This is a genomic window from Mesorhizobium sp. B2-3-13 (assembly GCF_006442195.1).
Lineage (GTDB): Bacteria > Pseudomonadota > Alphaproteobacteria > Rhizobiales > Rhizobiaceae > Mesorhizobium > Mesorhizobium salmacidum.
On the sequence record NZ_VFVQ01000009.1, the window covers coordinates 55,020 to 110,834 of the forward strand.

At 62.7% G+C, this 55,815-nt stretch carries 53 protein-coding genes, 1 tRNA gene and 1 pseudogene (1 of these 55 cut by a window edge); 27 read left to right on the plus strand and 28 right to left on the minus strand.

The features are described 5' to 3' along the window. Positions 1-80 carry the final stretch of an NYN domain-containing protein gene (locus tag FJ941_RS12800; RefSeq protein ID WP_140506005.1) on the plus strand. It extends 502 nt beyond the left edge of the window, so only the last 80 of its 582 coding nucleotides appear in the window; the start codon falls outside the window, past its left edge; it ends in the stop codon at positions 78-80. 11 nt (positions 81-91) lie between these two features. Next, on the plus strand, positions 92-748 hold the full coding sequence (locus FJ941_RS12805; protein ID WP_140506007.1) for a uracil-DNA glycosylase: 657 nt from the start codon (positions 92-94) through the stop codon (positions 746-748). 31 nt (positions 749-779) lie between these two features. Here the strand turns inward: FJ941_RS12805 and FJ941_RS12810 are convergent, their stop codons facing one another. Then, positions 780-1,253: an Lrp/AsnC ligand binding domain-containing protein gene (locus FJ941_RS12810; protein ID WP_015318584.1), complete on the minus strand. Its 474-nt coding sequence runs from the start codon at positions 1,251-1,253 to the stop codon at positions 780-782. Positions 1,254-1,390: 137 nt separating this feature from the next. Here FJ941_RS12810 and FJ941_RS12815 point away from each other — a divergent pair, with 137 nt between their 5' ends. Further along, positions 1,391-2,314 carry a DMT family transporter gene (locus FJ941_RS12815; RefSeq protein ID WP_140506009.1) on the plus strand — a complete coding sequence of 308 codons (924 nt, stop codon included), beginning with the start codon at positions 1,391-1,393 and terminating at the stop codon, positions 2,312-2,314. A gap of 57 nt (positions 2,315-2,371) precedes the next feature. Here the strand turns inward: FJ941_RS12815 and FJ941_RS12820 are convergent, their stop codons facing one another. The 3 genes from FJ941_RS12820 to dapA all read right to left on the minus strand — a co-directional run bounded on the left by FJ941_RS12820 (position 2,372) and on the right by dapA (position 4,756). Next, a complete protein-coding gene (locus FJ941_RS12820) occupies positions 2,372-3,073 on the minus strand; it encodes a GH25 family lysozyme (protein WP_140506011.1) in 702 nt (233 codons plus the stop codon). A gap of 74 nt (positions 3,074-3,147) precedes the next feature. Continuing rightward, positions 3,148-3,627 (minus strand): SsrA-binding protein SmpB, encoded by a 480-nt coding sequence (gene smpB / locus FJ941_RS12825; protein ID WP_027144197.1) that lies wholly within the window; start codon positions 3,625-3,627, stop codon positions 3,148-3,150. Between the two features lie 247 nt (positions 3,628-3,874). Further along, positions 3,875-4,756: a 4-hydroxy-tetrahydrodipicolinate synthase gene (gene dapA / locus FJ941_RS12830; RefSeq protein ID WP_140506241.1), complete on the minus strand. Its 882-nt coding sequence runs from the start codon at positions 4,754-4,756 to the stop codon at positions 3,875-3,877. Positions 4,757-5,165: 409 nt separating this feature from the next. Between dapA and FJ941_RS12835 the strand changes: the two genes are divergently transcribed. Together FJ941_RS12835 and FJ941_RS12840 are read left to right on the plus strand one after the other, a co-directional pair. Next, positions 5,166-7,196, plus strand: a complete 2,031-nt coding sequence (locus FJ941_RS12835) for a lytic transglycosylase domain-containing protein (RefSeq protein ID WP_140506013.1) — start codon at positions 5,166-5,168, stop codon at positions 7,194-7,196. Positions 7,197-7,304: 108 nt separating this feature from the next. Continuing rightward, a complete protein-coding gene (locus FJ941_RS12840) occupies positions 7,305-8,195 on the plus strand; it encodes an alpha/beta hydrolase (protein WP_140506015.1) in 891 nt (296 codons plus the stop codon). A 269-nt stretch (positions 8,196-8,464) separates the two neighbouring features. Here FJ941_RS12840 and FJ941_RS12845 read toward each other — a convergent pair whose 3' ends face one another. Beyond that, positions 8,465-8,770, minus strand: a complete 306-nt coding sequence (locus FJ941_RS12845; protein ID WP_281405564.1) for a phospholipid-binding protein — start codon at positions 8,768-8,770, stop codon at positions 8,465-8,467. A gap of 328 nt (positions 8,771-9,098) precedes the next feature. Between FJ941_RS12845 and FJ941_RS12850 the strand changes: the two genes are divergently transcribed. From FJ941_RS12850 to FJ941_RS12865, 3 genes and pseudogenes are all read left to right on the plus strand, one after another. Then, positions 9,099-9,189: transfer RNA gene (locus FJ941_RS12850), tRNA-Ser, on the plus strand. 136 nt (positions 9,190-9,325) lie between these two features. Further along, positions 9,326-9,526, plus strand: a pseudogene (locus tag FJ941_RS12855) (porin); the annotation flags it as partial. 350 nt (positions 9,527-9,876) lie between these two features. Next, positions 9,877-10,989 (plus strand): pyridoxal phosphate-dependent aminotransferase, encoded by a 1,113-nt coding sequence (locus tag FJ941_RS12865; RefSeq protein ID WP_140506017.1) that lies wholly within the window; start codon positions 9,877-9,879, stop codon positions 10,987-10,989. Here FJ941_RS12865 and FJ941_RS12870 read toward each other — a convergent pair. Further along, entirely contained in the window at positions 10,986-11,513 is a 528-nt protein-coding gene (locus tag FJ941_RS12870; protein ID WP_140506019.1) for a MarR family winged helix-turn-helix transcriptional regulator, read from the minus strand. The genes FJ941_RS12865 and FJ941_RS12870 overlap by 4 nt on opposite strands. Positions 11,514-11,695: 182 nt before the next feature. Here FJ941_RS12870 and FJ941_RS12875 point away from each other — a divergent pair, with 182 nt between their 5' ends. The 7 genes from FJ941_RS12875 (at position 11,696) to FJ941_RS12905 (ending at position 18,601) form a co-directional block, all read left to right on the plus strand. Beyond that, positions 11,696-11,980 carry an acylphosphatase gene (locus tag FJ941_RS12875; protein WP_140506021.1) on the plus strand — a complete coding sequence of 95 codons (285 nt, stop codon included), beginning with the start codon at positions 11,696-11,698 and terminating at the stop codon, positions 11,978-11,980. A gap of 65 nt (positions 11,981-12,045) precedes the next feature. Further along, positions 12,046-12,693, plus strand: a complete 648-nt coding sequence (locus FJ941_RS12880) for a TetR/AcrR family transcriptional regulator (RefSeq protein ID WP_140506023.1) — start codon at positions 12,046-12,048, stop codon at positions 12,691-12,693. Between the two features lie 75 nt (positions 12,694-12,768). After that, positions 12,769-13,932 carry an isovaleryl-CoA dehydrogenase gene (locus FJ941_RS12885; RefSeq protein ID WP_140506025.1) on the plus strand — a complete coding sequence of 388 codons (1,164 nt, stop codon included), beginning with the start codon at positions 12,769-12,771 and terminating at the stop codon, positions 13,930-13,932. A gap of 1 nt (position 13,933) precedes the next feature. After that, positions 13,934-15,541, plus strand: a complete 1,608-nt coding sequence (locus tag FJ941_RS12890; protein ID WP_140506027.1) for a carboxyl transferase domain-containing protein — start codon at positions 13,934-13,936, stop codon at positions 15,539-15,541. 2 nt (positions 15,542-15,543) lie between these two features. Next, on the plus strand, positions 15,544-16,074 hold the full coding sequence (locus tag FJ941_RS12895; protein ID WP_140506029.1) for an O-acetyl-ADP-ribose deacetylase: 531 nt from the start codon (positions 15,544-15,546) through the stop codon (positions 16,072-16,074). Between the two features lie 120 nt (positions 16,075-16,194). Next, positions 16,195-16,569 (plus strand): hypothetical protein, encoded by a 375-nt coding sequence (locus tag FJ941_RS12900; RefSeq protein ID WP_181169780.1) that lies wholly within the window; start codon positions 16,195-16,197, stop codon positions 16,567-16,569. Between the two features lie 49 nt (positions 16,570-16,618). Then, positions 16,619-18,601 (plus strand): acetyl/propionyl/methylcrotonyl-CoA carboxylase subunit alpha, encoded by a 1,983-nt coding sequence (locus tag FJ941_RS12905; protein ID WP_140506031.1) that lies wholly within the window; start codon positions 16,619-16,621, stop codon positions 18,599-18,601. A gap of 75 nt (positions 18,602-18,676) precedes the next feature. Here the strand turns inward: FJ941_RS12905 and FJ941_RS12910 are convergent, their stop codons facing one another. Continuing rightward, entirely contained in the window at positions 18,677-19,798 is a 1,122-nt protein-coding gene (locus tag FJ941_RS12910; RefSeq protein WP_027143910.1) for a branched-chain amino acid ABC transporter substrate-binding protein, read from the minus strand. 433 nt (positions 19,799-20,231) lie between these two features. Beyond that, positions 20,232-20,498, minus strand: coding sequence for a sel1 repeat family protein (locus FJ941_RS12915; RefSeq protein WP_140506033.1), 267 nt, complete (start codon positions 20,496-20,498; stop codon positions 20,232-20,234). A gap of 438 nt (positions 20,499-20,936) precedes the next feature. Between FJ941_RS12915 and FJ941_RS12920 the strand changes: the two genes are divergently transcribed. The 5 genes from FJ941_RS12920 (at position 20,937) to FJ941_RS12935 (ending at position 24,620) form a co-directional block, all read left to right on the plus strand. After that, a complete protein-coding gene (locus FJ941_RS12920) occupies positions 20,937-21,278 on the plus strand; it encodes a DUF2147 domain-containing protein (protein WP_027143911.1) in 342 nt (113 codons plus the stop codon). A 214-nt stretch (positions 21,279-21,492) separates the two neighbouring features. After that, the gene (locus tag FJ941_RS28960; RefSeq protein ID WP_181169782.1) at positions 21,493-21,648 is read left to right on the plus strand and encodes a hypothetical protein; all 156 of its coding nucleotides are present in this window, start codon (positions 21,493-21,495) and stop codon (positions 21,646-21,648) included. A 40-nt stretch (positions 21,649-21,688) separates the two neighbouring features. Then, the gene (locus FJ941_RS12925; RefSeq protein ID WP_140506034.1) at positions 21,689-21,883 is read left to right on the plus strand and encodes a hypothetical protein; all 195 of its coding nucleotides are present in this window, start codon (positions 21,689-21,691) and stop codon (positions 21,881-21,883) included. A gap of 118 nt (positions 21,884-22,001) precedes the next feature. Then, on the plus strand, positions 22,002-23,462 hold the full coding sequence (locus FJ941_RS12930; RefSeq protein ID WP_246672913.1) for an AMP nucleosidase: 1,461 nt from the start codon (positions 22,002-22,004) through the stop codon (positions 23,460-23,462). Between the two features lie 147 nt (positions 23,463-23,609). After that, entirely contained in the window at positions 23,610-24,620 is a 1,011-nt protein-coding gene (locus tag FJ941_RS12935; protein WP_181165904.1) for an endonuclease/exonuclease/phosphatase family protein, read from the plus strand. A 182-nt stretch (positions 24,621-24,802) separates the two neighbouring features. On the opposite strand, the gene FJ941_RS12940 is transcribed toward FJ941_RS12935, so the two are convergent. Further along, on the minus strand, positions 24,803-25,399 hold the full coding sequence (locus FJ941_RS12940; protein WP_140506040.1) for a DUF922 domain-containing protein: 597 nt from the start codon (positions 25,397-25,399) through the stop codon (positions 24,803-24,805). A 104-nt stretch (positions 25,400-25,503) separates the two neighbouring features. Beyond that, a complete protein-coding gene (locus FJ941_RS12945; RefSeq protein WP_140506041.1) occupies positions 25,504-27,183 on the minus strand; it encodes an electron transfer flavoprotein-ubiquinone oxidoreductase in 1,680 nt (559 codons plus the stop codon). 220 nt (positions 27,184-27,403) lie between these two features. On the opposite strand from FJ941_RS12945, the gene FJ941_RS12950 reads away from it, so the two are divergent. The 3 genes from FJ941_RS12950 (at position 27,404) to FJ941_RS12960 (ending at position 29,876) form a co-directional block, all read left to right on the plus strand. Continuing rightward, complete coding sequence (locus tag FJ941_RS12950) at positions 27,404-28,048, plus strand: hypothetical protein (protein ID WP_140506043.1); 645 nt, start codon at positions 27,404-27,406, stop codon at positions 28,046-28,048. Between the two features lie 88 nt (positions 28,049-28,136). Further along, positions 28,137-29,009 (plus strand): uracil-DNA glycosylase, encoded by an 873-nt coding sequence (locus tag FJ941_RS12955; protein ID WP_140506045.1) that lies wholly within the window; start codon positions 28,137-28,139, stop codon positions 29,007-29,009. A gap of 54 nt (positions 29,010-29,063) precedes the next feature. Beyond that, a complete protein-coding gene (locus FJ941_RS12960; protein WP_140506047.1) occupies positions 29,064-29,876 on the plus strand; it encodes a helix-turn-helix transcriptional regulator in 813 nt (270 codons plus the stop codon). Here the strand turns inward: FJ941_RS12960 and FJ941_RS12965 are convergent, their stop codons facing one another. After that, complete coding sequence (locus FJ941_RS12965; RefSeq protein WP_140506048.1) at positions 29,877-30,842, minus strand: DMT family transporter; 966 nt, start codon at positions 30,840-30,842, stop codon at positions 29,877-29,879. Positions 30,843-31,114: 272 nt separating this feature from the next. Here FJ941_RS12965 and pepN point away from each other — a divergent pair, with 272 nt between their 5' ends. Further along, on the plus strand, positions 31,115-33,760 hold the full coding sequence (pepN, locus tag FJ941_RS12970; protein ID WP_140506050.1) for an aminopeptidase N: 2,646 nt from the start codon (positions 31,115-31,117) through the stop codon (positions 33,758-33,760). Positions 33,761-33,966: 206 nt separating this feature from the next. Further along, positions 33,967-36,288: a PAS domain-containing sensor histidine kinase gene (locus FJ941_RS12975; RefSeq protein WP_140506052.1), complete on the plus strand. Its 2,322-nt coding sequence runs from the start codon at positions 33,967-33,969 to the stop codon at positions 36,286-36,288. Positions 36,289-36,332: 44 nt separating this feature from the next. On the opposite strand, the gene FJ941_RS12980 is transcribed toward FJ941_RS12975, so the two are convergent. From FJ941_RS12980 to FJ941_RS12995, 4 genes are read right to left on the minus strand one after another with little or no spacing between them, the layout of a single operon-like run. Then, complete coding sequence (locus FJ941_RS12980) at positions 36,333-36,806, minus strand: hypothetical protein (RefSeq protein WP_140506054.1); 474 nt, start codon at positions 36,804-36,806, stop codon at positions 36,333-36,335. 48 nt (positions 36,807-36,854) lie between these two features. Then, positions 36,855-39,815 carry a bifunctional [glutamine synthetase] adenylyltransferase/[glutamine synthetase]-adenylyl-L-tyrosine phosphorylase gene (locus FJ941_RS12985; RefSeq protein WP_140506055.1) on the minus strand — a complete coding sequence of 987 codons (2,961 nt, stop codon included), beginning with the start codon at positions 39,813-39,815 and terminating at the stop codon, positions 36,855-36,857. Beyond that, the gene (locus FJ941_RS12990; RefSeq protein WP_140506057.1) at positions 39,815-41,296 is read right to left on the minus strand and encodes an ATP-binding protein; all 1,482 of its coding nucleotides are present in this window, start codon (positions 41,294-41,296) and stop codon (positions 39,815-39,817) included. The genes FJ941_RS12985 and FJ941_RS12990 overlap by 1 nt, the downstream gene beginning before the upstream one ends. Positions 41,297-41,304: 8 nt before the next feature. Next, the gene (locus FJ941_RS12995) at positions 41,305-41,979 is read right to left on the minus strand and encodes a response regulator transcription factor (protein ID WP_023771592.1); all 675 of its coding nucleotides are present in this window, start codon (positions 41,977-41,979) and stop codon (positions 41,305-41,307) included. A gap of 154 nt (positions 41,980-42,133) precedes the next feature. On the opposite strand from FJ941_RS12995, the gene FJ941_RS29670 reads away from it, so the two are divergent. After that, positions 42,134-42,262 (plus strand): hypothetical protein, encoded by a 129-nt coding sequence (locus FJ941_RS29670; RefSeq protein WP_281405565.1) that lies wholly within the window; start codon positions 42,134-42,136, stop codon positions 42,260-42,262. Positions 42,263-42,332: 70 nt separating this feature from the next. Here FJ941_RS29670 and FJ941_RS13000 read toward each other — a convergent pair whose 3' ends face one another. From FJ941_RS13000 to FJ941_RS13045, 10 genes are all read right to left on the minus strand, one after another. Next, positions 42,333-43,889 (minus strand): Do family serine endopeptidase, encoded by a 1,557-nt coding sequence (locus FJ941_RS13000; protein WP_140506059.1) that lies wholly within the window; start codon positions 43,887-43,889, stop codon positions 42,333-42,335. Positions 43,890-44,020: 131 nt separating this feature from the next. Beyond that, positions 44,021-44,488, minus strand: a complete 468-nt coding sequence (locus FJ941_RS13005) for a cytochrome c-type biogenesis protein (RefSeq protein ID WP_140506060.1) — start codon at positions 44,486-44,488, stop codon at positions 44,021-44,023. Further along, positions 44,485-46,470: a heme lyase CcmF/NrfE family subunit gene (locus FJ941_RS13010; protein ID WP_140506062.1), complete on the minus strand. Its 1,986-nt coding sequence runs from the start codon at positions 46,468-46,470 to the stop codon at positions 44,485-44,487. The genes FJ941_RS13005 and FJ941_RS13010 overlap by 4 nt, the downstream gene beginning before the upstream one ends. A gap of 32 nt (positions 46,471-46,502) precedes the next feature. Then, positions 46,503-46,946, minus strand: a complete 444-nt coding sequence (ccmE, locus tag FJ941_RS13015; RefSeq protein ID WP_140506064.1) for a cytochrome c maturation protein CcmE — start codon at positions 46,944-46,946, stop codon at positions 46,503-46,505. 8 nt (positions 46,947-46,954) lie between these two features. Further along, positions 46,955-48,094 carry a c-type cytochrome biogenesis protein CcmI gene (gene ccmI, locus FJ941_RS13020; protein ID WP_140506066.1) on the minus strand — a complete coding sequence of 380 codons (1,140 nt, stop codon included), beginning with the start codon at positions 48,092-48,094 and terminating at the stop codon, positions 46,955-46,957. Between the two features lie 124 nt (positions 48,095-48,218). Next, on the minus strand, positions 48,219-48,659 hold the full coding sequence (locus FJ941_RS13025) for a hypothetical protein (RefSeq protein ID WP_140506068.1): 441 nt from the start codon (positions 48,657-48,659) through the stop codon (positions 48,219-48,221). Between the two features lie 184 nt (positions 48,660-48,843). Next, positions 48,844-50,232, minus strand: a complete 1,389-nt coding sequence (locus FJ941_RS13030) for an ATP-binding protein (RefSeq protein ID WP_051442678.1) — start codon at positions 50,230-50,232, stop codon at positions 48,844-48,846. Positions 50,233-50,260: 28 nt separating this feature from the next. Further along, the gene (locus FJ941_RS13035) at positions 50,261-50,926 is read right to left on the minus strand and encodes a response regulator transcription factor (RefSeq protein ID WP_140506070.1); all 666 of its coding nucleotides are present in this window, start codon (positions 50,924-50,926) and stop codon (positions 50,261-50,263) included. An 88-nt stretch (positions 50,927-51,014) separates the two neighbouring features. Continuing rightward, positions 51,015-51,314, minus strand: a complete 300-nt coding sequence (locus FJ941_RS13040) for a hypothetical protein (RefSeq protein ID WP_140506072.1) — start codon at positions 51,312-51,314, stop codon at positions 51,015-51,017. A 170-nt stretch (positions 51,315-51,484) separates the two neighbouring features. Beyond that, the gene (locus FJ941_RS13045; protein WP_027143935.1) at positions 51,485-51,892 is read right to left on the minus strand and encodes a DUF3168 domain-containing protein; all 408 of its coding nucleotides are present in this window, start codon (positions 51,890-51,892) and stop codon (positions 51,485-51,487) included. 312 nt (positions 51,893-52,204) lie between these two features. On the opposite strand from FJ941_RS13045, the gene FJ941_RS13050 reads away from it, so the two are divergent. Next, positions 52,205-52,993: a fumarylacetoacetate hydrolase family protein gene (locus tag FJ941_RS13050; protein WP_140506074.1), complete on the plus strand. Its 789-nt coding sequence runs from the start codon at positions 52,205-52,207 to the stop codon at positions 52,991-52,993. Here FJ941_RS13050 and FJ941_RS13055 read toward each other — a convergent pair. From FJ941_RS13055 to FJ941_RS13065, 3 genes are read right to left on the minus strand one after another with little or no spacing between them, the layout of a single operon-like run. Next, complete coding sequence (locus tag FJ941_RS13055) at positions 52,990-53,796, minus strand: ABC transporter permease (protein ID WP_140506075.1); 807 nt, start codon at positions 53,794-53,796, stop codon at positions 52,990-52,992. The two genes, FJ941_RS13050 and FJ941_RS13055, sit on opposite strands and share 4 nt — an antisense overlap. Next, positions 53,796-54,629, minus strand: coding sequence for an ABC transporter permease (locus tag FJ941_RS13060; protein WP_027143938.1), 834 nt, complete (start codon positions 54,627-54,629; stop codon positions 53,796-53,798). The genes FJ941_RS13055 and FJ941_RS13060 overlap by 1 nt, the downstream gene beginning before the upstream one ends. A 22-nt stretch (positions 54,630-54,651) precedes the next feature. Continuing rightward, positions 54,652-55,764, minus strand: a complete 1,113-nt coding sequence (locus tag FJ941_RS13065; RefSeq protein WP_140506247.1) for an ABC transporter substrate-binding protein — start codon at positions 55,762-55,764, stop codon at positions 54,652-54,654. Positions 55,765-55,815 lie beyond the last annotated feature (51 nt).

Genomic DNA, 55,815 nt, shown 5'->3' on the forward strand with positions numbered 1-55,815 from the left:
AGAACGAAGTCGGCCGCGATCCCTCGGAGCGGCCCGTAAGGCGGCCCGAACCGGCTGAAGTCGATGAGGACGACTACTGAGGCCGGTCGACTTGACCGCCCTCCCCGCTGCCGAACCCAGCCGCGACTGCCCACTCTGCCCGCGGTTGCATGATTTCATCGCCGAATGGCGGCAGCGCGAGCCCTCCTGGTTCAACGCGCCGGTGCCGACCTTCCTGCCATTGGGCGGCGAAGATACCGTCCGGCTTCTGATCGTCGGTCTGGCGCCTGGCTTGCGCGGCGCCAACCGCACCGGGCGCCCGTTCACCGGCGACTATGCCGGCGACCTGCTCTACTCGACGCTGATTGCCCACGGCTTCGCACGCGGCGAGTTCAAGGCGCGGCCCGATGATGGGCTGGAGCTCGTCGGCACGGCGATTACCAACGCGGTGCGCTGCGTGCCGCCGGAGAACAAGCCGGTGGGTGCGGAGATCGCCACATGCCGGACATTTTTGGTGTCGACTATCGCTCGCTTTCCCAACCTGCGCGCCGTGCTAGCGCTGGGATCGATCGCGCACCAGTCGACCGTACGGGCATTGGGCGGGCGCGTCGCCGCCTACCCCTTCAAACATGGCGGGCAATTGCCAGCCGGCGGCATTACGCTGTTTTCGAGCTATCATTGCTCACGCTACAACACCAATACCGGCGTGTTGACCGAAGACATGTTCGTCAGGGTGTTCAGCGAGATCGAGGCATTCCTGAAGAATTGAGGATCGGACACCGGGCGGTTCCGGTGCCTGTTCACACCGGCAGCAGGGCATCCGGTTTCACGTCGCCGATGGATGCATAGGTATGTGTTTCCTTCACTCCCGGCAGCGGCAGGATGACGCGTTTGAGAAAGTCCTGATAGTCGGCCATCTCGGCAATGCGGGCTTTCACGAGATAGTCGAAGCCGCCGACGACCATGTGGCATTCCAGGACCTCGGGCGCCTTTGCGACCGCCTCGGCGAAGCGGTCAAAGATATGCGGGGCCGCGTGATCGAGCCGTACCTCGATGAAGACAAGCATGCCGCGGCCAATCTTTGCCGGATTGAGCACCGCCCTGACGGCGGTGATGAAGCCATCGCGAAACAGGCGTTTCACGCGCTGGCTGGCGCCGGTCGGCGACAGGCCGACGCGCGCTGCCAGGTCGAGCGTGGTGCGGCGTCCATCTTCCTGCAGCAGTCGCAGAAGACTGCGGTCGACGGCGTCCAGGTCGACTGGTTCAGGATTCACGTTCAAGCCATCCTATTTGCGTGAATTACACTTCAAATTGTAAAAAACAGCGTATTTTGTCGCGGCCATTTCGACAATAGGCTGCGCTTCATCGCAACTGTCTCCTCCTGGCGACATGAACATCCGGCGGAACCGACATGGCGGACGGACGAGACACCGGAGACACAAGACTGGCGGTGATCGCCGGCCTTGTCATGATCGCCATCTATGCAGCGCAGTTCGTCGCCGCCCGCTTCAGCCTCAGGGAGCATCTGACGGCCACCGACATGGCCAGCCTGCGCTTTGCCGGTGCCGGCGCGGTGTTCCTGCCGATCGTCTGGAGGCGCGGCCTGGCCACCATGAAGGCGCTGGGCTGGCGGCGTGGACTGACGTTGGCGGCACTGGCCGGATTGCCCTATCCACTGATCATCAACTGGGGCCTGACCCACGCGCCCGCCGCCCATGCCGCGGCGCTCTGCCCGGCCTCGATCGTGTTCTTCTCGTTCCTATTGTCGCTGTTCAGGGAAAGCGCGTCGCGTCGGCGGATCATTGGCGTCGCCACGATCATCACCGGCTTGTTGCTGTTCATAGCGCCGGCGCGCACCGGCGCCAGTGATGTCCTGTTCGGCGACCTGCTGTTTATCGGATCGGGCGCGATGTTTTCCACATATGCCATTCTTGTGCAGCGATGGCGTGTCGACCCGGTCACGGCGACCGCGAGCGTCGTGCTTTTGTCCTGCCTGCCACTGCCACTTCTCTATGTCTTTGCGCCAAGCGGCCTCCATGCCGCCGCAGGCGCCGAAATCGCCAGCCAGATCGTCATTCAAGGTCTTCTCGCGGGCGCTGCCGCGATGTTCCTCTACACTTACATTGTCGACCGATTGGGCTCACAGGCTGCATCGCTGTTCCTGCCGGGTGTGCCGGTCGCCACCGTGCTGGTCGGCATGGTCGTGCTTGGCGAGACCCCGCTGGCTATCCAATGCGTGGCCATCGCCATCATGGCCGCCGGGATGGGTTATTCGGCGATGGGCCGACGCGGCACCAGGGAAAAGCTGGCTGTCTCGACATCAGCTGGAACGTGAATGGTTTCAGGGGCATGGCAGGCTTCCGAAGAACTGGCATCGGATCGGGTCTGTCCGTCAAGGTGCGGAGGCAAGCAGCGCCGCCAGCTTCTCCGGCCCACCCTGCAAAACGTTCAGGTCGACGTCCCCCTCTATGCCGTCCACGCGCCCGCTGTTGTGGTACTGCCAGTAGATCCAGTCACGGCGGTCCGGTTCCATGAGCAGCGAGCGTAGCCAGAGTGGGCGAGCGGCGATTTGCCCAGCATAGGCAGCCTCGGCTTCATCCGTCAGATAGATGATCGCCGGCTTGCCGAAGGCAGCCTCGACAGGTCCAAGGAAATCCTTCAGTTCCGTATTCAGTTGCTCGGGTGACAGGCGCTGCGGACAGTTGCCCCCGAACTCGATGTCGACGACCGGCGGCAGCAATGGCTGATCGTGCGGAACCGCCGAGATAAAGTTCCTGGCCTGATCGGCGCCCGGCCGGCAGAAGGTGAAGAAATGATAGGCGCCGACGGCGAGCCCGGCGGCGCGGGCCTCGCGCAGATTGCCGGCGAAGGCATTATCGACATGGTCGCCGCCTTCAGTCGCCTTGATGACGGCGAAAGCCACATCGTCGGCGGCAACACGCCGCCAGTCGATCTTGCCCTGATGATGGGAGACGTCGATGCCCCTGACCGGATATCGGTCGCGGTCGGGAGAGTAGGTGCGGAAATAGGCCACGGCAATGACACATGCCAGGGCAAGATTGGCCAGGCCCCAGAGGACAATCCGCTTCTTCAAGACCATCCCCTGTTGGACGTGCCGGTTGTTCGACGTTGAAAACCCGACCGTGACTTTTCCAGGCTATCTCCCGATCACCCACGTTCCTTGAGCAGCCGGCCCTTTTCGCGCGACCAGTCGCGTTGCTTCTCGGTCTCGCGCTTGTCATGCAGTTTCTTGCCGCGGCCAACTGCAAGCAGCAGCTTGGCGCGCCCTTGGTCGTTGAAATAGATTTTCAGCGGCACCAGCGTCATGCCTTCGCGGTCGACGCTCTGCGATAGTTTTGCCATCTCGCGCTTGTTGAGCAGCAGTTTGCGGCGCCGGCGCGGCTCGTGGTTGAAGCGATTGGCCTGCAGGTATTCCGGCAGATAGGAATTGATCAGCCAGATCTCGCCGCCTTCGACCGAGGCATAGCTGTCCTGGATGTTGGCCTGGCCCTGGCGCAGCGACTTGACCTCGGTTCCGGTCAACACCAGGCCTGTCTCGATCGTGTCGAGCACTTCATAGGAAAACCGCGCCTTGCGGTTTTCCGCAACTGTCTTGTTGTTGGGATCGGCTTTTCTGACTTGGTTCATAACGTCTAGAATCCGTTTCGAAACTCGCTCCTGCGAGTCAGATGATGGTGCTACTAGAGCGCCGCGCGTTTTTTAACGCGCAAAGGACGCTCTAGAAATCCGACTTTGCGCATGGTCCTTTCCGAAAGCGAAGTGCTTTCGGGGCCACGCGCCGAACCGGAGCGGAGCGTACATATAGTACGCGAGCACCGGAAGCGCAGGTGGCGCCTTCAGATGGCCGCAGGAGTAGAGTTTCCAAACGGACTCGTTAATTAATCAAGCGGGCGTGCTTCATGGCCGCATCGATCTTTTCGGCCGTCGACTGCTCGATGGTGACCAGCGGCGAACGCACGACGTTCTCGACCTTGCCCAGCTTCGACAACGCGTATTTGGCGCCGGACACGCCGGGCTCGATGAAGATCGCCTTGTGCAGCGGCAGCAAGCGGTCCTGCAGTTCCAGCGCCTTGGCGCTGTCGCCGGAGAGCGTCGCTTCCTGAAACTCGGCGCACAGCCGCGGCGCAACGTTCGAGGTCACCGAAATACAGCCGACGCCGCCATGCGCGTTGAAGCCGAGTGCTGAGGCATCCTCGCCGGAAAGCTGGATGAAATCCTTGCCGCAGGTCATGCGCTGCTCGGACACGCGCTCGACCTTGCCGGTCGCATCCTTGACGCCGACGATGTTCTTGAAGTCGTGCGCCAGCCGGCCCATCGTTTCCGGCGTCATGTCGATCACCGAGCGAGGCGGGATGTTGTAGATGATGATCGGCAGGCTGGTCGCCCTGGCGACGGCGGCGAAATGCTCATACAGGCCGCGCTGCGTCGGCCTGTTATAATAGGGCGTGACGACCAGGGCTGCATCGGCACCGGCCTTTTCGGCATATTGCACCAAACCTACCGCTTCCACGGTGTTATTGGAGCCAGCGCCGGCGACGACAGGCGCCCTGCCCTTGGCCACCTCGATGCAGACCTTGACGACATGGCGGTGCTCGTCATGCGACAGCGTCGGGGATTCGCCGGTGGTGCCTACCGGGACAAGGCCCGTGGTGCCTTCGCCAAGCTGCCATTCGACGAACGCGCGAAAGGCTTTCTCGTCGAAACGCCCGCTCTTTTCGAACGGTGTCACGAGCGCAGTAAGCGAGCCTCTCAGCATGTCGTCCAACTCCTTGGGACTTCTTGGTTCACGCATGTCGCAGTCCCAAAACCGGTATCCACTTTTGGGCGACATGCACTTTGTCGGTTATGCATGTCGCTGCCCCAAAACCGGTATCCACTTTTGGGCGACATGCACTTTGTCGGTTATGCATGTCGCTGCCACAAAATCGGTATCCACTTTTGGGCGACATGCATCGGTGTTTTGTCGTGCGCGCCTTCTAACCGAAAGCGAAGCGGCGCACCATAGTCTCGACATTGTTGCGCGGCAAGCATTGCCATGGTGCCAGCAGGCGTAATTCGAACGGCCTCGACAACCCTTTGTTTACGAGCCCTTCACGACCTAAGCTTAGGCTTCAAGGCTTCTTCGCCCGCAGGTAAAATGCTGGATTAAGGAAAGACACGAAATCATGCCGCCCAGTCGGCCCCACCTGTTCGCGCTTCTTGGCGCCATCGCCGCGCTGATGCCCGGCGTGGCGATCAGCGGCAGCGTCGATGTGCGGGTCACCTCGGCCATCCCGATGCCTGGTGTACAGGACAAGGCGCAACAGGACCCTTCACCCGCCGTCACGCTCCTGAAAAGCGGACTGGATGCGCTGGCGGCTGGCGATATTCCCGGCGCGCGCGGTGTGCGCGATGCGCTACCCGCACAATCGCTCGACCAGCACATATTGGCCTGGGCGATCGCGCTCTACGGGGGCGACAAGGTTCCGAGCGGCGACATCGCCAAGGCCGCGAAGATGCTGCCCAACTGGCCGGGCACCGTTGCATTGCGCAAGAACAGCGAGCGCGCACTCTATCGCGAGAACCCGGCGGCGGATGTCGTCGTCAAGGCATTCGACGGCAGCCAGCCGCAGACAGTCGAAGGCGTGATGGTTCTCGCGCGCGCCTATGTGTCGTCGGGCAACGCCAAGGCGGCGCGATCGGTGCTGTCGCCGTTCTGGCGCACCGCGATCCTGGAAGCCAAGGACGAGACGGCTCTGATCAAGGAATTCGGCAGCCTTGTTCCCGCCGCCGATCACCGTTTTCGCATGGAGCGCATGTTCTATGCCAACCGGGTGAATTCCGCCTTGCGTGTCGCCGGCCTCGCCGGCGCCCAGCAGCTTGCCGACGCCTGGGCGGCGGCCGACAAGGGCGACAAGAATGCTGCCAAACTATTGAAGACTGTGCCGGTGGCGCAACGCTCGGCCGGCTATTTCTTCGCGCAGGCCGAATATCTGCGCAAGCAGAAGGATTTTGCGGGCGCCGCGGCAATTGTCATGAAAGCGCCGGCAGACCGGGAATCCCTGGTCGATCCGGATGCCTGGTGGGTCGAACGCCGGGTGCTGTCGCGCGAACTGGTCGACCAGGGCGACATGAAGACCGCCTACAAAATAGTCGCCACGCATGCCGCCGAAAGCGCGGCCAATGCGGCGGAAGCCGAATTCCATGCCGGCTGGTATGCGCTGCGCGGCCTGAACGATCCCAAGCTCGCGGCGACGCATTTCGCGCGTATTGCCGACCTTGCCCAAGGGCCGATGACCCTGTCGCGCGCCTATTACTGGCTCGGCCGCGCGGCGGAAGTCGGTGGCCCCGGCAATGCCAAGGACTATCTTGGGCGTGCGGCGACCTACGGCACGACGTTTTACGGCCAGCTAGCCGCCGAACGCGTCGGCCGGCAGGCGCTCAACATCGTCTATCCCCAGCCAAGTGCCGCCGACCGGCAGAACTTTGCCGGCCGCGAGGCCGTCTCGGCCATCAAGCGCCTGCAGGAGGCAGGCTACGACCGTTATGCCGAAACGCTCTATCGCGACCTTGCCGGGCAGTTGACCAGCCCGGGTGAACTGGCGCTGCTCGCTATCCTTGCCGAAAAGCAGGACAACCATTTCATGGCGCTGAAAATCGGCAAGATCGCCGGGGCGCGCGGCATCGATGTCGGTGCGCTGTCGCATCCGCTCGGCGTCATCCCCGATTCGGCCAATATTTCCGGTTCGGGCAAGGCGCTGGCCTATGCGATCGCCCGCCAGGAAAGCGAATTCAATATCGGCGCCGTATCCAGTGCCGGCGCACGCGGACTGCTGCAGCTGATGCCGGGAACCGCCAAGCAATTGGCGAAGAAGGCCGGATTACAGTTTTCGCAGACCAGGCTGACTACCGACGCCGGCTACAATGCAACGCTTGGGTCGGCGTTCCTCGGCGAACAGCTCGATCGCTTCAATGGCTCGTACGTATTGACCTTCGCGGGCTACAATGCCGGCCCGACCCGAGCCAGCCAGTGGGTGGCGAAATACGGTGACCCGCGCGGCAAGGACATCGATGCGGTGGTGGACTGGATCGAGCGGATTCCCTACACAGAAACAAGAAGTTACGTGCAGCGCGTGATGGAGAATTACGAGGTCTACAAGATGCGTATTTCCGGCAAGTACGACATCGTCGGCGATCTCGTGAACGGGCGCGGCTGAGGCTCTTGCCCTCGCCTTGCGAGGAGAAGGAGGAGCCTTTCCCGTTTGACCCTCCGGCGCTCCGTCTGTAGCAGTCGTGGACGATCCTTCGGCTAAAGAGCCCGTCCCATGTCGAGCAATCCAGATTTCTCCGACTTCTTCTATGCGGCGCCAGATGGGCTGAGACTTCACGCGCGCGTCTATGGCGAAGCGAATTCCGCACATTGGCCGGTCGTCTGTCTGCCTGGCTTGACACGTAACGCGCGGGATTTTCACGAGCTTGCGCTCCATCTCTCGACGCGATCCGCCCTTGCGCGTAAGGTCGTCGCTTTCGACTATCGCGGACGCGGGCAGTCGGCCTACGATCCCGATGTCAGCCACTATAATGTCGGCATCGAAGCCGGCGACGTCCTTGCCGGGCTGGCGGCGCTCGGCATCGAACAGGCGGCCTTCATCGGCACCTCGCGCGGCGGGCTGATCATCCATGTGCTTGGCGCGATGCAGCCGGCGGCGCTGAAAGCCATCGTGCTCAACGACATCGGGCCAGTGATCGAACCCGCGGGTCTCGCTCACATCCAGTCCTATCTCGAACGCGCACCGAAGCCGAAAACCCTCGCCGAGGCGATGGCTGCCCAGCGCAGCGTTCACGGCCAGGATTTTCCAGCGCTAACCGAGGGCGACTGGACGCGGATGGTTGGGGCGCTCTACCGTGAGACGGATCAGGGGCTGTTGCCGGATTTCGACCCGGCCCTGATCGACACGCTGGCCGGCGTCGACGTCACCAAGCCGCTGCCGGATCTGTGGTCTCAGTTCGACGCGCTGGTCACCGTGCCGTTGCTTGCCATACGAGGTGGCAATTCAAAGCTTCTCTCCGACGCCACGCTTGAAGAGATGAAAAAGCGCCATCCCGGCATGGAGGCGATCACGGCCGACGGCCAGGGACACGCGCCCTTCCTGGAAACCGGCATTTTGCCGGAAGAGATTGCTTCCTTCCTCGATCGGGCTGAGAACGGCCATTGATCAGCTAATCAAGGCTAAGCAGGTTCTGCAAAAGTGTCCCACGGTTTTGCGATCACAACCTGAGAATAACAAGAGAATCTAAGCAGACTTTCGTGGGGCACCCCACGAAAGTCTGCTTAGCGTTTCGATAAAACCAGCGCTCCATTAGAGCCTCCAGATTTCAGGTCAACTCGACCTGAAATCCAATTCCTCCTCTAATCAAAGAGATAGAGCATGATGTCGGCCGAAACCGCCTCACACTTTTCGGCATCATGCTCTGATACTGTGCCCTACGGAAAGCGCTTTCTTGCCTTCGCCGTCCCGACAGTTTTACCGTTGGCGTCTAGTGCCTTGACGGTGAATTGGTAGGTATGCGGCGACGGGGGACAGGGTCCTCGGTATAAAAACGCGCCGTAAGGCAGGGCCTCTCCGGAATACGCCACCCTACCGCCGCCGTGCGCAAAATCCGGCGCGTCCAGGTCAGACATGCGAATGTCAAGTTTTACCGTCCCGGCTGGGACACCAGCAAATTTCATGGGCGGTGACTTACTGTCGAAGCACTTCTTGGTTGGGCCCCACTCCACCGAAACCGACATTCCAGCGTGAGCCAGCGGCGTTCAACAACGATCGTACCGGCGAAAGGGCCGTTCGTCTGCTATCCCCCACCGTTGTTGCACAAATGATACGATTTGGCCTCACTCAGAAAGCTCTCGTTAACCATCGGGGCCGCCGCAACCGCTTGTTTCCAGCCGAATCCGGCGATCGGAGGACGGAATTATGGCGAGGTCGCGAGTCGCCAGCCAGGGAATTGCCGCAGATCCGCCGCATCGAGCAAAGCCGCGATCCGCTACGCTCTTATTTTTCCATATTAATGACGCGGGCTTGTTGATTGTGCCGCCGCTTTTCTTTATCCAGCGGCTCAACGGAGAGGTGGCCGAGTGGTCGAAGGCGCTCCCCTGCTAAGGGAGTAGAGGTCAAAAGCTTCTCGTGGGTTCGAATCCCATCCTCTCCGCCATCCTGCTTCGCACAGCTCTGTCGATGCCAAGATTTCCAGCAATAACAATTAGATAATTTGACGCTGCTGGTCCTGGCGATTCCGGCTATCGCTCTGCCAGCCGCCAATTCGTTCGATTCTGACTGGAGGTCAGAAAATGAACATCAAGAGCCTTCTTCTCGGCTCCGCTGCGGCCCTGATCGCAGTTTCCGGTGCGCGCGCCGCCGACGCCGTCGTCGTCGCCGAACCGGAACCCGCTGAATACGTCAAGATTTGCGACGTCTATGGCGCTGGCTACTTCTACATCCCCGGCACCGAAACCTGCCTGCGCATCGGCGGCTACGTCCGCTATGACATCTAAAGAGCGAGGGGGTGGTTTGGCGTGCGCGACAGAACTTGAAGGCACAGGTCCTGAGCCTCGTGAGGCGTTTGGCTTGCTGGAGGGCATATGCCTGTTTCAGCAGCGCCTCGTCGACCTGTGTACGTGAGAGCGAATTTGCCGTCTGCGGATTGGCTTGCGGCGATCTTGGCTTCGGCGTGGGGCCAGGCTTGACGTGCTTGGACCAGGCGGGCGGGAGACGATTGTTCATAGAGTCTCGCGATCAAAAAGAGGCGAAGGAATCCAGTGTCGCGGGTGCGGACGTGGCGACCTTGCGCCAACCATCCGGTCACGCTAGCAAGAAGGCTCCTTCCAAGCGAGCTTTCGACATGCCAACGCGCCCTGCCCTCTCGCCGCTCATCGCCGCACTCCCGTCGACGGTGCCGTTTGTCGGCCCCGAAGCGCAGGAACGAGAGCGCGGGCGCGCTTTCCGTGCCCGCATCGGTGCCAATGAAAGCAGCTTTGGCCCCTCGCCGCGCGTCATCGCCCGCATGGAGAGTGTCGCGCGCGACCAGTGGATGTATTGTGACCCAGACAATTACGACCTGAAAGTCGCGGCGGCCGCTCATCACAATGTGGCGGTCGAGAACGTCGTTGTCGGCGAAGGCATCGACGGCCTGCTCAGCCTGGTGGCGCGCATGTATGTGGCGCCTGGCGATGCGGTGGTCACCTCGCTCGGCGCCTATCCGACCTTCAACTTCCACATTGCCGGTGTCGGCGGCCGGCTGGTGACCGTCCGTTACGAGAACGACCGCGAAAACCTGGACGGTCTGCTCGCGGCGGTCGTCAGGGAGAAGGCGCCACTGGTCTATCTGTCCAACCCGGACAATCCGATGGGCAGCTGGTGGGAAGCCGACGAGGTCATCGGCTTCATACAAGCCTTGCCGGAAAGCACCATGCTGGTGCTCGACGAGGCCTATGGCGAACTGGGGCCGGCCTCGGCCCTGCCGCCGATCAACATCTCCCGGCCAAACGTCATCCGCATGCGAACCTTTTCGAAGGCCTACGGACTTGCCGGCATACGGTGCGGCTATGCGTTGGCCGAGACGCAAGTGATCAGCGACTTCGAGAAGATCCGCAACCACTACGGCGTCAGCCGCATGGCGCAGATCGCCGGCGTCGAGGCGCTCGCCGATCAGGTCTATCTCGAGACGGTGGTGGCCCGGGTGGCCGCCGGACGGCGGCGCATCGCTGATATTGCCGAACAGAATGGGTTGAAGCCGCTCGCCTCGGCGACCAATTTCGTCACCATCGACAGCGGCCATGACGGTGCTTTCGCTCTGAAAGTGCTGCAGGGATTGTTGTCGCGCGACGTCTTCATCCGCAAGCCGATGGCGCCAGGGCTCGACCGCTGCATCCGCGTCAGTGTCGGTCTCGACCACGAACTGGATATCTTCGCCGAGGAATTGCCCGGCGCATTGGCAGCGGCGCGCGGAAACTAGGGCGCTTCGCGGTGCTCGGGAGGCATCGCTGCGCCGAGCAAATGCCTGACACGCGTCAGCACATCAGACAACTCCGCGGCTTCCCTGTCATTCAGCCCCGCGGTCAGGCGGGCAAGATCACAATCCGTGGCCGCATGAAGTGCGGCAAGCGCGGCCTGGCCGCGCGCAGTGAGCGATAGGACGCGCGGCCGCAAAGGTGCGGGACCGGTGCACATTTCAGTCAGGCCGGCGGCAGAGAATTTGCGAAGAATTCTCGCGACATAGGCAGGATCCACCTGGAGGTCCCGGGCGACCGCGGAGGCCACCGGTTCGACATCGAGCCGAAACGCTCGCGACAGAAAACCTGTCTTGCCGCCGGGATTGGTGGCGCTATGGCGAGGGCGGTGGCCGATCTCGAACAGCACCCGCGCCTCGGTCAGGGTATAGGCGCTGTGCATCAACGTCTCGTCGAGCAACCCGATCAGGCCGGTGTAGAACCGGTTGAAGTGGCGGATACCGCGGACCAAGCCATTCCGATCGCGCATGCCAGGTGCCTCACGCGAAATTACCAGGCCATAGAGATGATCGCTATCAAATTGACTTAGTCAATCATTTACTAGATCGAGTCATCCATTTTCCGCAAAGAATCCGGGTTCTCGATTGGATAGACCTCAAGCCAGTTGCCTTCGTTCCGCGCTGCGCCACACTCTATGCAAGGGAGCGAGCCATGAAAGACCGGAAAAGGGCAGTGCAGGCGCGCATATATGGCAAGGTCCAAGGCGTCGGCTACAGGATCTGGGCGCGAGGCGAAGCGACAAGGCTCGAGCTGCTGGGCTGGGTGCGCAACGAAAGAGACGGCTCGGTTACGGCATGGCTTACCGGCGCCGACGCGGCTGTCGCGGCCATGATCGAACGGCTTCGGCAAGGCCCGCCCGGCGCTGCTGTCTCGCGGATCGAGCTGGACGAGCTGGAGACCTGGACCACGCCTGGAGATTTCAGGATCATGACGTAGACAGATTTCTTCTCTCTTGAATTAATTGAACGTTCGTTTTATTATCTGCCGCCAACGAGGCGATGATGGCACGCACCACAGGATCAGACGGCGAGCGAACCGAAGCGGCAGTCCGCGAGGCGGCGGTCAACCTGATTGCGCGCTATGGCTATGAAGCGATGTCGATGCGCCAATTGGCCGCCGAGGTCGGCGTGCAGGCAGCCGCGCTCTACCGCTATTTCCCGACCAAGGAAGACCTGCTGTTCACGCTGATGCGCGACCATATGCAAGGGCTTCGCGAAGCGTGGGAGCACTCCAGGCCGGCCGGCGCGGATCCGGCTCGGCAGCTTGCCGCCTATGTGCGCAACCACATCGCCTTTCATATCGGGCGCCGCCACGCCACGCATGTATCGAACATGGAATTGCGCAGCCTGTCGCCCGACAGGCTGACACAGATCCTGCGCATGCGCACGGCCTACGAAAAGGAACTGCGTTCGATCCTGCGCGATGGCGCCGAGGCTGGTATTTTCAGCATCGAGGACACCGGCCTGACGGCCATGGCGCTGATCCAGATGATGACCGGCGTCATCGTTTGGTTCCGGCCGGGCGAGCGATTGTCCATCGCCGAGGTCACGGAGACATACCTTTCGATGACAATGCGCCTAGTCGGCGCGAGGATGGCTACCGAAACTACAGCGCCGCGCGTCCCTTCGGATGCGCAAAGTATGCTGTAGCACTTTAATTTCGCGCATGATGCTTGCCGAAAGACGAAGTCGATTTTCGGGGGGTCATGCTGCAGGAGGAAGGGCATGTACACGAACACGCTCAGCTTCGGGCACGACGAGGACGTCGAGGCCCTGCGCGACCTGGTCCGGCGTTTCGCGCAGGACAGGATCGCGCCGATCGCCGCCGACATCGACCGGGAGAACGAATTCCCGGCGCATCTGTGGCGAGAACTCGGTACGCTCGGCCTGCTCGGCATAACCGCCGATCCCGATTTCGGCGGCAGCGGCATGGGCTATCTAGCCCATGTGATCGCGGTCGAGGAAATCTCGCGGGCCTCGGCATCGGTCGGCCTCTCCTATGGCGCCCACTCCAATCTCTGCGTCAACCAGATCAACCGCTGGGCAACGCCGGCACAGAAGGAAAAATACCTGCCGCCGCTATGTTCGGGCGAGCACGTCGGCGCGCTCGCCATGTCGGAGCCCGGCGCCGGCTCCGACGTGGTGTCGCTCAAATTGCGCGCCGAAAAGCGCAATGACGGCTATGTGCTCAACGGCACCAAGATGTGGATCACCAACGGCCCGGACGCCGAAACGCTGGTTGTCTACGCCAAGACCGACCCGGAAAGGGAAACGCGCGGCATCACCGCCTTCATCGTCGAAAAGGCGATGCCGGGATTTTCGGTGGCGCAGAAACTCGACAAGCTCGGCATGCGGGGATCCAACACCGGCGAACTGGTTTTCTCGGATGTCGAGGTGCCGTTCGACAATGTGCTGCACGAGGAAGGACGCGGCGTCGAGGTGCTGATGTCTGGCCTCGACTATGAACGCACCGTGCTTGCCGGCGGCCCGATCGGCTTGATGGCGGCGTGCCTCGACGTGGCGATCCCCTATGTTCACGAGCGCAAGCAGTTCGGCCAGCCGATTGGGGAATTCCAACTGGTACAAGGCAAGCTTGCCGATATGTATACGGCGCTGAATGCCGCGCGCGCTTACGTCTACGCCGTCGCAGCCGCTTGCGACCGCGGCCAGACCACCCGCAAGGATGCCGCCGGCTGCGTGCTGTTTGCCGCCGAGAGAGCGACGCAGATGGCGCTCGACGCCATTCAACTGCTTGGTGGAAACGGCTATATCAACGACTATCCGACCGGCCGGCTTTTGCGCGACGCCAAGCTGTACGAGATCGGCGCCGGCACCAGCGAAATCCGCCGCTGGCTGATCGGCCGCGAGATCATGGCGGAGGGGGTGTAGCGTGGCTGTCCTCCAGACCCAGATTTCGCCCTCCTCCGAAACCTTCCGCGCCAATGCCGAGCGCATGCGGGCGCTGGTTGCCGACATCACTGAAAAGGCCGCGGCCGTCGAGCGCGGCGGCTCGGACGAGGCGCGCGAACGCCACGTCGGCCGTGGCAAGCTGCTGCCGCGCGAACGCCTGGCGCAATTGCTGGACACCGGCTCGCCCTTCCTCGAGATCGGCCAGTTCGCGGCGTGGTCCATGTATGGCGAGGAGATCTCGTCGGCCGGCCTGATCGCCGGCATCGGCCGCGTCGAGGGTACCGAGGTGATGGTCGTCGTCAACGACGCCACAGTGAAGGGGGGCACCTATTATCCGCTGACGGTGAAAAAGCATTTGCGCGCGCAGGAGATCGCGCTTCAGAACAACCTGCCTTGCGTCTATCTGGTCGACAGTGGCGGCGCCAATCTGCCAAACCAGGACGAGGTCTTTCCCGACCGCGAGCATTTCGGCCGCATCTTCTACAACCAGGCCAACATGTCGGCTGCCGGCATCCCGCAGATCGCCTGCGTCATGGGTTCCTGCACGGCTGGCGGAGCCTATGTGCCGGCGATGTCGGACGAGACGATCATGGTGCGCAACCAGGCGACCATCTTCCTCGGCGGACCGCCGCTGGTAAAGGCGGCCACCGGCGAGGACGTCAGCGCCGAAGAATTGGGTGGCGCGGATGTTCACACCAAGCTGTCCGGTGTCGCCGATCACTATGCGCTGGACGACGAACACGCGCTTGCCATCTGCCGGCGCATCATCAAGAACCTGAATCGGAACAAGGCTGTAAGCCTGAGCTTACAGAAAGCTCATCCGCCGCTTCACCCGGCAGATGAACTCTACGGCATCGTCCCGACCGATCTGCGCCAGCCCTATGACGTGCGCGAAGTGATCGCGCGCGTTGTCGACGGCTCCGAATTCGATGAATTCAAGCAGAACTACGGCACGACGCTGATCACCGGCTTTGCCCATCTCCACGGCATGCCGGTCGGCATCATCGCCAACAATGGCGTGCTGTTTTCCGAGAGCGCGCTGAAGGGCGCGCACTTCATCGAATTGTGCTGCCAGCGCAAGATCCCGCTGGTTTTCCTGCAGAACATCACCGGCTTCATGGTCGGCAGGAAATACGAGGCGGGCGGCATCGCCAAGGACGGCGCCAAGCTGGTGATGGCGGTGGCGACCGCCAGGGTGCCCAAGGTGACTGTCATTATCGGCGGTTCGTTCGGGGCCGGCAATTACGGCATGTGCGGCCGCGCCTACTCACCTCGCTTCTTGTGGATGTGGCCCAACGCCCGCATCTCGGTGATGGGCGGCGAGCAGGCGGCAGCCGTACTCGCCATGGTCAAGCGCGAGGGCATCGAGCGCAAGGGCGGGGAATGGAGCGCCGAGGAGGAGGCGAAATTCAAGAAGCCGATCCTGATGAAATACGAGCATGAAGGCCATCCGCTCTATTCCTCGGCAAGGCTCTGGGATGACGGCATCATCGATCCGGCCAGGACACGCGAGGTGCTGGCGCTCAGCCTGTCGGCCGCGCTCAACGCCGAGATCGAGGAGACACGCTTCGGCGTGTTCAGGATGTGATGATGGGCGCTATGGGCGACCGGATCAGCGTTCACACCGGCGACATCACCAAGCTGGCGGTCGATGCCATCGTTAATGCTGCCAACTCCTCGCTGCTCGGTGGCGGTGGGGTCGATGGAGCCATTCACCGCGCCGCTGGGCCGGAGCTCGAATTCGAATGTCGCATGCTCAATGGCTGCAAGACCGGCGATGCCAAGATCACCAAGGGTTATAAACTGCCGGCTCGACACATCATCCATACTGTCGGGCCCGTCTGGCAGGGCGGCGGCAAGGGCGAAGCCGAATTGCTGGCCTCCTGTTACCGGCGTTCGCTTGAACTAGCAGTCGCCAATGACTGCCGCTCGGTGGCATTCCCGGCCATTTCGACCGGTGTGTACCACTATCCGAAAGATGAAGCGACCAATGTCGCCGCTACTGAGGTCAATGACTTCATCAAGCAGAACACACTTCCCGAAACCGTCATTTTCTGCTGCTTCGACGAAGCCATGGCGGAATTATACCGACGTATTCTTGCAACATTGGGTGAAGAATGAACTTTATAAGCCACGCCGTTCATGCGCTCACCAAACCAAGAGCCTCCCCTGCAGATCTGGCGGCGTTGTATAATATTCGTTATTCCTCATCCTGCACTTTTAAACAGGGATGGGGTACAAATGAAACCGAAATACTCACGGAATGTTTCTACTCTAATACTTTCAGTATTACTGCCAACCGCCGCACATGGCGCGAGCGTGGCCGGCTCGCTGGCGGGAAGCGGGGGGGACAAGCGTTTCCCGCCGACTTTGAATGGCGATCCGGAGTCACCATGCACCAGGGCCTACCAGGCCTATGTCGCGGCCACCGGCCATTCCGCCTATGCCACCACGCCGTACTCCAGGGTGGTTTCTCTCCACATTCTCTGCGGCGCGCGACTGAACGCGCCGTCGCAAGAGATGGCAGAGGAACTGGCCATGAAATCCTGCCTGGCCACGCGCGACCACTACAAGGTGACAAACGGCGGCGCCTGCGAGATCGCCGCGTCCAAATAAACAGGCGCCTGCCGGAATGGCGCCGCCCGATGCAAATCCGGGAGGCTCCATGTTCACGAAAATCCTGATCGCCAATCGGGGCGAGATCGCTTGCCGTGTCATCCGCACAGCGCGCAAGCTCGGCGTGCACACCGTCGCAGTCTATTCGGATGCCGATGCGAGATCCCTGCATGTCGAGATGGCCGACGAGGCGGTCCATATCGGCCCCTCGCCCGTCGGCGAGAGTTATCTGCGCGGTGACAGGATCGTTGCGGCGGCTCTTGCAACGGGCGCGCAGGCCATCCATCCCGGTTACGGATTCCTGTCGGAAAACCCCGATTTCGTCGACCAGGTGGTGACTGCCGGTCTCATTTTCATCGGCCCGTCGGCGGCCTCGATCCGCGCCATGGGGCTGAAGGACGCCGCCAAGCGGCTGATGGAGAAGGCCGGCGTTCCGGTCGTTCCGGGTTATCATGGCGAGGCGCAGGAAATCGTGCTGCTGGCCTCAAAGGCCCGCGAGATCGGCTATCCCGTGCTGATAAAGGCGCGTGCCGGCGGCGGCGGCAAGGGCATGCGGCGCGTCGAGCATCCCGATGACTTTTCCGAGGCGCTGTCCAGCACCCGGCGCGAGGCCAAGGCCGCCTTCGGCGACGACCGTGTGCTGGTCGAAAAATATGTCGACAAGCCACGGCATATCGAAGTGCAGGTGTTCGGCGACAATTTCGGCGACGCGGTGCATTTCTACGAACGCGACTGCTCGGCGCAACGCCGCCACCAGAAGGTGATCGAGGAGGCCCCCGCCCCCGGCATGACGCCGGCTTTGCGCAAGGCGATGACGGAAGCGGCGGTGAAGGCAGCCAAGGCAATCAACTATTCCGGCGCCGGCACCATCGAGTTCATCGTCGACGCCTCGCAAGGCCTCAAGGCCGACCGCTTCTGGTTCATGGAAATGAACACCCGCCTGCAGGTCGAGCATCCAGTCACCGAGATGGTCACCGGCACCGATCTGGTCGAGTGGCAGTTGCGGGTCGCCAGCGGCGAAAAACTGCCGAAGACACAAAGCGAGATCGCGCTTTCTGGCCATGCTTTCGAGGTGCGCATCTATGCCGAGGACGCGGCCAAGGGCTTTCTGCCGGCGACGGGCACGCTGCACCACCTGAAATTCCCGGGCGTTGCCCCAGAAGGAGCCGCGATGCGCATTGAGACTGGCGTGCGGGCTGGCGATGCGATTTCGCCCTATTACGACCCCATGATCGCGAAGCTGGTCGTCCATGCCGGGGACAGACAGGCGGCGCTGGAAGGGCTCCGCACAGCGCTCGCGCAAACCGAGATTGCCGGCTCCACCGTCAACACCGCTTTTCTTGCCGCTCTTGCGGCCGATCCGGATTTTGCAGCAGGCGACGTCGATACCGGCCTGATCGGCCGACACCAGGAAGCGCTGACGGCGGTCGCGCCGCCGACCGGCGAAATCATCTCGGCTGCCGTCCTGGCGGCCTCGGGTGCCGGAGCATTGCCGTCGTCGGACGACCCGTGGTCGTCGCTTGCCGGCTATGCGCATTTCTGCGGCGTGGTGCGGCGCATGCGGCTGAAGTTCGGCGAGGAGCAAATTCAGGCAAAGGTTTCAATGCGGCCGGACGGACGCTTTCAGGTGGCGCTCGATGCGCCTTACGATAGCACCAATTCGCATGATCTTCGCGCCGTTCCCCGCCTCGCCCGCTGGCCCGCCCACATCACGGTGTTCGAAGGCGCTGCCGGATATGCTTTCACCGTGCCGGATCCCCTGGCCAGGAGCGATGAAGCAGCTGCCGCCTCCGGCAGCCTGCGCGCGCCGATGCCGGGTCTCGTCAAGCTTGTGCGCGTGGCGAAAGGCGACGCTGTGATCAAGGGGCAAATTCTGCTGATCCTCGAAGCGATGAAGATGGAGCACACCATCGCCGCCCCGCATGATGGCGTGATCGCCGAGATCGCCGGGGAAGGGGCGCAGGTCACTGACGGGACGGTGCTGGTGCGGTTCGTCGAGGAACAGAGCGCGTCGAACTCAGCCACCAGTTGATAGCAGGAGCGCATCGCGGGCCGCAAACAGAAATGGCCGGGGCGAACCCGGCCATTTCCTGGGCTGTCAGAGCGATTACTGCGCGATCGGCGCGTACTTGCCGTCGTGCCACTGGTTGATGTCGTAGCTGGCATTCTTGAGGTCGCCCTTCTCGTCGAAGGTGACGTCGCCGACAACGGTGCTGATCGGCGTGCCGTTCTTCAACGCTTCGGCAACCTTGGCCGGATCGTCGCCGCCGGCACGCTTGATGCCTTCGGCGAAAGCCTGGACCACGGCGTAGGAGAACAGCGTGAAGCCTTCCGGCACGAAGCCGCCCGCCTTGATCTTCTCGACGGCCGCCTTGGCTTCCGGCTTTGCCTGCGGATCCGACGGGAACACGAACATGGTGCCCTCGCCGGCCGGGCCGGCAACCTGCCAGAACTCCGGCGAGGCGATCGAATCCGGCATGATCAGCTGGAACTTTAGGTTTTGCTCCGCCGACTGACGCAGGATCAGCCCGGCCTCAGGATGGTAGCCGCCGAAATAAACGACATCGGCCTTGAGATCCTTCAGCTTGGTGACAAGCGCCGAATAGTCCTTCTCGCCGGGGTTGATGGCGTCATAGTAGACTTCCTTGAGGCCACCAGTATTCATGGTTGCCCTGACAGCGTCAGCCACGCCCTGACCGTAGGCGCTCTTGTCGTGCAGGATGACGACTTTCTTTCCGGCATACTTCTTGGCGATCCAAGGGCCGATGAAGGCCCCCTGCGCGTCGTCACGCGTATAGAGACGCATGATCGTCGGCCAGCCGGCCTTTGCCGCGGCGTCGGTCAGCACCGGGTTCGAGGACGCCGGGCTCATCATCAGCGCACCGGCTTCTGCGTAGACCGCCGAGGCCGGGATGCTCGAACCCGAGCAGGCATGACCGTCGATGAACTTGACGCCGTTGGCAACGATGCGGTTGGCGACCGACACGGCCTGCTTTGGATCGCACTGGTCGTCCTCGATGTCGAGCTTGATCATCGAGCCGTTGACGCCGCCCGCAGCGTTGATGGCATCGGCGGCGGCCTGTGCGCCCTGCTTGAACTGATCGCCGATGGTCGCGAGTTGTCCGGTCATCGGGCCGACCACCGAGACGGTGATGTCGTCGGCGAATGCGACCGGCGCGCTCATCATCAGGCCGAAAATGGCCGCGCTCAAAATACTCATTTTTTTCATGACAATAGAACTCCTCCACTCACGCGCGGCCGCTCCGGCCGCGCTTCTTCCAGAGAGGCGGGACAATTTCATCCTTCATCGGACCTGTCTAGGCGCATTGGCGCCACTCGATTGGGCCTGCCTGGCCTCATTCAAGCAAAAAAGCCACGCCAGCCTTGTTCCGGCTGGTCGTGGCTTTTTTGCCTGTCAGGCCGTTTCCCCGGCGCCCCCGCGCTGTGAACCCAACCCACCTTCCCTGTCTTCCTGTTGGCCATGATCTTGCCGAGGCCCCGATTCCACTTTCGGGATCATGGTTCGTCGGGCGGCTTGGACCTGTCGGCCTGCCACATTCTTTTTGTTGTTGGCCTGTGGCCTGGCTGTCTGCGCAGCCTATCCCTGTTGGCCCGACCGTCTTTTCAGCGGTCTTGGCCGGAGCGTTCCCGTCTGGCGGAACTCAGTGCATGGTCATCCATTCGCGGGCTTCGCGCAGCGCCTTGGCGATCTCGATCTTCGACATGGCCGCCGAGAGTTCCGAGCGCAGCTCGGCGGCGCGGACCGAACCCTTGATGGCGGCGATGTTGAACCATTTGTGGGCGGCAACGACGTCGGTCTCGCAATCGCGGCCGGTCGCATACATCATGCCCAGTTCGAAAAGAATGTCGGCCTGGGCAGTTGCCCCCATGGCGCCGAAGCCTGCTTCAAGCATTTCAAAACGTGCCATTTTAGTCCCCTGTCTGGCTCCCGAGAGCTGCCTCCGTTTGTCTTGTCCGGGCCGCTCTTTCGATGCTTTCGAGAATGCCGCGCAGGCTTGAATCCGTCGTTAAATGGCGTGCTTAATTTGAGGAAAACAAAGCTAAAACAATAGGTAAACACAGAAATTCGTTAAGGATACGGAGCCAGCAATTCGGCTAGGTTTTGCCAAATTTGACGAAAATTTTCACGGCCGCAGTCAACACTCCGCTAACCACGGGAAACAAACGCGACGAGCCGATCGTTTTCATTTCCGCGCCGACAGAGCGAATTTAGGCGCTTTCAAAATGCCAAAGTCTTCCGTAGCGGCACCGCTTTTGTTTTGACGGAAGCTGGATTAGCTTACGTTTGCGTAAGCGGCAGACCGGCGAGGCGGAGCATCCGGCCGGCTATCCAGAGGGACGAAGACATGTTTCGAAAAGTGAGCCTGGCCCTGGCGGCCACTTTGATCCTGAGCGGCGCGGCGTGGGCCGATCCGATAGAGGGCAACTGGAAAACGCAGGCAGGCGACACGGCGGCCATTTCAGGCGGCGGTTCATTTTCCATCACGCTCAAGTCCGGCAAATATGCCGGCAAGACCATCGGCTCGCTCAAGGCGGCCGGCGACAACAAATATACCGGCAACATCACCGACCCGGCAAACGACAAGACCTATTCGGGCAAGGCGACATTATCGGGCGCCTCGCTCAAGATGAGCGGCTGCGTGCTCGGCGGACTGATCTGCAAGAGCCAGACTTGGCACAAGCTCTGATCGACCATTTCCCAGTGATCTCAAAACGGGGCCCGGCGGGCCCCGTTTTCATTTTACCGATGCGCTGACTGTCGCACCCGATCGCCGTCCGGGGCCAGCGGCGACCCAGCCAACGTCGCGTCAAATCAATTTGAACCGCAGATGAACGCCGGCATCAGAGCCGGTTCAGCGGCGTCAGGGCATTCTCATGCGTGTTGAAGGAGACACAGACCCAATGCTTGCTCGCCGCTTCACCATCGTCTGCCTGCTGATGAGCCTGTTTGGAATGTTCTTCGCCATTCTCGTCGCCGAAGCGGGCCGTTCCCCCCGCTCCTGGGACGAAGCCACCAGGCTCTGCCATCTCGCCTGCCCGACCAACCTTCGCCACTAAACCAAATAGCCCGGACCTCGAAAAGAAAAGCACAGACATCATGAACCGCATCGCCGCCAACACTCTCAAGACCCTCCGGCTCCTGCCGCGGGCGGCGCTTATCCTGATGGTTCTGGCCGCCCCGGTCCTGGCGGTGCCGATGATGCGCGCCGATGCCGGCTCGACGATCGAGGCGCCGGCGCTCAGAAAGTCTGGCCTCGGGTTCGTTCTGCTGGTCAGCCTGCAGCGGGGTTGAAGAAAAAAGGGGCGCTTTGGGCGCCTTCGGCGGCGACACCCCTCCCAACCGGCCGCCCAAGTCTCTATATTGGGCCATGGAAAAGCGAATCTATCCCCAAGCCATTGAATCTGTCGTCATGCCCGAGCCTTTTGGCCGGCAGAGCTTCGACAACGCCGAAAAGGCCGTTGCCGCGCTGCAGGTGCTCTACGACCGCAACACCAAGTTCCTGCGCGATTCCTTCGCGGCCCTTGCCGCCGGCGGCGACAGCAGCAAGCGCTACCGGGCCTTCTACCCCGAGATTGGCGTCACCACGAGTTCGTTCACCCAGGTCGACTCTCGCCAGGCCTATGGCCACATGCCGACGCCCGGTCATTTCGCCACCACGGTTACCCAGCCGGACCTGTTCGAGACCTACCTCATCGAGCAGCTTCGGCTGATCATGCGCAATCACGGCGTGTCGGTGACCGTCTCGGAATCGACCACGCCGATCCCGCTGCATTTCGCTTTCCTGGAAGGCACCTATGTCGACGGCGCTGATGCCGAACGTATCAAGCGGCCGATCCGCGACCTGTTCGACGTGCCGGATCTGGACGGCACCGACGATCAGATCGCCAACGGTACGTTCGAGGTCGCCTTCGGCGAGCCCCGGCCGCTGGCGCCGTTCACGGCGCAGCGCATCGACTATTCACTGCACCGCATGACGCACTACACTGCAACCAGCCCGCAGCATTTCCAGAATTTCGTGCTGTTCACCAACTATCAGTTCTATATCGACGAGTTCGTCGCCCGCGCCCGCGACCTGATGGAAAACGGTGGTGAAGGCTACACGGAATTTGTCGAACCTGGCAACGTTATCACCCGGTCCGGACAGAGCGCTCCCAGTGAAGGCGTAGCGCCACAGCGCCTGCCGCAGATGCCGGCCTACCATCTGAAGAAGCCGAACCATGGTGGCATCACCATGGTCAATATCGGCGTGGGTCCTTCCAACGCCAAGACCATTACCGACCATATCGCCGTGCTTCGGCCACATGCCTGGGTGATGCTTGGTCACTGCGCCGGGCTGCGCAACACCCAGGCGCTGGGCGATTATGTGCTCGCGCATGCCTATGTGCGCGAAGACCACGTGCTGGATGACGATCTGCCGGTGTGGGTGCCGATCCCGCCGTTGGCCGAGATCCAGGTTGCGCTACAGGAAGCAGTAGCCGAGGTCACCGGCCTGTCAGGCTATGATCTGAAGCGCATCATGCGCACGGGCACCGTCGCCACCATCGACAACCGAAACTGGGAACTGCGCGACCAGCGCGGACCGGTGCAGCGCCTGTCGCAGTCGCGCGCTATCGCCCTCGATATGGAATCGGCGACGATCGCCGCCAATGGCTTCCGCTTCCGCGTCCCCTACGGCACGCTGCTGTGCGTTTCCGACAAGCCGCTGCATGGCGAGTTGAAATTGCCTGGCATGGCGACAGAGTTCTACAAACGCCAGGTGGCGCAACACCTGACCATCGGCATCAGGGCGATGGAAAAGCTGGCCGAGATGCCGATGGAGCGGCTGCATTCGCGCAAGCTCCGGAGCTTTTCGGAGACAGCATTCCAGTAGGCGGTCGCTTGAAGGCTCGGCGAGGCAATTCGTCGTCTTGCTCGGCCGCAATTTGGCCGATAAGCAAATCGAACTGATCGACAGGCGGCATTCAGCGGACACGACCTCGCAGACAAGACCTCAATGACAACAGGCGCGCGCTTGAACATGATGGCTGGGCTGGCATTCCTGGCGATGACGGCATTGTCGGCCGCTTTGTTGGCCGGGTTTTTCGGCGCGTTGCACCCCGCTTTCGATTCCTTCTCGCATTTTCGCATTCACCTCAGCGTGCTGATGGCGCTTTTGGCGCTGCCGCTGCTTGCAAGTTCCTACCGGCTGCAGGCGGCCGCGGCACTGCTCTTCGCGGTCGCCTGCCTGGTCACGACAGCAAGCGCATTGCCAAGGCTGTGGCCGCAGCCGGCGGTTGCCAAGCCCGCCGACCAGATCGTCTACAGCCTGCTGCAGATGAACCTTCGCTTCAACAATCCAACGCCGAAGAAAGTGCTCTCACTGATCGGCCGCACCAATCCGGACGTGATCACGCTCGACGAGGTGTCGGCGATGTGGACGACCGAGCTTGGCTACATCGCCAGCGCCTATCCCTACCGGATCCTCTGCCCTTACCCGAACCGCATGTTCGGCGTGGCGCTGCTGTCGCGCCGGCCGTTTGTCGCCGACACCGCGCCGCGTTGCGAGCCGCGCGGCGCGATGGCGACCGCCACCATCGACTTTGGCGGGAGCGATGTCGATGTCGCCGCGATCCATTTGACCTGGCCCTGGCCGAAGGAGCAATACTGGCAGATCGGCGAACTGGCGCAGCCACTGGCCGCGCTCGGCGAGACAGCGATCCTGGCCGGGGATTGCAACGCCGTGCCTTGGAGTGCCGCGGTGCGGCGGGTCGCGGCTCTCGGCGGGCTGACACTCATGCCTTCAGCCGGCCCGACCTGGATTCACCGGACACTGCCCGATTTCCTGCGCCGCTATGCAGGCCTGCCGATCGACCAGGTGTTCAGCAAGGGCGGGCTGACCATCCTGTCTTCGACGCGGCTGGAGGATACCGGCTCCGACCATCTGCCGGTGCTGGTCGAGTTCTCCGTCCGCACGGGCGACAAGCAACCGCATGACGAGCACGAGAGCGCGCTCGCGGCACACGATCTCCAAGGTAAGCCGCGCGGCTGATGCTTCGCCGTCCCAAGACGGGGCACCATCGCGAATGGGCAAGCGCGGTTCAGTGTCTGTTAGAATCACCGAACCGCTCTAACTCTTTATTTCGACATTTCGACGCACTTCCCAAGGGAAAGCGCTGCGCGCTTTGCCCGGGAAAACCGCCACGCACTTTGCTCTAGACGCCAACGCCGCCTTCAAGGTTTGGTCAGCGCGTCGACCAGGTGCTCGACATGGCCGCCATCACGATGCTCGCGCGCATCGAACGCATTCTGCCTGGCTTCGTATTCGGCATAAATGGCGTTGATCCGCCGCCTCGCTTCGACGTGGGTGCCCGCACAGAACCAGTTGTCGGGACGCTTCAGCCCGACAAGCGCGGTTTCGGTGGCCCGCATCATCCGCGCCGCAATGCGGCCGTGCGTATGCTCATGCTTGCGCACGCCGGCCATGAACCGGTCCCAGCGCTTGCGCAGGCCTGGATCTGTTGGCGAGAGCCGCCGTGGGAAAGTGTAGGTCACGTCGAGCGTCCCGTTGGCCTGGCGCAGGCGACAGGTCCCATCCTGACGGGCGACATCGAGATCCCAGTGCGTGGTGTAGCCGGTTTCGGCGATGGCGCGCGCCATATAGCCGTGCTTGGGCCCCAATCGGTCCATCGCCTCGACAAGGGCGGCGCCGGTCCTGCCGGCAACGTCATAGCTGCGGATATGCACGGTGAGCTTTGTGTCGGCCGAAGCAGCCGATGCGCAGACCAGCATGCCGGCTGCGGCGATCGTAGTCAGATTCCTCGGGCGCATGTCCGCCTCCTCTCCGGAAGCCATGAGACCATACTCCGAGCGGCGCTTCAACGGGCTTGGTTGAAACGGCCGCCCCTGCGGCGACAGACGAGGTCCGCCGCCGCTCACATACCCTGGTAGACCGGTCCTTCACCGCCCTGCGGCGGCACCCAGTTGATGTTCTGGTTCGGGTCCTTGATGTCGCAGGTCTTGCAGTGGACGCAGTTCTGCGCATTGATGACGAAGCGCACGTCCTTGGCTTGCGGATCGGCGGCGGCGTTGCCATCCTTGTCCACCCACTCATAGACGCCAGCCGGACAATAGCGCGTGGAAGGTCCGGCAAAGACATCGTGCTCGGACCGTTGCTGCAGCGCCATGTCACCGACGATGAGGTGCACCGGCTCGTTTTCCTCGTGATTGGTATTGGACAGGAACACCGAGGAGAGACGGTCGAAGGTGAGCACGCCATCCGGCTTCGGATAAGCGATCTTCTTGTGCTGGGCGGCAGGCTCGAGGGTGGCATAGTCGGCCTTGCCATGCTTCAGCGTGCCGAAGGGCGAGACGCCGAACAGCGTGTTCAGCCACATATCGAGGCCGCCGAGGCTGACGCCTATGACAGTGCCGAAGCGCGACCATAGCGGCTTGACGTTGCGCACCTTCTTCAGGTCCTTGCCGATGTCGGTCGCGCGCCAGGCTTCTTCGTAGGCGGAGAGCTCGTCATTGGCACGGCCGGCGCCGATCGCCTCGGCGACATGATCGGCCGCCAGCATGCCGGACAGCACGGCATTGTGCGAACCCTTGATGCGCGGCACATTGACGAAGCCCGCCGCGCATCCGATCAGCGCGCCGCCCGGGAACGACAATTTCGGCACCGACTGCCAACCACCTTCCGTTATGGCGCGCGCACCGTAGCCCAGGCGCTTGGCGCCCTCGAATGTGCCTGCGATCGCCGGATGGGTCTTGAAGCGCTGGAATTCCTCGAAGGGCGACAGATAAGGGTTCTTGTAGTTGAGGTGGAGGACGAAGCCGACAGCCACCTGGTTGTCCTCCAGATGATAGAGGAACGAACCGCCGCCGGTCTTCATGTCGAGCGGCCAGCCGAAGGAATGCTGCACCAGACCGGGCCGATGGTTCTCCGGCTTGACCTGCCAGAGTTCCTTGAGGCCGATGCCGTATTTGCCCGGCTCGCGGCCATCGGAGAGTTTGTATCTGGCGATCAATTGCTTGGCGAGCGAACCGCGCGCGCCCTCGCCGATCAGCACATACTTGCCCATCAGCGCCATGCCCGGCGCGAAGCCCGGACCGTGCGTGCCGTCCTTCTCGACGCCCATGTCTCCGGTAACGACGCCGGTGACGGCACCTTCTTCATTGTAGAGCAGGCCGGTCGCGGCAAAGCCTGGATAGATCTCGACGCCAAGCGCTTCGGCCTTGCCGGCCAGCCAACGGCAGACGTTCCCCAGCGAGACGATATAGTTGCCGTGGTTGTTCATCAGCGGCGGCATGAGGATGTTGGGCAGGCGGAACGAGCCGGCGGGGCCGAGCACCAGGAAATGGTCCGCCGTGACCGGCGTCTTGAAGGGATGACCATCCTCCTCGCGCCAGCCGGGCAACAGCCGGTCGATGCCGATCGGATCGACGACGGCACCCGATAGGATATGGGCGCCGACCTCGCCGCCCTTTTCCAGCACGACGACCGAGAGTTCGGGATTGACCTGCTTGAGGCGGATGGCCGCAGCAAGGCCGGCCGGTCCGGCACCGACGATGACCACGTCGAATTCCATGCTTTCGCGTTCGATATCGCTCATCAACCCCTCCGCACTGGCTTGCCGCCGTTGGCGTATCTTGCTGGCTCTTGCGCTGCATAGCGCATCATTTGGCGACAGGAAACCGGCGCATACGTGACAATGCGGATTTGGCCAAAAAGTCGCGCATTCCGCGGCAGGCAAGCCGCTTCCGCGCGGCGCGACCCGCCAAACTTGCGTTTTTTATTGTTCGACGGCTTGCTTATCGGCCATACTTCCCGCCATGCGCATTCCCGGGCCAGGCGGCTTCTCTTCGACGCGCTTTCCATCAACGCCCGGCCGGGCCTGCCGGGCGATTACTTTGGCCCTTCTGGCTTTGGCGCCGGGTCATGCCGTCGCCGATGAAGTGAAGGTCTGGTCGACAGGCGCGTACTCATTCTCCGACGAGCTTGGCGGTTTCCGCATCACCGGGGCCTCCGGCATCGGAACCAAGGACGATCCGCTTGTTGTCACCGAAGAGCTGAATTCGGCGACACCTGTGACGCTGACCATCCGCACCACAAAGCCGATCCAGACATTCGGCAAGGCGGGGGAGTTCGCCAACGGCATCATGTATATGCGCATAGACGTGCTCAACAACAGCGGCCAGGGCTGGATTGAATTCCAGTTCGAGCTGCAGGAAATATTGGACCAGCCAAGCGTGTTCGGAGACGGGCTTTCGTTCGACCAGCGCAACAAGACACCTGACAATATCTGGTCGAGCAATTTCGCCGATTTCGATCGCGAGTTCGAACCCTATGATCGGCTGCTGTTCAAGAACGGCAAGGTCGATCCGCTGAAGATCGCCCGCTTCGAATTCCTCATGACCGACTACACGCCGCGATGGACCTTCTATCTGGTGCAGGATCCACGCATACCCACTGGCTAGACCGCGACGTCTCCTTGGCAGCGGGATTGGCTGCCGCCACGGCCTTCCCGAGGTTGCAAATTGGCGCCGCCCGGACGATGGTGCGGCCATGACTGCCGCCTCTCCCAACCATCCGGTCGATTTCGCCGATCTGCTCGCCTTCTATGCCAGCGCGGGTGTTGACGAGGCTTTGGAGGATGCGCCGGTAAACCGGTTCGCGGAGGCCGCGCCGAAGCCGGCGCAGCGCATGCCGACGGCGACGCCACGCGAAAGCAGCGCACCAGAGCAGCCGCCCGCGGCTCAGCCGCGGCTCGATGGGCGCGCCGTGCCGGATGCTCCGGCCCCGCGCCCGTCGACCTCGGCCGTGCCCGACGAGGCGCAGGCGGCGCTGGCGCGCCAACTGGCGAACGCGGCGGCATCCCTGGACGAGCTGCGCCAGCACATGGCCGCTTTCGAGGGCTGCAATCTCAAGGCCACCGCCAAGAACCTGGTATTCGCCGACGGCAACCCGCAAGCCGCTGTCATGCTGGTCGGTGAAGCCCCCGGCCGCGACGAGGACATTGAAGGATTGCCCTTCGTCGGCCGCTCGGGCCGCCTGCTCGACCGCATGCTGGCCGCGATCGGGCTCGACCGAGGCTCGGTCTACATCGCCAATGTCATTCCCTGGCGGCCGCCTGGCAACCGCACGCCGACGCCGCACGAGACCGAGATCTGCCGGCCGTTCATCGAGCGTCAGATCGAGCTGGTCAATCCCAAGGTGCTGATCAATCTCGGCGGTCCGTCGGCCAAGACCTTGCTCAACACCTCGGAAGGAATCCTGCGGCTGCGCGGCAACTGGCGCGTCCACACCACGGCGTCCGGCATTGCTATTCCGGCCATGCCGACGCTGCACCCGGCCTATCTCTTGCGGACGCCCGCACACAAGAAGCTCGCGTGGCGGGATTTTCTCGAGGTGAAGGCGAAGCTGCGGGCGCTCTCCTAGCGATGACCTCGCAGGTAATTGAAATGCTTTGGCCCGAGGCTTAACCATCCTCCCATGACAACGCCTCAAACCTCCGCCGGCAGTCTCATCCGCGAATGGCGCACGCGGCGCCGCATGAGCCAGCTCGACCTCGCCATGGAAGCCGAAATTTCGCAGCGGCATCTCTCTTTCGTCGAAAGCGGCCGCGCCGCACCCTCGCGCGACATGGTGCTGCATCTGGCCGAGCAGCTTGCGATCCCACTGCGGCAACGCAATCAATTGCTGCTGGCCGCGGGCTTCGCGCCGAGCTTCAGCGAACGGCCGCTCACCGATAGGACGCTGGCACCCGCGATGGCGGCGGTCGAGATGGTGCTCAAGGGGCATGAGCCGTTTCCGGCATTGGCGGTGGACCGGCATTGGAACCTGGTTAAGGCCAACGCGGCAATCGGGCCATTCCTGGCCGATGTTTCCGAGCCCTCATTGCTCCAGCCACCCGTCAATGTGCTGCGGCTCAGCCTGCACCCATGTGGTGTCGCGCCGCGTATCGTGAATCTCCAGGAATGGCGCATCCACCTGCTCGAACGGCTGAAGCATCAGAACGATGCCGCCGGCGACCCGGAGCTGATCGCATTGGAGCAAGAGCTTCGCGGCTACCCCTCCGGCCTGAAGAGCAGCCGGCCGGCGCCGATCGAGCCGAATGCCATCGTGCACCCGCTCAGGCTTGCCCATGGCGACACGGTGCTTTCTTTCATCAGCACCATTACCGTGTTCGGCACACCGCTGGATGTGACGCTTTCTGAACTGGCGATCGAGTCGTTCTTCCCGGCCGACGAACAGACAAGAGCGGTGTTGGTGCGGTTGGCGAAAGAGCGGACGGAACGGTCGTGATCATCCCTGCGGCAGGGCCGCCTTGCGGGTGCGGGTGCGCTCCAGACCCAGTTGCCGTTCGCGCCAGATGATGAAGATGCCGGCGGCCACCACGATCACACCACCGACCAGCGTGCCGGACGAGGTCACGTCGCCGAAAACGAAATAGCCGACGACGACGCCAAGGATCATCGAAGTGTATTCGAAAGGCGCCACGACCGAGGCTTCGGCATGGCGATAGGCCGCGGTCATCAGAATCTGGCCGAGGCCGCCACAAAAGCCGGCCATGATGAGCAGTGCTGCTTGCGCCGGCGTCAGCGATTGCCAGCCGAAGGGCAGCGTCAGCAGCGAGAGCACGCTCGCCGTTGACGAGAACCACAGCACGATGGTGGCCGTCTTCTCTGTCTGCACGAGATTGCGCACGAGCAACATGGCGACAGCCGAGATTGCCGCGGCCGCCAGCGCGGCCATGACGCCCAGGACCTCCTGGTCGTCGAGCCCTTGATCCGAATTGAGCAGCGTCAGTTCCGGCCAGGAAATGATGAGCACGCCGATGAGGCCGATCGCGACGGCACTCCAGCGATAAACACGGATCGTCTCGCCAAGGAACACCGAGGAGAACACCACGACCAGCAGCGGCTGTGCATAGTTCAGGGTGATCGCCTCCGGCAACGGCAACCTGGTGAGCGCGAAAAAGCCGAGCCCCATGGCACCGACGCCGACGACGCCACGCGCGACGTGGTTGAAGGGACGTTTCGTGACGAACGCCGTGGCCAGATGTCCTTTCAATGCCAGGAAGGCAATGATCGGGAAGATGGCGAAGAAGGAACGGAAGAAGACGATCTGCCCGGCAGGCACGTCGCCCGCCGCCTTGATACAGGTTTGCATGCCGACAAAAACCGCCACGGAGACGATCTTCAGCACGATACTCCTGAGCGTACCGTGGCCGCCGGTGGTTTCTGGTTGCGCCTCCGCCCCGGATGTCACTTTGGCAATGCGTCTCTGCCCGCCGCCGAGGGCACGTTGCGGGTCTCGAAATGGCAGAACGGGAAATTATCGGGGCGCCGAACGAAAGCGCCCATCCCGAATTTCGGTGTGACGGCGGTCATGACTGCCCTCGCTATGATGAAAGGAAGGCCTGAATTAGGCTCTGCCGCAGTTTTGTCGAGGGTGTGTTTCGTGTAAAGAGCGCGGACTTTGAATTTTTTGGACCAGCCAAAACATGTCCGGTCCCCGGAAAAGACAGGAAAAGCCAGGGAATGCGCACCGACACAGGCCAGGTCTTCAAACTCGAGGACTATCGCCCCAGCGACTACCTCATTCCGGAAACCAACCTTGACTTCCGTCTTTCGCCACAGGCCACCGTCGTCACCGCGATACTGACCGTAGAGCGCCGCGAGGGGATATCGAAATCGGCTCCGCTGGTGCTCGACGGCGATGGGTTGACGCTCAAGCGCGTCGAGATCGACGGCAAGACGGTGAGACCGGCTGATCTGCTGGCGAGCCCGGACCAACTGACCCTGCTCAAGCCGCCGGCCGTAAGTCGTTTCCAACTGCGGATCGAAACCGAACTGGCGCCGGCCAGCAATGAGGCTCTTATGGGCCTTTACCGTTCGAATAACGTCTACTGTACGCAGTGCGAGGCGGAGGGCTTTCGCCGCATCACCTACTTCCTCGACCGCCCCGATATCCTGTCCGTCTACACGGTGCGGATCGAGGCGCGGCGCGACGAGGCGCCGCTGCTCCTGTCCAACGGCAATCCGGTCGAAAACGGCGATCTCGCCGATGGCTGGCACTACGCCAGCTGGCACGACCCCTTCCCCAAGCCGTCCTACCTGTTCGCGCTGGTGGCCGGGAATCTCGGGCAGGTCGCCGACAGTTTCATGACCATGTCCGGGCGCAAAGTCGAGCTCGGTATCTATGTCGAGCCCGGCAAGGAGGCGCTCGCCGGCTACGCGATGGACGCGCTGAAGCGGTCCATGCGATGGGACGAGGAGGCGTTTGGCCGCGAGTACGACCTCGACGTCTTCAACATCGTCGCCGTGTCTGACTTCAACATGGGCGCGATGGAGAACAAGGGCCTCAACATCTTCAACGACAAATACGTGCTGGCCGACCAGGAGACGGCGACGGACGCCGATTTCGCCAATATAGAGGCGATCATCGCGCATGAGTATTTCCACAATTGGACAGGCAATAGAATCACTTGCCGCGACTGGTTCCAGCTTTGCCTGAAGGAAGGGCTGACGGTCTTCCGCGATCATGAATTCTCCGCCGACCAGCGCTCGCGCGCGGTCAAGCGCATCGCCGAAGTGCGCACGCTGCGTGCCCACCAGTTTCCCGAGGACCAGGGACCGCTGGCGCACCCGGTGCGGCCGCGCCGCTACCGCGAGATCAACAATTTCTATACGGCGACGGTCTACGAAAAGGGCTCCGAAGTGGTGCGCATGATCCGCACCATTCTCGGGGCCGAGGTCTTTCGCGCCGGCATGGACCTCTATTTCGAACGCCACGACGGCGAAGCCGCGACCATCGAGGACTTCATCAAAGTGTTCGAGGAGGCGTCCGGCCGCGACCTTTCGCAATTCGCGCTCTGGTATCACCAGGCTGGTACACCCAACCTGACGGTGAGTTCGACGCACAATCCGGCCGCACAGGAATTCACGCTCGAGATCGAGCAGTCGGTGCCGCCGACACCGTCGGAAAGCCGCAAGCGGCTGATGCATATCCCGCTCGCCTTCGGCCTGATCGGCGCCGGCGGCAAGCCGGTTCGATATAGCGGCGTCGAGGGCGCCAGCGTCGAGGACGGCGTCATCCATATCCGCAAGCGCCGCCACACGGTGCGTTTTTCCGGCGTTGCCGAACGACCGGCGGTGTCACTCAACCGCGGTTTTTCGGCACCGGTGACGCTATCGGTCGAGCAGAAGGCTGCCGACCAGTTCTTCCTCGCCCGCCATGACAGCGACGCCTTCTCGCGCTGGCAGGCCTTCAACACGCTGCTCACCGATGCGCTGATCGCTGCCTTCCGCCAGATCCTCGGCGGCAAGCAGCCGGACTTCGCCCCACGGCTGACCGAGCTTGCCGGCAGCATCGCCAGCGACGAGACACTGGAGCCGGCCTATCGGGCCCTTGCCCTGGCGCTGCCTGGCGACGCCGACATCGCGCGTGACATCGGTAAGAACATCGATCCCGACGCCATCCATACCGCCCGCCACGCGCTTGCGCTGGCGATCGGCACGGCCAATGGCGAGGCATTTTCCGGCCTCTACGACAGCCTTGCCGACAAGAACGCCTTCAGCCCCGACGCGGCGAGCGCGGGACGACGCGCCTTGCGCAACATTCTGTTGGATTATCTCTCGCTGCTGCCTGGCGGGGCGGCATTGGCGGCCGGGCATTTCCAGTGCGCGACCAACATGACCGACCGCGCGGCCGCATTGGCCGTTCTCGCGCATCGTCACCACGGATCGCCAGAGGCGAAAAAGGCGCTGGCGGCTTTCGAAAAGACATATGCATCCGACCCGCTGGTCATGGACAAATGGTTCCAGATCCAGGCCAGCGTGCCGGGGCCGCAGGCTGTCGACACGGTTCGGTCCCTGACCGCTCATCCGGGGTTTTCGATGGGCAACCCGAACCGGGTGCGCTCGCTGATCGGCACATTCTCAAGCGCCAACCAGACCGGCTTCCATCGCCCCGACGGCGAAGGTTACCGCTTCTTAGCGCAGACGGTGCTCGAGGTCGAAAAGCGCAACCCGCAAGTGGCGGCTAGGCTGGCGACGGCGCTCAGGTCCTGGCGTTCTCTCGAACCGGGCCGGCAAGCCAAGGCCAGGGAAGCACTGGTTTCGATCGCCAATACCGAAAACCTGTCGGCGGACCTGCGCGACATTGTCGAGCGCACACTGGCATAGGCCTCCCCTGCCTTGTCCCATACGAGAGAAGGCCAAGCCGCCTCACCGCCAAAGTCCGTTATTTTAGTCGATTTTTAATCTTTTTTCGCCGGAGCACTGGACAAGGCGAATCACCTTTGATTCTTTAATGGCGATTCGGAAGTGCGGTGTTGCCGGATCACCAGCACATAGAAATGCGGCATACTGGAAATCGGGGAGTGCCATTTATGGCGAAGGCGGACGCGTGGGGCGCGCCCGGAGGGATGGCTTTTGCGCGTCGCGAGACGCGCAGCGACGGCCTTGCCGGGAATACGCGGCTCATCGCCGAACCAGCCTACAAGCGTCTTCTGGCGGCTGAACCGCTTTTGCGCCGGTCGATACCAGCCCTCATCGTCATCTTCCTCCTCGTCATCGCGGCGCTGCGCGTGCTCTCGCTCATGAACGAGCGCGACGACATCGAGCGCGATGCCAAGGCGATCCTGACGCTGGGCGCCGCGCAGCTCGCCAGCTCGCTCGCCACGACATCGGACACGCTGCCGGGCGCCACCCAGGACCTGCTGGAGACCACCAGCCGCCAAGGCGCGATGGGCCGCAGCCATGTGCTCGTCATCACCGACAGTGCCTTCAAGATCACCGCGGTGACCCCACGTTCCGTGCCCTGGCAAGGCCATTCGCTCGACGGCCTCGTCCAGGGCGGCCAACCCCTGTTCATGTTCGGCGATCGCGCCGGTGTCATGGAGGTCAACATCGGCGGTGAGGACTGGTACGCGGCGGTCAGCCTGTCCAGGGACAGGAAGGGAGCCGCCGCGGCTCTGGTGCCGCAGGAAGCGGTCTTCGACACGTGGCGCAAGACCGTCTCGCTCAACGTCACCCTGTTCGTGCTGACGGCCGGAGTGCTGATCATCATCCTCTATGCCTATTTCGGACAGGCGGCGCGCGCGCAGGCTGCCGACCGCATCTATCTCGAAGCGCATCAGCGTGTCGACATGGCGCTGGTTCGCGGCCGCTGCGGCCTGTGGGACTGGGACATGGTGCGCGGCAAGATGTACTGGTCGCGCTCGATGTACGACATGCTCGGCTACGAACCCTGCGAGACGATGCTATCGTTCGGCGAGGTCGACGAGATCATTCATCCCGAGGACGGCGATCTGTTCGAGCTCGCCAACAGGATCGTCGCACGCGAGATCGATCACATCGACCAGGTGTTCCGGATGCGGCATGCCGATGGCCAGTGGGTGTGGATGCGCGCCCGGGCCCAAGTCATGGATCCGGAAGCGCCGGAGATCCAGCTGATCGGCATCGCGGTCGACGTCACCGAGCAACGGCATCTGGCGCTGCGCTCCGAAGCGGCCGATCTTCGCCTCAGGACCGCGATCGAAAATATCAATGAATCCTTCGTGTTGTGGGATTCGGCTCAGAACCTGATCATGTGCAATTCCAAATACCAGCAGGACAACGGGCTCTCGGATCGCGACGTGATGCCAGGTGTGACGCGCGTGTCGCTGGAAGAGCGGATGCTGGCCTTTGCTTCGGAGCGCCGGCTTGCCAACACCAATGGCCCGCAGGGCGGCGCCACGTTCGAGCGGCAGCTGTCCGACGGCCGCTGGCTGCAGGTCAACGAACTCAGGACCAGGGACGGTGGCATCGTCTCGGTCGGGTCCGACATCACCCAGATCAAGCTGCATCAGGAAAAGCTGGTCGACAGCGAGCGCCGGCTGATGGCGACAATCCATGATCTCAGCCTCGCACGGCGGGCCGAAGAGGAACGGTCGCGCGAACTGGTCGACCTCAACCGCAAATACATGAAGGAAACCGAGCGCGCCGAAGCGGCGAACCGGGCCAAATCCGAATTCCTGGCCAACATGTCGCATGAACTGCGCACGCCGCTCAATGCCATCATTGGCTTCTCCGAACTGATGGAACAAAGGCTGTTCGGCCCGCTGGGGTCGGAGCGCTACGAGGAGTACGCCACCGACATCAACAGCAGCGGCAAATACCTGCTCGGCGTCATCAATGACATTCTCGATATGTCCAAGATCGAGGCCGGCCAGTTCTCGCTGGACCAGGAACAGATCGATCTCGGTCCGCTGATCAGCGAAACCGTGCGTGTCGTGTCGCTGCAGGCGGCGCAGAAGGCGATCACCGTGGAAACGCGTATCGCCGACGCGCTGACGCTGTTCGCCGATCGCCGGGCGATCAAGCAGATCGTCATCAACCTCCTGTCCAACGCGGTGAAATTCACCGGCCAAGGCGGCCACATATCGGTCAGGGCCCGCAACACGTCAGGCGCGCTGGTGCTGACGATCGAGGACAATGGCTGCGGTATCCCGAAGGAAGCGCTCGGCAAGCTCGGGCGCCCCTTCGAGCAGGTGCAGAACCAGTTTTCCAAGAACCATGCCGGCTCCGGACTTGGCCTTGCCATTTCCCGCTCGCTGGCCGAGTTGCAAGGCGGCGCACTGAAGATCCGTTCCACCGAAGGCGTCGGCACGATCGTGTCGGTGCGCATTCCGGTGAAGAAAGCTCCGCCTGCGGTCAAAGCCGCGGCCTGAGCGGCAGGCTCCGGCTGACGGCCCGGAGCCTGCGTCAGCCAGCCTCACTGCATGCCGTTTTCGTCGTCGCCTCCTTGACGATGACGGCCAAAGCGCCCGCTCTTCGGCAGCTCGCGGTTCTCGATCTTTCCGTCATTGTTCTTGTCGAGTATCGCGAAAAGCTTCTTTTCGCGGCCGCTGATGTCATCTGATGTCAGCGTGCCGTCGCCCTTGCTGTCGTAACGGGCGATGATGCGCCTTGCCATACGTTCGAAGCGCGCCTTCTCCAGTGCGTCGGCGAGTTGAGCGACAGTCAGTTTGCCGCCATTGTCAGCCACGAGCTTCTTGAGCCGCGCGTCCATGACATCGGAGAACTGGTCGAAGGTGATAGTGCCGTTATTGTCCTTCATCGCCTTGTCGAGCCGCATCATGGTGCGCTCACGCATGGTTGCGCTGTCGACATTCTCGGCATAGGCGCCGCCGCCGACAGCTCCGGCCAGGGCGATGAAGGCAATTGCGAGCTTGGTTGTCTTTCTCATGGTTTTCTCCTGTTGCATCGTCACCCCCGATGCGGCCGAGCTCGTTGATCACGAAGCCCCGGCACGAAGCAAAAGGTCGAAATCCTTCCTGACCTTTTGCGACGTCTCCTTGAGGTGTGCTTCCAGCACACCGAAATCCGGCAGGTCGGTGACCGCCAGAAGCAGATCCGAAAGCCCCGGCGGAACGTCGTCGCGTTCGAAGGGTCCGGTAAGGCACAGCCGCGTCATCTGGGTCAGCGCCAGATAGAGGGCGTAAGCATCGCCAAGGTCCTGCCTGATCCCGGCATTGGCGAAATGTGGCGTCAGGCGAGACAGTATCTCGGCCGTACCGGTGGCGCGCGGCCCGGCCTCGACCTGCGCGGTGATGACAGCCACCTGGGCGATGAATTCGAGATCGATCAGACCACCCGGGATCAGCTTGATGTCCCAGAGGTCGCGTGGCGCCTTCTCCTGCTCGATCATGGCACGCATGTCCGACGCCTCCGCCCTCACCTTCGCCGCATCGCGCGGCTGGCTGAGCAACGCGACAACTTCCGCCTCGACCTCGCCGCACAGGCTGGGGTCACCAGCAATCGGCCGCGCCCGCGACAGGGCCATGTGCTCCCAGGTCCAAGCCTCCTGGCGCTGGTATTTCTTGAAGGCATCGATGTGGGTGGCGACCGGTCCCTTATTGCCGGACGGCCGCAAACGCAGGTCGAGCTCGTAGAGCACCCCTTCCGCCGTCGGCGCCGATACAGCCGATATCAGCCGCTGCGTCATGCGGGTGTAGTAATGCGAAGGCGCCAGCGGTTTTTCACCGTCGGAGTCCTCGGCATCCGCATCGTGGTCGTAAAGCAGAATAAGATCGACATCCGATCCGGCGGTCAATTCGCGGCTGCCGAGCTTGCCCATGCCGAGCAGCGAAACCACGCCACCGGCGATCGTGCCGTGGCGCACCGCGAATTCTGCGGTCACCGCTTGCAACGCAGCCGCGATGGTCAGGTCCGCCAGATCGGAGAAAGCGCGGCCGGCGCGGGCCGGATCGATCGAACCCGCGAGCAGCCTCACACCGATCAGGAATTTCTGCTCGGAAGCAAATATGCGCAGCCGGTCGAGCACGTCCTCATAGGCCCTGTCGCCTTCGAGGAAGGCCGACAGTCGCGCCGAGAGATAGACGCGGTCGGGAAGCTCGGTCAGCAATGCCGGGTCGAGCAAGCCGTCGAAGACATGCGGCCGGCGGGTGATGATTGCCGCCAGCCGGGGTGCTGCGCCCATGATCGTCGCCATCAGCCTGAGCAATGCGGGGTTCGACTGCAACAAAGAGAACAACTGAATGCCGGCCGGCAGGCCGGCGAGGAATTCGTCGAAACGGACCAGCGCCTCATCGGCCCGGCGCGTCTGGCCAAAGGCCTTGAGCAGTGCCGGTGTCAGTTCCGTCAGCCGCTCGCGAGCCTCCGCCGACCGGGTGACGCGATAGCGCCCGAAATGCCAGCCGCGGATGACGCGGCAGATATCGCTTGGCCTCTGAAAACCGAGGCCGTGCAAGGTCCGCAGCGTGTCCGGGTCATCGACGTCACCGGTGAAGACCAGGTTGCCGATGCCGGCCGAAAGCTCGGGTGCTGTTTCGAACAGCGCGGCATAGTGGCGCTCGACCTGCTGCAGCGAGGCACGGAACGCCCCGGCAAACACGACCGCGTCGGCAAAGCCCAGCATGCGGGCGATGCGCTCCAGCCCTTCATCGTCTTCCGGCAGCGTGTGCGTCTGCTCGTCGGCCATCATCTGGATAGCGTGTTCGACGCGACGCAGGAACCAGTACTGGCGGGCGAGCGCGTCACGCGCATCTGATGTGATCCAACCCCGAGCCGCGAGCTGACCGAGCATCGGCACGGTTTCGCGGCCGCGCAGCTCCGGGAAGCGGCCGCCGGCGATGAGCTGCTGTGTCTGGACGAAGAACTCGATCTCGCGGATGCCGCCGCGCCCAAGCTTGACATTGTGCCCCTTCACGGCGATCTCGCCATGCCCCTTATGGGCATGAATCTGACGCTTGATCGAATGGACGTCGGCAATAGCCGCGTAGTCCATGTATTTGCGCCAGATATAGGGCTGGAGTTCCTTGAGAAAGGCATCGCCAGCGGCGAGATCGCCGGCCACCGGGCGCGCCTTGATCATCGCGGCGCGTTCCCAGTTCTGGCCGCGCGCTTCGTAGTAGCGTAGCGCGGCTTCAAGGGGGATCGCGAGCGGCGTCGAGCCGGGATCCGGACGCAGCCGCAGATCGGTGCGGAAGACATAGCCGTGCTCGGTGCGATCCTGCAGGATGCGCACCAGCCGCCGCGTCAGGCGTGAAAACAGATCGGTGGCGTCGAGTGGATCGACCACGGCGGGCGCTTCCGGATCGAAGAACACGACGAGGTCGATATCGGAGGAGAAATTCAGCTCATGCGCGCCGAGCTTGCCCATGCCGAGCAGGATCCAGCCCGATTGATGCGACGGACTGTCGAGGTCGGGCAGTTTGAGCTTGCCCAGGCCATGCGCGTCACGCAGCAGGAAATCGACGGCCGCACGGGTGCAGGCGTCGGCGAGATTGCTCAACCGCCTTACAGTCAGCGAGGTTTCAGCCTCGCCCGAAAGATCGGCGAGTGCGATCAGGAAATGCGCCTCGGCCTTATGCCGGCGCAGCTCCATCATCAGGCCGGATTCCGAGACCATTTCCGCCAGCGGCGCCTGGTCGATCGCGGCGGTGATCGCCTTCAGGCGGGTCTCGACCGGCAAGTCGAAGAGGCCGTCCAGGATTTGCGGCCGGCGGCGCGCCGTATCGCGCAGGAACGGCGAAAGGTCAAAGACGGCGGCCAGGAAATCCTGCGCCGTCCCCTTGCCGGCCAGGAATTTGGCCGCCCGCGTCAACCCTTCTTCGCGCGCTGCGTCCGCGATTTCGGACAGTTCCTGCCGTGCCCGGCTCTCGTCGAGCGGAGCAAGCGGGGTTTCCAGGCTCAGCAACCAGTCTGTCTTGCTCCGCTTGGCAACGGCCGCCATTAGTGGTCCTCCCGCGCGGGGAAACTCATGACCACGGATAGTCCCGGATTGCCAGGCAACAGGTCAAGCCGGCCGTAGTGGAATGTCATGACCGCCTTGGCGAGACTGAGGCCAAGGCCGGAACCGGGCTGCGAACGGCTCTTCTCCAGCCGTACGAACCGTTCGGTCGCCCGGGCGCGATCGGCTTCGTCGGGAATGCCCTGGCCGTTGTCGGCGACGGAAAGCCTGATCTCGCCATGCGTGCGTTCGAGCGCCACACGGACCGCCGGCTTGGATGTGGAATCGGTTGAGTACTTGATCGCATTGTCGACGATGTTGGAAAGCGCCTGGCCGATCAGTTCGCGGTTGCCGTCAACGACAAAACCATCGTTCACTTCGGCGTCCAGCGCAACGCCAGCCTCCTCGGCCACGGGCTCGTAGAGTTCGACCACATCACGCACGGCCGCCGCCAGATCGACGCGGTTGGTGTGCTCGGAAGAATACCCAGCCTCCAGCCGGGAGATCATCAGGATGGCGTTGAAGGTTTTTATCAGCTGGTCGGACTCGGCTATGGTGCCTTCCAGCGCCTGCCGATAGTCCGATGTTTTCTGCTTGCCGGAAAGCGTCGCTTCGGCCCGGTTGCGCAGCCGGGTCAGCGGCGTCTTCAGGTCATGCGCGATGTTGTCGGATACCTGCTTCAGGCCTTCGTTGAGCGTGGAGATCCTGGCCAGCATGACATTGAGGTTTTCCGATAGCCGGTCGAACTCGTCACCGGCGCCGGTCACCGGCAACCGGCCGCTGAGATCACCGCCCATAATGCGCCGGCTTGCCTCGGAAACCCCGTCGATACGCTTCAATGCCGCGCGGCCAACAAAGAACCAGATCAGGATGCCGCCCACCCCCATCATGCCGAGCGCCAGCACCAGCGAACGGCGTATGACGGCACGGAACCGCTCCGGTTCGCCGAGATCGCGGCCGACCAGCATGATCATCTGGTTCGGCAGCCGCAGCACCAGGGCAATGGCGTTGTGACCCTTTTCGCCTTCGGCCTGCGGCGGCGCATTATCGCCAGTCGAAGGAGGCGTCGCCTGGTCCGACGTTCCGCTGCGCAGGCGATCAAGCTCACCCTCGCCGAAACGCTTGTAGGAGAACGGCTCGGTCGTCCAGCCCTCGGTGTCGATCACCCCAGGTTCAAGACTCTGCACATTGCCTGTCAGGATCTGGCCGTTGGCATCGGCGATCAGATAGAGGTTGGCGCCGGGCTGGCGCGAGCGGGCCTCTACCACGCGGACCAATACCGGCAGGCCTCCGCGCTGATAGGCGCGGGCAAGGCCGAGCACTTCGTCGTTGATGGTCTCCTGCGTCTGCGCGGTCAACATGCGCGCCGAGAGCGAAGTCATGTAGAGGACGAGCAGCACCGCGCAGAGTGCGAAGAGCAGGAGATACAGCGCCGAAAGCCGTGCGGCCGTCGTCTTCATGATGGCGGGCACGGAAAGCGCCATGCTGCCGCCTAGCCGCCCTTCAGCATGTAGCCGGCGCCGCGAACCGTGTGCAGGATGGGCTTGTCGAAACCCTTTTCGATCTTGCCGCGCAGCCGCGAGACGTGGACATCGATGACATTGGTCTGCGGATCGAAATGATAATCCCAGACATTTTCGAGCAGCATGGTGCGCGTCACCACCTGGCCGGCATGGCGCATAAGATATTCGAGCAGACGGAATTCGCGTGGCTGCAGCGTGATCTCGCGCGCCGCCCGGCGGACAGAATGCGACAACCTGTCGAGTTCAAGGTCGCCAACCCGGTAGACGGTCTCGGCCTCCTTGGCGCTGGCGCGTCGGTTCAGCACCTCGACGCGCGCCAGAAGTTCGGAAAAGGCATAGGGCTTGGTGAGATAGTCGTCGCCGCCGGCGCGTAGGCCGGTGACCCGGTCATCGACCTCGCCCAGCGCCGACAGGATGAGCACCGGCGTCGTGTTGCCCCTGGAGCGGAGAGCGGCAATGACCGATAGGCCGTCGCGGCGCGGCATCATCCGATCGATGACCATCACGTCATAATCACCCGCATCGGCAAGCGCGAAGCCGGTCTCGCCGTCACCCGCGACATGCGCGGTATGACCCGCTTCCGTAAAAGCTTTCTGCAGATAATCCGCAGCCTCGCGATCGTCTTCTATGACGAGAATCTTCATAGGGCCGTTATACGCGATTTCGCTGGAAGGTTGAGTAGCAGGCATCTGCATTTTAGCCTTTGCCAAAGCACATCGCGATCAAGAGGATCGAGAGCGCGCGCGATAAAATCTTTGTTCCGTGGCGTCGTTACGCCGGACATGCCGGTTCCCGGTCATGTCGGTACCCGCAACCACCGAACCAATCGGCTTCGGGCACGAGGGCGTGATGGGCAGTCATATGCGGGCGCGGCAGCAGGCGATGGGAAGCCCGCTGCCGCTGAAGAAGAGCGCGATGACTGACTAACGGGCTCTCCTTCTTGCTTTCCCATGCGGCGACTCGGGGGTGTTGAAACCGCCGCATTGGAAAAGTCGTCTCAGCCCTTGGCCACCGGCAGCGCGACGAAGCGGTTGTTGTCGTCGCGGGAGATCTGCATCAGCACCGACTTGCGTCCGGATTTGACCGCATCGGCCATGGCCTTGGTGACGTCTTCGGTGCCGTTGACCTCCGCCGAGTTAACCGCGGTGATGACGTCGCCCGGCTGGATGCCGCGATCGGCGGCGGCGCTGTCTGGGTCGACATCGGTCACCACCAGACCCTTGCCGTTTTCGGACTTGGTGACGGTGAGGCCGAGATCGGCCAGCGTGTCCGGCTTTGCCGGAGCGGCGGGTTGCTGCTGCTGGTCGCCCGACGCCTGCTTGTCGCTGGCGGGCAGCTTGCCGAGATCGACCTTGACCGTCTGGCCCTTGCCGTCACGCCACACGGTGACGTCAACCGACTTGCCCGGCGAATAGGCGCCGATCAGGCGGGCGAGTTCCTTCGGCGAGGCAACGTCCTTGCCATCGACCTGGGTGATGACATCACCTGCGGTAATGCCGGCCTTCTTGCCGGGGCCATCATCCTGGGCGCTCGAAACCAGGGCGCCATTGTTGGACTTCAGACCGAGCGATTCGGCGATGTCGGAGGTGACCGGCTGGATTTCGACACCGAGCCAGCCGCGCTGGACCGCGCCATTCTTCATCAGGTCTCCGACGACCTGCTTGGCGGTCGAGGCAGGAATGTCGAAGGCGATGCCGACGCTGCCGCCCGAGGGCGAGAAGATGGCGGTGTTGATGCCGACCACCTGGCCGTTGAGATTGAAGGTCGGGCCGCCCGAATTGCCGCGGTTGACCGAGGCATCGATCTGGAGGAAATCGTCATAGGGGCCGGCGCCGATATCGCGGCCGCGCGCCGAAACGATGCCGGCGGTAACGGTGCCGCCGAGGCCGAACGGGTTGCCGACAGCCACGACCCAGTCGCCGACGCGAACCTTGGAATCGTCGGCGAAGTCGACATAGGTGAATTTGCCGCCGCCATCGACCTTGAGCACGGCGAGATCGGTGCGCGGATCGGTGCCGACCAGCTTGGCGTCGAGTTCCTTGCCGTCATTGGTCACCACGGTGAAGGCGGTGCCTTCTTCGACGACGTGGTTGTTGGTGACGAGATAACCGTCTTCGGAAATGAAGAAGCCGGAGCCCTGCGCCACCGGGCGCGGCTGATCGTTGTTGCGGTCGCGATGGCCGAAGCGGCGGTGACCTTCGTCGTTCTGACCACCCTGGTCCTGGTCACCAAAGCCACGGAATTCCTTGAAGAAGCGGCGCAGCTGCGGATTGTTGGGAAGATTGTCGAAACCGCCCTGATCGTCGGAACCGTCATCGGCTGTCGGTTGCAGCTTGGCCTTGACCTTGACACTGACCACGGCTGGCGAAACGCGCTCAACGACATCGGCGAAGCTCGGGACCTGCGGAGCCTCGACACGCACGGCGTCAGCCAGAACGGGGCTGGTTCCACTGGTCAGCGCGCCAAATCCGATCGCGCCGGCGACAGCGACGGACGCGACGGCAGCCAGAAGACGCTTGCGGGTGAGGGAATATGAATTGGGGGCAATATTCATGGATCTCTTATCCTCTTTCAAACGGACGCGCCTTGATCGGCATCCTCAAGAAACGAGAATTAGAGCGGCGCACATTACGACGCCATTTCCGGCACATGAAACTTTGGTAATGTTAGCGCGCGACTGGGCTGTCAGTCGCGGTGCAGGATCGCGTCCAATGCCGCCTGCTCGTCGGCTGACAGGGATTTCGTCGCCAGCGTCCGGTGCGATCGCGCGCTTAGAGCGATAAATACGCCTCCCACCAGCAGCAACAGAACCGGCGTGCCCCACAGCAACGCGTTGCGCAGGTCGAAACGCGGCTTCAGCAGCACGAACTCGCCGTAGCGGGAAACCACATAATCCATCACCTGCTGGTCGGTATCGCCGGCAACAAGGCGTTGTCGCACCAGGATACGCAGGTCGCGAGCAAGGTCGGCGTCGGATTCGTCGATCGACTGATTCTGGCAGACCATGCAGCGCAAGCCTTCCGACAGCGCCCGCGCCCGCGCCTCGAGTGCCGTGTCGGCCAGCATCTCGTCGGGCTTCACCGCCAGCGCCGTGCCGACGAAGAGCAACGCCAGCAGCAGGACAATCGATGTCAGTGAAAACCTCGCCCTCATGGCAGGCCCGCCGGCGCCACCGCCTGCTTGCGACGGCGCGATGGCGCGCCGACACGCAGGCGTCTGTCCATCAGCGACATGGCCGCACCCGCCATCATCACCAGGCCGCCGCCCCAGATCAGCGTCACCAGCGGCTTCCACCACAGACGCACCACGACCGAGCCGTCCTTGCCCTCGTCGCCGAGCGAAAGGTAGAGCTGGGAGAGGCCGATGGTCTTGATGCCGGACTCCGTCGTCGTCATCTGTCGCACGGGATAGAAACGCTTGGCGGAGCTGATTTCGCCGATTGGGCTGCCGCTGACGCCGATCAGCTCGAAGCGGCCGCGATCCTCGCTGTAGTTCGGTCCCTGCGCGGGGTAGAGCCCGACGAAACGCACCGTGCGGCCGGAGATTTCGACGATTTCACCGGCATGCATGGACAGTATCTTCTCCGTGCCGAAGCAGAGCGTGCCGACGATGCCGAGCACGGTCAGGCCGAGGCCAAGATGCGCGAAAGCGGTCCCGAAGACCGAGCGCGGCAAACCAACCAGGCGCCTGACCATGATCGGCGCGGCGGCATTGCCTAACCCCGCCTTGACGGCGAGGTCGGTCAGCGCGCCAAGGATCAGCCAGACGGCAAGGCCGACGCCAAGCGCGGCAAGCACCGAAGCGCCGTCGATGAACAAGGCCGTGACCAGCGTTGCCAGAAGGGCGGCCGCAAACGCCACCATCAGACGCTGCGCGACGCCAAAGACATCGCCGCGTTTCCAGGCCAGCAGCGGCCCAAAGGGAACCATCACCAGCAGCGGCACCATGAGCGGGGCGAAGGTGAGGTTGAAGAACGGCGCTCCGACCGAAATCTTGTCGGCCGAAAAAGCCTCGACCGCCAACGGATAGAGCGTACCGACCAGCACGGTGGCGGTCGCCGTGGTCAGGAACAGATTGTTGAGGACGAGCGCCCCTTCGCGCGAAATCGGATGGAACAGGCCGCCTGCCGTCAATTTCGAGGCGCGCAGCGCAAACAGTGCCAGCGAGCCGCCGATGAACAACGTCAGGATGCACAGGATGAAGACGCCGCGCGTCGGATCGGTGGCAAAGGCGTGGACGGAAGTCAGGACGCCCGAACGCACCAGGAAGGTGCCAAGCAGCGACAGCGAGAAGGTCAAAATGGCAAGCAGCAGCGTCCAGATCTTCAACGCTGAGCGCTTTTCCATGACGATGGCCGAATGCAGCAGCGCGGTGCCCGCCAGCCACGGCATGAAGGAAGCGTTTTCGACCGGATCCCAGAACCAGAAACCGCCCCAGCCGAGCTCGTAATAGGCCCAGTACGATCCCATCGCGATGCCGCCGGTCAGAAACATCCAGGCGACCAGCGTCCATGGCCGCACCCAGCGCGCCCAGGAGGCATCGATGCGCCCCTCGATGAGGGCCGCGACCGAGAAGGAAAAGCAGATCGAGAAGCCGACATAGCCGAGATAAAGCAGCGGCGGATGAATGGCGAGGCCAAGATCCTGCAGGATCGGGTTGAGATCACGGCCTTCGATGGGCGCCGGATTGAGCCGGATGAAAGGATTGGACGTCGCCAGGATGAACAGGAAAAAGGTAGCGCCAATGGCGCCCTGCACCGCAAGGACGTTGGCACGCAGCGTCGCCGGCAGGTTGGAGCCGAAAGCGGCGACAAGCGCGCCGAAGAAGGTCAGGATCAGCACCCAGAGCAGCATCGAGCCCTCATGGTTGCCCCAGGTTCCGGTGATCTTGTAGATCAGCGGCTGCAGCGAATGCGAGTTCTCCCAGACGGTCGCCAGCGAGAAATCGGAGCTTGCATAAGCGCTCGCAAGTGCGGCGAAGGACAGCGCCGTCAGGGCAAAACCGGTCACCGCGACCGGACCGCCGACTGCCATCAGGCGCTGGTTATTCAGCCGCGCGCCAAACAGCGGCACGACGGTCTGCACCAGCGAAAGCGCGAACGCCAGAACCAGGGCGAAATGTCCGGTTTCAACCATTCCCGCTACTCACCCTTGCTCTCCCGCCAGAGTTACTCACTCTTGCTCTCCTGCCAGACACCCTTGGCCTTCAGCCCGTCGGCAACTTCCTTGGGCATGTAGCGCTCATCATGCTTGGCCAGGACGCTGTCGGCGACAAAGACACCGTCGGTGCCGAAGGTGCCCTCGGTGATGACACCCTGCTCTTCGCGGAAAAGATCGGGCAGGATGCCGGTATAGGTGACCTTGACGGATTTGTGGGTATCGGTGACCGAAAAGGCAACCGTCGCGCCCTGGCCACGCTGGATAGTGCCTTTTTCGACCAAACCGCCGAGCCTGATGCGCTGGCCGGGCTGCACACTGGCCGAGGTCAGATCGGCCGGCATGTAGAAATAGGACGCCTTCTGGCCAAGCGCGTAGAAGGTCAGGCCGGTGGCGGCGGCGAGGAAAGCCAAGCCGCCCACAATCACCGACAATCGTTTCTGCTTGCGCGTCATGTCAAGTTCTACTCCGTCGCCGTCAAGCCGAGCGAGGCGGCAAAGGCGGTGAATTTCCTGGCTTCGTCACTGTCGGCCCCAAAGACCGCAATGGCGCGGCCCAGCGCATCGTGTGCCTGATCGGTCTTGCCCAGCACGACATAGGAACGAACCAGCCGCATCCATCCTTCCGGGTCGCGCGGATTTTGACGAAGTTTGTCGTCGAGGCCGGCGACCATGGTGTTGATCATGGCTTCCCTGTCCTGCGGCGACATGGAGGATGCCGCATCGACACCGGCGGCATCTGGGCCTTTCGCGGCCGCGCCGGGAGCGACTTCGGGGCCGCCGGATTTGGCCAATGCCTGTTCGACTGCGCCGCGCCATGGCGAATCCGGCGGCAGCGTACCAAGCATCGCCTGCCAGGCCGCGGCCGCTTCCTTGCCGCGGCCCTCCTGCGCCAACGCCATGGCCAGATAGAAGCTGGCTTTCGCATTGGCCGGGTCAAGCTTCAAGGCCGCCTCGAAGGCATCCTGGGCATCGGCCGAAACAATACCGCCCGCGGCACCGGCGATCGCCTCGCCGAGGCCGGCTTGGCGGATGGCGCTGTCGCCGTCGAGGCGTATGGCGTTGCGGTAGGCCGCCGCGGCGTCGGCAAAGCGCTGCATGCGCAGATAGACCGGCGCCAGCACGTCCCAGCCTCTCCCATCGGAAGGATTGGCAGCAAGATGGGCTTCGGCGCGCGCTACCAGCTCATCGACCGAACTGTCGGCGGGGTTCTTGGCCAGCCGGTCGCTGAGCGGCTGCGACGGCAGGTCAGGCGAGCCGATCTGGCTGTAGAGCCCCCAACTGACCAACGGCACCGCCAGCACGGCGACGGTCGCAACAAGTCGTGCCGTGACCGATGCCGACCTGCCGGACGTCTCGCCGGCCGGATCAGCATTGCCCAGGCGAAGGATGCGGCGGGCGATCTCGGCGCGCGCCTCGGCCGCTTCAGCGGGCCCGATCAGGCCACGTGCGGCGTCGCGGTCGAGTTCGGCCAATTGGTCGCGATAGACTTCCAGATCGTGATCGCCGCTCGATGGCGCGCCCTTGGAGGCCCCGGCCAGCGGCAAAAGCACCGCCAGGCTGGCGCCCAGCGTGAGAATTGCGGCTATGACCCAGAACAGCATGGTTCTTCCAATAACGGCAGAGCCCTGCCCTGCCAACACGGGCATCCTGCGACGCTTTGACGGCAGGCACGCCGAATGTCCTTGATCGACATCAACTGGCCGGATCGCAACCGGACCCGGTTGGCTAGGTCAATGGCGTCCAACTGCCGTCGGCATTACGGCAGGCCGTTCCGTGCGCCGTGACACTGGCGCTGCCGGTGAATACCGTCTGCGTGTACTGGCGGCAATCCTGCGAACCAACGCGGTAAGGCTGGGCTGGAACCACCTCGCCATGGCGCGACGCCTGATCGCCCTTCCACGCCACCTTCTGGCCGCTCGTCGTATATTCAAGCGCCTTGTATTCGGCCTCGAGCGCGCTGCGCTTTTCGGTATCGTTCAGGCCATTGCCGATCGACCCGCCAATGAGACCACCGCCCATGGCGGAAATGATGGACTTGGTGACAACCTTGCCGCTGGCCGGAGGCGTCGAGGCCGGTGTCGCCGGCACGGTCGGGCCCTTGCCGCTCAAGGTGGTGCAGCCCGATACGGCCAGCAAGGCGGAAACAAGCGCGACGCGAATCTTCATGCCAACAACCGGTATTCCTGAGTTGGAGCCTGCCATGGATGCGCGGGGAGCATCATCTGAGAAGTGGGCGTGGCCATAGTGTTGATATTTGCCGGAAATTTGGCCGCCGCCGGCCAGTCCGAGGTCAATCGATATGCCGCCATAGCATGGGCCGCCCGTCGGTGTCGATTGGCCTGGGGAAACGTCACTGAAGGCTCCGCAATCGCACCACTGCCTTTAATCCACCCATGCCGGACCGTTCCAGCACCAGCCCGCCTCCATATTCGTTGACGAGGTCGGCGACGATGGCGAGGCCCAGACCCGTTCCAGGCTTTGTCTCGTCCAGGCGGCGTCCACGCTTCATGGCTTCGCGCGCCTTGTCTTCGGGAATGCCAGGGCCGTCGTCGTCGATGCTGATCTCGAACAGGTTGTCACCGCTGCTGGCCAAGGGCGCAACCGTAACCGACACCGCGCTCTTTGCCCACTTCATCGCATTTTCGAGAAGGTTGCCAAGCAGTTCCTCGAGGTCCTCGCGTTCGCCGGCAAAGATGAGCTCGGCCGCGGGCAACGACAGCGACAGACTGGTCTGCGGGTTGAGCTTCTGCAAAACGCGCACCATGCGCTGCACCAGCGGTGCCACCGGCGTGCGGTAGACGACGCTGTCGCGCTGCGCCGCGACGCGGGCGCGCTGCAAATAATGGTCGATCTGCTTTTGCATGGACGCGGCCTGCTCGGCGATCAACTGTCCCTTGGCGCCGCCAAGCGCCCGGCCCTCGTTGAGCAGAACGGCAAGCGGTGTCTTCAGCGAATGGGCGAGATTGCCGACCTGGGTCCGCGATCGCTCGACAATGCGTTTGTTGTTTTCAATCAACGCGTTGGTTTCGTTGGCTAATGGTTCGATCTCGGCCGGGAAGCGGCCGTCGAGCCTCTGCGCGGTGCCCTCGCGCACCATGGCAAGTGCGTTCCGGACCCTGCGCAGCGGCTGCAGCCCGAGCAGGATGGCGATGGCGTTGATGGCGATCATGCCAATGCCGAACAGGCTGAGATAGGTCAGCAAACGGCGCTGGAAGGTTCCTATTTCCTGCTCCAGCTCGGTCTTGTTGCCCATGACGCGGAAGCGCGCGGCGCGGTTCTTCGCATCGAGAACGAATTCGCTCTCGAACACGACCAGTTCCTCGCCATTAATGCCTTGCGCGGCATAGCTGCGCTGGAAATTGGCGTTGAAGGGAACATCCGCCACGTCGGGCGACGGGATGGTCCGGGTCATGGACGAAGAATGAAGATCGCCATGCACGCCTTCCGAGGCGGGCTCGACGGACCAGTACCAGCCCGAATTCGGTTCCGAGAAACGGAGGTCGCCAAGATCGGGGGAACCGGTCAGCGCACCGCTGTCGGAAATGCCGATGGAGCCGATCAGGTTGAACAAATGCGCTGACAGCAGGCTATCGAAGCCTCGCTCGCTGGCCTGGCGGTAGAGCGTGGTGATCAGGGTGAAGATGACGACCAGGGTCAGGATCGCCCACACGGTGGAGAAGGCGATGACGCGGAACGTCAGCGAACGCGGCCAAGCGCGCAGCGAAAGCCGTCTGCCCACGGTTGAGTTGGTAGCGAGCGGTTCCGCCTTACGCCTCCGGCTCACGCATGCGGTAGCCCATGCCGCGCACGGTTTCGATCATGTCGATGCCCATCTTCTTGCGCAGCCGCCCGACAAAGACTTCGATGGTGTTGGAATCGCGATCGAAATCCTGGTCGTAGAGATGCTCGACCAGTTCGGTCCGCGAAACGACCTCGCCCATGTGGTGCATCAGATAGGCAAGCAGCCGGAATTCGTGCGAGGTCAATTTCAGCGGCATGCCGGCGACATCGGCCTTCGAAGCCTTGGTGTCGAGACGCAGCGGCCCACAGGTCAGTTCCGACGAGGCGTGGCCGGCGGCGCGGCGGATCAGGGCCCTGACCCGCGCCAGCACCTCCTCGATGTGGAACGGCTTGGTGACGTAATCGTCGGCACCGGCATCGATGCCGGACACCTTGTCGCTCCAGCGGTCACGCGCGGTCAGGATCAGCACCGGCATCTTGCGGCCGCCGCGACGCCAGCGCTCGACCACGCTGATGCCGTCCATCTGCGGCAGGCCGATGTCGAGGACGACGGCATCGTAAGGCTCTGTGTCGCCGAGGAAATGGCCTTCCTCGCCGTCGAAGGCCCGGTCAACGACATAGCCGGCATCGATCAGCGCATCCGAAATCTGCCGGTTGAGATCCTTGTCATCCTCGACAACGAGTACGCGCATGCGGGGACCAATGCCTGTTGAGGTTTCTTCAGATATAGGCCGATTCCGCCGGCCTGGGAACGGAGCCCTGTAGGAAGGAAAGACTGCGTCAGTTCTGTGGAACGACGATTTCGGAGCGGCGCGGACGCTGCCCGTCCTTGCCGGGCACGAGCACGACGATGACGCAGACCGGCTGGCCACCACGCGTCGACGCCGAAGCCTTGGCGAGTGTTCCGCCATTCTGCTGGGCCACCTGCTGACCGATCGCATAACAGTCGGATGCGGCCAGGACGATCGGGCTGGGCTGGTCGGGCCCGATCACCGGTATCGCCATTGCCTGCGACGCAAACAGCCCGGCGGCACCAAGCGCCAGGGTCGCGGTTCGGAAATGGGAGCGAAGCGTTTTCATGACCGGCGTTCTAACGCGTCGGTGCTGAACGTGAAATGAACGGTGAACGGCCCTGAAACCATGCTCGCCACACCCCTGCAACGCGAGACAGACAATCTGGATTTCACCGCCCCACCAGTGAAACCCGCGAAAACCAGTTTAGACTCCGTTTCGGTGAGATTGAAAGCGCGTCAGGCGTTTTCCTGCGTCAGCGCTCGGAATCGCAGCAGACCATGATGGACAAGCAGTTCCTCATCATAACGCGCCTCGCTGAATTCCAGCGACAGCCGCGTCTGGCCACGCGGGCCGATCACCAGCACCGCGTCGGCAAGGCGTGCTTCGATGGCGGCCATGATGGCAAGCGTTTCGGCTTCACCATGGGCCTTCGACCAGACATGCAGCGTGATCAGTTGGTCATCGTTGTTCTCAGCGCCAGTATGCCAGTCGAAGGCGGAGGTCTGTCCTGAAGTCACATAGGGAAAGGCGACGTTGTCGGTTGGCCGCTCGAGCAGTCCGGCGCCGCCCAGCAGCGCCGACAGCGAAGCATCGCTTTTCAACCTGAGGAACAGGGCCTGCTGCAAATCACCGGGCGCGGTCATCGTCCATTTCCTCAAGCCGTTGCGCGACTGGCAATGCTTTCCCAAAGCCTGTCCGTGTCCGCATCCCTTCGCAGATATAGCGGTTCGCCACGCGAAGACGATGGCGATTCGTCATCGGAATGATGAACGCCTATGATCGATCTCGAAAATACGACTTGCCGACAATCTCGTCAGCCGGCGCGGTAGAGCCTCGCAAATGAACCATGAGCGTAGTCAAGTGGTCTTGCCATATATAGGCTGGTCCCTACGATGGAATGTTCGTTGCAGGCGTGGCCGGACAGAGGGCATGTTCCCGATTTTCGGGAGTTGACCATGCTCGATCCAGAAAAGGCCAGGGCCGCGTCGCATCTGCTGGTAAGTCATTGGGACAAGGGCACCCATCTCGCCACCATACCCGAGGAGCTGCGGCCGAAGACGCGGGCCGAAGGCTATACCATCCAGGCCCATGTCATGGATCGTTCGGCGGCCCCGCTTTTCGGCTGGAAGATCGCGGCAACCAGCCTTGCCGGGCAAAGGCATATCAATGTCGACGGCCCTATGGCCGGGCGCCTGCTGGCAGAGAAAGCGGTCGAGGTTGGCGGGACCGTCTCGCTGGCGACAAGCAAGATGCGGGTCGCCGAGGTCGAATTCGCTTTCCGATTCGGCCGCCAGGTCCCACCTCGCCCGGCACCTTATGAAATCGCTGAAGTGATGGATGCCGTGGCGACCTTGCACCCGGCAATCGAAATACCGGACTCACGCTATGACGATTTCTGCGCCGTCGGCGCGCCGCAGCTGATAGCGGACAATGCCTGCGCCAATCTCTTTGTCATCGGCCAGCCCACGCAAGACGAATGGCGCGACGTGAATCTCGCGGAGTACCCGGTGACCGGTCTTGTTTCGGGCAAGTCGCGGCACGACGGAACCGGCGCGGCTGTCCTCGGCGATCCCCGTATTGCGCTCACATGGCTGGTCAATGAGCTGTCGGGTCTCGGTATAGCGCTTCAGCCGGGCCAGGTGGTGATCACCGGCACTTGCTTGACCCCGATACGCGTCGAGGCCGGTGACGAAGTGATCGGCGATCTGGGCAGGTTTGGCAAAGTCTCGGTGCGGTTTGTCTAATGCTCGCCGCGCTGCCTGACCGCGAGGCTCCTCACCGCCAGAACCAGCACCGTGATGATGATCAAAATCACCGAAAGCGCCGCGATCGCCGGGTCGATGTTGTCGCGCAGGCCCATCCACATCAGGCGCGGCAGCGTGATGGCATTGACCGAGGTGATGAACAGGGTGACGCCGATCTCTTCCCAGGAGAGCACGAAGGAGAGCAGTGCCGCGGTGACGATGCCGAACTTGATGTTAGGCATGATGATGCGCGTGGCGCGTTCCCCCACGCTTGCGCCAAGGCCGCGCGCGGCAAGGTCGATGCGGCGGTCGAGCTGGCTGAGCGAGACCAGGATCAGCACGGTCGCGAACGGCACCGTCATCACCGAATGCGCCATGGCAACGCCGAGCCAGGTGTCGTAGCCGAAGAAGGAACTGACGCCGGAGATCGAGGTGAGCAGGAAGTAGAGCGTGATCGCCGAAACCACGGGTGGCACCACCATCGGCAAAAGCACAAAGCCGACCAGGGCTGCCGTAAAGCGCGGCTGGAACATCCATACACCAAGGCTGAAACAAAGCGCCAGTACAGTTGAAATGGCGCTGCTGACAATGCCGATGCGGATCGAAAGCAGAATCGACTGGAGCCAGCGCGGATCCTCAATCAACGACCGATAGTGGCGCAGCGACAATTCACCCGTCGGCATCGCCAGCATGCGGCTAGGCGTCAGCGATACCGGAATGACGGCGAGCAGCGGCATAAGCAGGAACAGCGCCACCAGGGCGGCGATAACCAGCGAGACAGGACCGGGGCGATAAGTCGGCATCAGATAAGCTGCTTCGGTCTGACATAACGGAACAAGAGCGCCATCAGCGCGCCGACGAACAGCACCAGCACTACGCTGATCGCAGCTCCCAGCCCCCAGTCCGGGCTCTGGAATATCCTGAGATAGATCAGCTCGGCGATCATGACGCTGCGGCCGCCACCGAGAATCGCCGGCGTTACGAAGAAGCCGAGCGAGAAGACGAACACGATCATCGCGGAGCCGATAATACCGGAGCGCGTCATCGGCACGAACACCGTCCAGAAGGTGCGCATGCGGCTGGAGCCGAGGCCGCGCGCTGCCAGCAGCACACGGTCGTCCAGGCTGCGCATGGCCGAAGCCAGCGGAAAGACGGCGAACGGAATGAGGAAATGGGTCATACCGACAATGACGCCGAACTCGTTGCGCACCAAAGTCAGCGGTTCGGAGATGAAACCGATCGACTGCAGCCAGGTGTTGATCAGGCCGCGATTGGACAGCAGCGCCACCCAGCCGAAGGCTCGCGTCAGCACCGAAATCCAGAACGGCACCAGGATACAGAATTCGGCGATGAGGCGCTGCGCCGGGCTGCCGCGCACCCAGACCACCGTGATGGCATAGGCGGCGGCGACTGACACAACTGTGACAATGGCGGCGATGCGCAGCGTGCGGATGAACACCGACTGCACCAGATCGTCGGTGAGCAACGCCTTGTATTGGCCAAGCCCGGGCGTCGGCAAGGTGAAGCTCCACTTCACCACGCCGAGAAACGGCCAGGCATAGGCAAGGCCGAGAAACAGGAGCAGCGGCGCCATCAACAGCGCCGCGCCCATCCTGTCGGAGAGAACGCCTCTCATGTCAGTTCAGCATCGCCGCCGGTCAGGCGGAGATGATCTTGGTGTATTCGTCGAGTGCCGCACCGTAGTTCTTCGCGTACCAATCCATGTCGAGTGCGATCTGCTTCTTCATGTTCTCGGGATCGACGGGGTTGATGCGCCTCTTGTCGGCAGGGATCAGCGAATCGGCCGCCGGATTGGCCGGACCCTGGCCGAGCTTGTCGAACATCACCAACTGCTTTTCCGGATCCTGTGCGCTGGCGATGAACTTCATCGCAGCATCCTTGCCGCCGGGGTTGTTCTTGAGCACGGCCAGCGCGCCGGGCGAGATCAGGCCCTGGTCCCAGATGAACTTGATCTTGCCGCCGGAATCCTGCTCGATCAACGAGGCGCGCGTCGACCAGACGATCGCCATCGAGGCTTCGCCATTGAGCAGCACGCTCTGGCTCTCGGCGCCGCCGCCCCAATAGGCGACGACGTTTTCCTTGAAGGCTGATATCTTGTCGTGCGCCCGCTTCAAGTCGAGCGGATAGAGCGAAGCCGGCGCGATACCGTCGGCCAGAAGGGCCGCTTCCCAGCTCGAGACGCCCCATTTGTAGAGGGAACGCTTGCCCGGGAATTTCTTCACATCGAAGAAATCGGCCATGCCGGTCGGTGCATCCTTGCCGTATTTCTCGGAATCGTAGGCGATGACATAGGAGAAGAAATAGGTCGAGGCGGCATAGTCCCAGCCGAAGCCCGGCCGCATCTTCTTCTTGTCGACGATGTTGTAGTCGATCGGCTCGAGCATGCCTTGCGCGCCGAGCGTAATGGCCGAGAACGGGTCGACGTCGACCAGGTCCCAGGTCGGGGCGCCGCTTTTAAACTGCGCGGCGATCGCGCCTTCGGTCGGGCCCGAGCCGTCCATCTTGACGGTGATGCCGGTTTCCTTGGTGAAAGCCTGGCCATAGGCCGCGTCATAGGCCGTGATGGCGTCGCCGCCCCAGTTGACCAGCACAAGTTCCTTCGCAGCGGCGAATGCGCCGCTCGAACGCAGCAGCATTGGCGTGCCGGCGAGCACGAGCGCCGCCAACTGTGTGAACTGGCGGCGCGAAATCTCGCCGCGTCTCGTCCTTTCGGACAGCGTTTCGATGGCCTGTTTTTTGGCGTCGTTCATGTTCATGTCAGTTCCCCTTTGTTTTTGTTGATTTTAATTACGGAAGCCGGT

Excerpts from the sequence above, each read along its gene's own strand:
- FJ941_RS12990 (WP_140506057.1), bottom strand. The coding sequence starts at position 41,296 with ATGGCGCTTTCCGTGCCCGCCATCATGAAGACGACGGCCGCACGGCTT.
- FJ941_RS12910 (WP_027143910.1), bottom strand. The coding sequence starts at position 19,798 with ATGAAAAAAATGAGTATTTTGAGCGCGGCCATTTTCGGCCTGATGATG.
- FJ941_RS13050 (WP_140506074.1), top strand. The coding sequence starts at position 52,205 with ATGCTCGATCCAGAAAAGGCCAGGGCCGCGTCGCATCTGCTGGTAAGT.
- FJ941_RS12960 (WP_140506047.1), top strand. The coding sequence starts at position 29,064 with ATGACAACGCCTCAAACCTCCGCCGGCAGTCTCATCCGCGAATGGCGC.
- FJ941_RS13055 (WP_140506075.1), bottom strand. The coding sequence starts at position 53,796 with ATGCCGACTTATCGCCCCGGTCCTGTCTCGCTGGTTATCGCCGCCCTG.
- ccmE (WP_140506064.1), bottom strand. The coding sequence starts at position 46,946 with ATGACGCGCAAGCAGAAACGATTGTCGGTGATTGTGGGCGGCTTGGCT.
- FJ941_RS13010 (WP_140506062.1), bottom strand. The coding sequence starts at position 46,470 with ATGGTTGAAACCGGACATTTCGCCCTGGTTCTGGCGTTCGCGCTTTCG.
- FJ941_RS12920 (WP_027143911.1), top strand. The coding sequence starts at position 20,937 with ATGTTTCGAAAAGTGAGCCTGGCCCTGGCGGCCACTTTGATCCTGAGC.
- FJ941_RS13005 (WP_140506060.1), bottom strand. The coding sequence starts at position 44,488 with ATGAGGGCGAGGTTTTCACTGACATCGATTGTCCTGCTGCTGGCGTTG.
- FJ941_RS12865 (WP_140506017.1), top strand. The coding sequence starts at position 9,877 with ATGCCAACGCGCCCTGCCCTCTCGCCGCTCATCGCCGCACTCCCGTCG.
- FJ941_RS12885 (WP_140506025.1), top strand. The coding sequence starts at position 12,769 with ATGTACACGAACACGCTCAGCTTCGGGCACGACGAGGACGTCGAGGCC.
- FJ941_RS12880 (WP_140506023.1), top strand. The coding sequence starts at position 12,046 with ATGGCACGCACCACAGGATCAGACGGCGAGCGAACCGAAGCGGCAGTC.
- FJ941_RS12900 (WP_181169780.1), top strand. The coding sequence starts at position 16,195 with ATGAAACCGAAATACTCACGGAATGTTTCTACTCTAATACTTTCAGTA.
- FJ941_RS12980 (WP_140506054.1), bottom strand. The coding sequence starts at position 36,806 with ATGAGAAAGACAACCAAGCTCGCAATTGCCTTCATCGCCCTGGCCGGA.
- FJ941_RS12845 (WP_281405564.1), bottom strand. The coding sequence starts at position 8,770 with ATGTCGGTTTCGGTGGAGTGGGGCCCAACCAAGAAGTGCTTCGACAGT.
- FJ941_RS29670 (WP_281405565.1), top strand. The coding sequence starts at position 42,134 with ATGTCGGTACCCGCAACCACCGAACCAATCGGCTTCGGGCACGAGGGC.
- pepN (WP_140506050.1), top strand. The coding sequence starts at position 31,115 with ATGCGCACCGACACAGGCCAGGTCTTCAAACTCGAGGACTATCGCCCC.
- FJ941_RS12985 (WP_140506055.1), bottom strand. The coding sequence starts at position 39,815 with ATGGCGGCCGTTGCCAAGCGGAGCAAGACAGACTGGTTGCTGAGCCTG.
- FJ941_RS12975 (WP_140506052.1), top strand. The coding sequence starts at position 33,967 with ATGGCGAAGGCGGACGCGTGGGGCGCGCCCGGAGGGATGGCTTTTGCG.
- FJ941_RS12875 (WP_140506021.1), top strand. The coding sequence starts at position 11,696 with ATGAAAGACCGGAAAAGGGCAGTGCAGGCGCGCATATATGGCAAGGTC.
- FJ941_RS12930 (WP_246672913.1), top strand. The coding sequence starts at position 22,002 with ATGCCCGAGCCTTTTGGCCGGCAGAGCTTCGACAACGCCGAAAAGGCC.
- FJ941_RS12950 (WP_140506043.1), top strand. The coding sequence starts at position 27,404 with ATGCGCATTCCCGGGCCAGGCGGCTTCTCTTCGACGCGCTTTCCATCA.
- FJ941_RS13045 (WP_027143935.1), bottom strand. The coding sequence starts at position 51,892 with ATGACCGCGCCCGGTGATTTGCAGCAGGCCCTGTTCCTCAGGTTGAAA.
- FJ941_RS12925 (WP_140506034.1), top strand. The coding sequence starts at position 21,689 with ATGAACCGCATCGCCGCCAACACTCTCAAGACCCTCCGGCTCCTGCCG.
- dapA (WP_140506241.1), bottom strand. The coding sequence starts at position 4,756 with ATGCTGAGAGGCTCGCTTACTGCGCTCGTGACACCGTTCGAAAAGAGC.
- ccmI (WP_140506066.1), bottom strand. The coding sequence starts at position 48,094 with ATGCTGTTCTGGGTCATAGCCGCAATTCTCACGCTGGGCGCCAGCCTG.
- FJ941_RS12945 (WP_140506041.1), bottom strand. The coding sequence starts at position 27,183 with ATGAGCGATATCGAACGCGAAAGCATGGAATTCGACGTGGTCATCGTC.
- FJ941_RS13035 (WP_140506070.1), bottom strand. The coding sequence starts at position 50,926 with ATGCGCGTACTCGTTGTCGAGGATGACAAGGATCTCAACCGGCAGATT.
- FJ941_RS13065 (WP_140506247.1), bottom strand. The coding sequence starts at position 55,764 with ATGAACGACGCCAAAAAACAGGCCATCGAAACGCTGTCCGAAAGGACG.
- FJ941_RS12815 (WP_140506009.1), top strand. The coding sequence starts at position 1,391 with ATGGCGGACGGACGAGACACCGGAGACACAAGACTGGCGGTGATCGCC.
- FJ941_RS12835 (WP_140506013.1), top strand. The coding sequence starts at position 5,166 with ATGCCGCCCAGTCGGCCCCACCTGTTCGCGCTTCTTGGCGCCATCGCC.
- FJ941_RS12905 (WP_140506031.1), top strand. The coding sequence starts at position 16,619 with ATGTTCACGAAAATCCTGATCGCCAATCGGGGCGAGATCGCTTGCCGT.
- FJ941_RS12915 (WP_140506033.1), bottom strand. The coding sequence starts at position 20,498 with ATGGCACGTTTTGAAATGCTTGAAGCAGGCTTCGGCGCCATGGGGGCA.
- FJ941_RS12840 (WP_140506015.1), top strand. The coding sequence starts at position 7,305 with ATGTCGAGCAATCCAGATTTCTCCGACTTCTTCTATGCGGCGCCAGAT.
- FJ941_RS13040 (WP_140506072.1), bottom strand. The coding sequence starts at position 51,314 with ATGAAAACGCTTCGCTCCCATTTCCGAACCGCGACCCTGGCGCTTGGT.
- smpB (WP_027144197.1), bottom strand. The coding sequence starts at position 3,627 with ATGAACCAAGTCAGAAAAGCCGATCCCAACAACAAGACAGTTGCGGAA.
- FJ941_RS12995 (WP_023771592.1), bottom strand. The coding sequence starts at position 41,979 with ATGAAGATTCTCGTCATAGAAGACGATCGCGAGGCTGCGGATTATCTG.
- FJ941_RS12955 (WP_140506045.1), top strand. The coding sequence starts at position 28,137 with ATGACTGCCGCCTCTCCCAACCATCCGGTCGATTTCGCCGATCTGCTC.
- FJ941_RS13025 (WP_140506068.1), bottom strand. The coding sequence starts at position 48,659 with ATGAAGATTCGCGTCGCGCTTGTTTCCGCCTTGCTGGCCGTATCGGGC.
- FJ941_RS13000 (WP_140506059.1), bottom strand. The coding sequence starts at position 43,889 with ATGAATATTGCCCCCAATTCATATTCCCTCACCCGCAAGCGTCTTCTG.
- FJ941_RS13060 (WP_027143938.1), bottom strand. The coding sequence starts at position 54,629 with ATGAGAGGCGTTCTCTCCGACAGGATGGGCGCGGCGCTGTTGATGGCG.
- FJ941_RS12895 (WP_140506029.1), top strand. The coding sequence starts at position 15,544 with ATGGGCGCTATGGGCGACCGGATCAGCGTTCACACCGGCGACATCACC.
- FJ941_RS12870 (WP_140506019.1), bottom strand. The coding sequence starts at position 11,513 with ATGCGCGATCGGAATGGCTTGGTCCGCGGTATCCGCCACTTCAACCGG.
- FJ941_RS12940 (WP_140506040.1), bottom strand. The coding sequence starts at position 25,399 with ATGCGCCCGAGGAATCTGACTACGATCGCCGCAGCCGGCATGCTGGTC.
- FJ941_RS28960 (WP_181169782.1), top strand. The coding sequence starts at position 21,493 with ATGCTTGCTCGCCGCTTCACCATCGTCTGCCTGCTGATGAGCCTGTTT.
- FJ941_RS12935 (WP_181165904.1), top strand. The coding sequence starts at position 23,610 with ATGATGGCTGGGCTGGCATTCCTGGCGATGACGGCATTGTCGGCCGCT.